This is a genomic window from Rhodobacter sp. P2_H5 (genome assembly GCF_056403335.1).
In genome coordinates this window covers 1-49324 of sequence record NZ_JBFUFS010000025.1, presented here as the reverse complement: position 1 = coordinate 49324, position 49324 = coordinate 1, and the positions used below count along the sequence as shown (strand labels likewise).

45 protein-coding genes and 2 pseudogenes are annotated in these 49324 nt (G+C 64.6%); 27 read left to right on the top strand and 20 right to left on the bottom strand.

All coding sequences use genetic code 11. The features are described from left to right. A pseudogene (locus AC1DVR_RS21430) lies at nt 1-191 on the top strand (FAD-dependent oxidoreductase); the annotation flags it as partial. 92 nt (nt 192-283) lie between these two features. Here AC1DVR_RS21430 and AC1DVR_RS21425 read toward each other — a convergent pair. The 3 genes from AC1DVR_RS21425 to AC1DVR_RS21415 form a co-directional block, all read right to left on the bottom strand. After that, nucleotides 284-1303, bottom strand: coding sequence for an NAD-dependent epimerase/dehydratase family protein (locus tag AC1DVR_RS21425; RefSeq protein ID WP_478002654.1), 1020 nt, complete (start codon nt 1301-1303; stop codon nt 284-286). Nucleotides 1304-1346: 43 nt separating this feature from the next. After that, a complete protein-coding gene (locus AC1DVR_RS21420) occupies nt 1347-3011 on the bottom strand; it encodes an acyl-CoA dehydrogenase family protein (RefSeq protein WP_478002653.1) in 1665 nt (554 codons plus the stop codon). A gap of 139 nt (nt 3012-3150) precedes the next feature. Then, entirely contained in the window at nt 3151-3669 is a 519-nt protein-coding gene (locus AC1DVR_RS21415) for a hypothetical protein (protein WP_478002652.1), read from the bottom strand. Nucleotides 3670-3772: 103 nt separating this feature from the next. Between AC1DVR_RS21415 and AC1DVR_RS21410 the strand changes: the two genes are divergently transcribed. Continuing rightward, complete coding sequence (locus AC1DVR_RS21410; RefSeq protein ID WP_478002651.1) at nt 3773-4543, top strand: sulfite exporter TauE/SafE family protein; 771 nt, start codon at nt 3773-3775, stop codon at nt 4541-4543. Nucleotides 4544-4547: 4 nt separating this feature from the next. On the opposite strand, the gene AC1DVR_RS21405 is transcribed toward AC1DVR_RS21410, so the two are convergent. Next, nucleotides 4548-6143 (bottom strand): phosphoenolpyruvate carboxykinase, encoded by a 1596-nt coding sequence (locus tag AC1DVR_RS21405; protein WP_478002650.1) that lies wholly within the window; start codon nt 6141-6143, stop codon nt 4548-4550. A 352-nt stretch (nt 6144-6495) separates the two neighbouring features. On the opposite strand from AC1DVR_RS21405, the gene AC1DVR_RS21400 reads away from it, so the two are divergent. From AC1DVR_RS21400 to AC1DVR_RS21370, 7 genes are read left to right on the top strand one after another with little or no spacing between them, the layout of a single operon-like run. After that, the gene (locus AC1DVR_RS21400; RefSeq protein ID WP_478002649.1) at nt 6496-7197 is read left to right on the top strand and encodes a response regulator transcription factor; all 702 of its coding nucleotides are present in this window, start codon (nt 6496-6498) and stop codon (nt 7195-7197) included. 20 nt (nt 7198-7217) lie between these two features. After that, complete coding sequence (locus AC1DVR_RS21395; protein ID WP_478002648.1) at nt 7218-8912, top strand: sensor N-terminal transmembrane domain-containing protein; 1695 nt, start codon at nt 7218-7220, stop codon at nt 8910-8912. 8 nt (nt 8913-8920) lie between these two features. Further along, on the top strand, nt 8921-9376 hold the full coding sequence (locus AC1DVR_RS21390) for an HPr kinase/phosphorylase (RefSeq protein ID WP_478002655.1): 456 nt from the start codon (nt 8921-8923) through the stop codon (nt 9374-9376). 36 nt (nt 9377-9412) lie between these two features. Further along, nucleotides 9413-10345 (top strand): RNase adapter RapZ, encoded by a 933-nt coding sequence (gene rapZ, locus AC1DVR_RS21385; protein ID WP_478002647.1) that lies wholly within the window; start codon nt 9413-9415, stop codon nt 10343-10345. Then, on the top strand, nt 10342-10740 hold the full coding sequence (locus tag AC1DVR_RS21380) for a PTS sugar transporter subunit IIA (RefSeq protein WP_478002646.1): 399 nt from the start codon (nt 10342-10344) through the stop codon (nt 10738-10740). Before rapZ ends, AC1DVR_RS21380 begins: the two co-directional genes overlap by 4 nt. 4 nt (nt 10741-10744) lie before the next feature. Beyond that, complete coding sequence (locus AC1DVR_RS21375; RefSeq protein WP_478002645.1) at nt 10745-11014, top strand: HPr family phosphocarrier protein; 270 nt, start codon at nt 10745-10747, stop codon at nt 11012-11014. A gap of 55 nt (nt 11015-11069) precedes the next feature. Beyond that, on the top strand, nt 11070-11933 hold the full coding sequence (locus AC1DVR_RS21370; RefSeq protein WP_478002644.1) for a lysophospholipid acyltransferase family protein: 864 nt from the start codon (nt 11070-11072) through the stop codon (nt 11931-11933). 18 nt (nt 11934-11951) lie between these two features. On the opposite strand, the gene smc is transcribed toward AC1DVR_RS21370, so the two are convergent. Continuing rightward, nucleotides 11952-15407: a chromosome segregation protein SMC gene (smc, locus tag AC1DVR_RS21365; RefSeq protein WP_478002643.1), complete on the bottom strand. Its 3456-nt coding sequence runs from the start codon at nt 15405-15407 to the stop codon at nt 11952-11954. Nucleotides 15408-15549: 142 nt separating this feature from the next. Between smc and AC1DVR_RS21360 the strand changes: the two genes are divergently transcribed. Together AC1DVR_RS21360 and AC1DVR_RS21355 are read left to right on the top strand one after the other, a co-directional pair. Continuing rightward, nucleotides 15550-15942, top strand: coding sequence for a GFA family protein (locus AC1DVR_RS21360; protein WP_478002642.1), 393 nt, complete (start codon nt 15550-15552; stop codon nt 15940-15942). Then, entirely contained in the window at nt 15920-16381 is a 462-nt protein-coding gene (locus AC1DVR_RS21355; RefSeq protein ID WP_478002641.1) for a GNAT family N-acetyltransferase, read from the top strand. The genes AC1DVR_RS21360 and AC1DVR_RS21355 overlap by 23 nt, the downstream gene beginning before the upstream one ends. Before the next feature lie 103 nt (nt 16382-16484). Here the strand turns inward: AC1DVR_RS21355 and AC1DVR_RS21350 are convergent, their stop codons facing one another. The 6 genes from AC1DVR_RS21350 to AC1DVR_RS21325 form a co-directional block, all read right to left on the bottom strand. Beyond that, nucleotides 16485-17273, bottom strand: a complete 789-nt coding sequence (locus AC1DVR_RS21350; protein ID WP_478002640.1) for an FAD binding domain-containing protein — start codon at nt 17271-17273, stop codon at nt 16485-16487. Between the two features lie 11 nt (nt 17274-17284). Further along, complete coding sequence (locus tag AC1DVR_RS21345) at nt 17285-19660, bottom strand: xanthine dehydrogenase family protein molybdopterin-binding subunit (RefSeq protein WP_478002639.1); 2376 nt, start codon at nt 19658-19660, stop codon at nt 17285-17287. A gap of 12 nt (nt 19661-19672) precedes the next feature. Beyond that, nucleotides 19673-20158, bottom strand: coding sequence for a (2Fe-2S)-binding protein (locus AC1DVR_RS21340; protein ID WP_478002638.1), 486 nt, complete (start codon nt 20156-20158; stop codon nt 19673-19675). A 27-nt stretch (nt 20159-20185) separates the two neighbouring features. Then, nucleotides 20186-20722 (bottom strand): CoxG family protein, encoded by a 537-nt coding sequence (locus AC1DVR_RS21335; protein ID WP_478002637.1) that lies wholly within the window; start codon nt 20720-20722, stop codon nt 20186-20188. A 172-nt stretch (nt 20723-20894) separates the two neighbouring features. Next, nucleotides 20895-21311: a DUF4864 domain-containing protein gene (locus AC1DVR_RS21330; protein WP_478002636.1), complete on the bottom strand. Its 417-nt coding sequence runs from the start codon at nt 21309-21311 to the stop codon at nt 20895-20897. Nucleotides 21312-21492: 181 nt separating this feature from the next. Further along, a complete protein-coding gene (locus AC1DVR_RS21325) occupies nt 21493-23073 on the bottom strand; it encodes a lysine--tRNA ligase (RefSeq protein ID WP_478002635.1) in 1581 nt (526 codons plus the stop codon). A 143-nt stretch (nt 23074-23216) separates the two neighbouring features. Between AC1DVR_RS21325 and AC1DVR_RS21320 the strand changes: the two genes are divergently transcribed. Beyond that, nucleotides 23217-23642: a tellurite resistance TerB family protein gene (locus tag AC1DVR_RS21320; protein WP_478002634.1), complete on the top strand. Its 426-nt coding sequence runs from the start codon at nt 23217-23219 to the stop codon at nt 23640-23642. 5 nt (nt 23643-23647) lie between these two features. Here the strand turns inward: AC1DVR_RS21320 and dacB are convergent, their stop codons facing one another. The 3 genes from dacB to AC1DVR_RS21305 all read right to left on the bottom strand — a co-directional run bounded on the left by dacB (nt 23648) and on the right by AC1DVR_RS21305 (nt 26823). Next, nucleotides 23648-25120 carry a D-alanyl-D-alanine carboxypeptidase/D-alanyl-D-alanine endopeptidase gene (gene dacB, locus AC1DVR_RS21315; protein ID WP_478002633.1) on the bottom strand — a complete coding sequence of 491 codons (1473 nt, stop codon included), beginning with the start codon at nt 25118-25120 and terminating at the stop codon, nt 23648-23650. Between the two features lie 68 nt (nt 25121-25188). Further along, nucleotides 25189-26211 (bottom strand): aromatic ring-hydroxylating oxygenase subunit alpha, encoded by a 1023-nt coding sequence (locus AC1DVR_RS21310; RefSeq protein WP_478002632.1) that lies wholly within the window; start codon nt 26209-26211, stop codon nt 25189-25191. Then, complete coding sequence (locus tag AC1DVR_RS21305; protein WP_478002631.1) at nt 26212-26823, bottom strand: nicotinate-nucleotide adenylyltransferase; 612 nt, start codon at nt 26821-26823, stop codon at nt 26212-26214. 131 nt (nt 26824-26954) lie between these two features. Between AC1DVR_RS21305 and AC1DVR_RS21300 the strand changes: the two genes are divergently transcribed. Beyond that, complete coding sequence (locus AC1DVR_RS21300) at nt 26955-27827, top strand: bifunctional helix-turn-helix transcriptional regulator/GNAT family N-acetyltransferase (RefSeq protein ID WP_478002630.1); 873 nt, start codon at nt 26955-26957, stop codon at nt 27825-27827. A gap of 67 nt (nt 27828-27894) precedes the next feature. On the opposite strand, the gene AC1DVR_RS21295 is transcribed toward AC1DVR_RS21300, so the two are convergent. Next, the gene (locus tag AC1DVR_RS21295) at nt 27895-28482 is read right to left on the bottom strand and encodes a hypothetical protein (RefSeq protein ID WP_478002629.1); all 588 of its coding nucleotides are present in this window, start codon (nt 28480-28482) and stop codon (nt 27895-27897) included. A gap of 158 nt (nt 28483-28640) precedes the next feature. Here AC1DVR_RS21295 and ettA point away from each other — a divergent pair, with 158 nt between their 5' ends. The 3 genes from ettA (at nt 28641) to AC1DVR_RS21280 (ending at nt 31576) form a co-directional block, all read left to right on the top strand. Further along, entirely contained in the window at nt 28641-30296 is a 1656-nt protein-coding gene (gene ettA, locus AC1DVR_RS21290; RefSeq protein WP_478002628.1) for an energy-dependent translational throttle protein EttA, read from the top strand. A gap of 1 nt (nt 30297) precedes the next feature. Next, nucleotides 30298-31263, top strand: coding sequence for a DUF4062 domain-containing protein (locus tag AC1DVR_RS21285; RefSeq protein ID WP_478002627.1), 966 nt, complete (start codon nt 30298-30300; stop codon nt 31261-31263). A gap of 67 nt (nt 31264-31330) precedes the next feature. Next, nucleotides 31331-31576 (top strand): CopG family antitoxin, encoded by a 246-nt coding sequence (locus AC1DVR_RS21280; RefSeq protein WP_478002626.1) that lies wholly within the window; start codon nt 31331-31333, stop codon nt 31574-31576. 156 nt (nt 31577-31732) lie between these two features. On the opposite strand, the gene AC1DVR_RS21275 is transcribed toward AC1DVR_RS21280, so the two are convergent. Then, on the bottom strand, nt 31733-33145 hold the full coding sequence (locus AC1DVR_RS21275) for an aldehyde dehydrogenase family protein (protein ID WP_478002625.1): 1413 nt from the start codon (nt 33143-33145) through the stop codon (nt 31733-31735). Between the two features lie 252 nt (nt 33146-33397). Between AC1DVR_RS21275 and AC1DVR_RS21270 the strand changes: the two genes are divergently transcribed. The 4 genes from AC1DVR_RS21270 to modC all read left to right on the top strand — a co-directional run bounded on the left by AC1DVR_RS21270 (nt 33398) and on the right by modC (nt 36362). Further along, a complete protein-coding gene (locus AC1DVR_RS21270; protein WP_478002624.1) occupies nt 33398-33709 on the top strand; it encodes a winged helix-turn-helix domain-containing protein in 312 nt (103 codons plus the stop codon). A gap of 66 nt (nt 33710-33775) precedes the next feature. Further along, complete coding sequence (gene modA / locus AC1DVR_RS21265; RefSeq protein ID WP_478002623.1) at nt 33776-34552, top strand: molybdate ABC transporter substrate-binding protein; 777 nt, start codon at nt 33776-33778, stop codon at nt 34550-34552. Between the two features lie 8 nt (nt 34553-34560). Continuing rightward, nucleotides 34561-35256 carry a molybdate ABC transporter permease subunit gene (gene modB, locus AC1DVR_RS21260; protein ID WP_478002622.1) on the top strand — a complete coding sequence of 232 codons (696 nt, stop codon included), beginning with the start codon at nt 34561-34563 and terminating at the stop codon, nt 35254-35256. Next, complete coding sequence (gene modC, locus AC1DVR_RS21255; protein ID WP_478002621.1) at nt 35253-36362, top strand: molybdenum ABC transporter ATP-binding protein; 1110 nt, start codon at nt 35253-35255, stop codon at nt 36360-36362. The genes modB and modC overlap by 4 nt, the downstream gene beginning before the upstream one ends. A gap of 128 nt (nt 36363-36490) precedes the next feature. On the opposite strand, the gene AC1DVR_RS21250 is transcribed toward modC, so the two are convergent. Further along, the gene (locus AC1DVR_RS21250; RefSeq protein ID WP_478002620.1) at nt 36491-37075 is read right to left on the bottom strand and encodes a Hint domain-containing protein; all 585 of its coding nucleotides are present in this window, start codon (nt 37073-37075) and stop codon (nt 36491-36493) included. A gap of 1080 nt (nt 37076-38155) precedes the next feature. On the opposite strand from AC1DVR_RS21250, the gene AC1DVR_RS21245 reads away from it, so the two are divergent. Next, nucleotides 38156-38365 (top strand): hypothetical protein, encoded by a 210-nt coding sequence (locus tag AC1DVR_RS21245; RefSeq protein ID WP_478002619.1) that lies wholly within the window; start codon nt 38156-38158, stop codon nt 38363-38365. A gap of 227 nt (nt 38366-38592) precedes the next feature. Here AC1DVR_RS21245 and AC1DVR_RS21240 read toward each other — a convergent pair whose 3' ends face one another. Both AC1DVR_RS21240 and AC1DVR_RS21235 read right to left on the bottom strand, forming a co-directional pair. Further along, nucleotides 38593-39003 (bottom strand): hypothetical protein, encoded by a 411-nt coding sequence (locus AC1DVR_RS21240; RefSeq protein WP_478002618.1) that lies wholly within the window; start codon nt 39001-39003, stop codon nt 38593-38595. 234 nt (nt 39004-39237) lie between these two features. Then, the gene (locus AC1DVR_RS21235; RefSeq protein WP_478002617.1) at nt 39238-40161 is read right to left on the bottom strand and encodes a LysR family transcriptional regulator ArgP; all 924 of its coding nucleotides are present in this window, start codon (nt 40159-40161) and stop codon (nt 39238-39240) included. A gap of 263 nt (nt 40162-40424) precedes the next feature. On the opposite strand from AC1DVR_RS21235, the gene AC1DVR_RS21230 reads away from it, so the two are divergent. The 5 genes from AC1DVR_RS21230 (at nt 40425) to AC1DVR_RS21210 (ending at nt 48553) form a co-directional block, all read left to right on the top strand. After that, nucleotides 40425-41315 carry a fatty acid desaturase family protein gene (locus AC1DVR_RS21230; protein WP_478002616.1) on the top strand — a complete coding sequence of 297 codons (891 nt, stop codon included), beginning with the start codon at nt 40425-40427 and terminating at the stop codon, nt 41313-41315. Nucleotides 41316-41697: 382 nt separating this feature from the next. Continuing rightward, nucleotides 41698-44859, top strand: coding sequence for a calcium-binding protein (locus AC1DVR_RS21225; RefSeq protein ID WP_478002615.1), 3162 nt, complete (start codon nt 41698-41700; stop codon nt 44857-44859). A 440-nt stretch (nt 44860-45299) separates the two neighbouring features. After that, complete coding sequence (locus tag AC1DVR_RS21220; protein ID WP_478002614.1) at nt 45300-46670, top strand: FAD-binding oxidoreductase; 1371 nt, start codon at nt 45300-45302, stop codon at nt 46668-46670. Nucleotides 46671-47050: 380 nt separating this feature from the next. Next, a complete protein-coding gene (locus tag AC1DVR_RS21215; protein ID WP_478002613.1) occupies nt 47051-47473 on the top strand; it encodes a cobalamin-dependent protein in 423 nt (140 codons plus the stop codon). Between the two features lie 63 nt (nt 47474-47536). Beyond that, on the top strand, nt 47537-48553 hold the full coding sequence (locus tag AC1DVR_RS21210) for a radical SAM protein (RefSeq protein ID WP_478002612.1): 1017 nt from the start codon (nt 47537-47539) through the stop codon (nt 48551-48553). Nucleotides 48554-48643: 90 nt separating this feature from the next. Here AC1DVR_RS21210 and AC1DVR_RS21205 read toward each other — a convergent pair. Beyond that, nucleotides 48644-48841: pseudogene (locus tag AC1DVR_RS21205) on the bottom strand (IS5/IS1182 family transposase); the annotation flags it as partial. A gap of 297 nt (nt 48842-49138) precedes the next feature. Here AC1DVR_RS21205 and AC1DVR_RS21200 point away from each other — a divergent pair. Beyond that, the coding region (locus AC1DVR_RS21200; protein ID WP_478002611.1) for a transposase at nt 49139-49324 on the top strand (186 nt) is incomplete at its 3' end.

Below are 49324 nucleotides of genomic sequence, written 5' to 3'. Positions count from 1 at the left end.
GGGCCGGCCTGCGCCCTCGCGCCCTCAGCCGCGGCCCGCTCCTTGGCCCCTGGCCCGGTCGCCCCGGCCATTTCATCGCCAACGGTGGCTTCAAGATCGGCTTCGGGACCGCCGCCGAAACCGCCCGCCTCATCTGCGATCTGGTGCTGGACGGCACCGACGCGATCCCCGCGCAATTCCTCCCCTCCTGACCCCCCGGCCCCCCCATTTGCCCTCTGCCCAAATACTCTCGGGTGGGCACGGGAGGGCAGACAGCCCTCCCGCCCCGGCCAGGGGCGACCGGTCAGACAGCCTGATGCGCGGCCAGCCACTCCGCGCTGGCGCGCAAAGCGTCGGAGGGTTCGATGAACCGCATCCCCATCTCGCGCTGGGCCCGGGCGTTGGACACGTCATGGATCTTGCCGACCGAGGGCAGAATGCTTCGCAAGGAAGGGTCAAAGAAGGCCAGCAGTTTCAGCAGGGCCAAAGGCGCCACCCGCGTCGGGATCCGGCGCTGCGGGAAGGTGGTTTTCAGCACCAGCCCCATGTCCGGCAAGGTCATCGACCCCGCCGCGGCGATGTAGCGCCGCCCCGCCGTCTCGGGGCGCTGGGCGGCGCGCAGGTGCATCTCGGCCACGTCGCGCACATCGACGCAAGGCATGCTGATCAGGGGCAGCATCGGGTCGCGCCCCTTGAAGACGCGCTCCACCAGCGCCAGCGAGGTGCCGAACCGCGCATCGAGCGGCGGCCCCAGCACGAGGCCCGGGTTGATGCAGGTCACCAGCATCCCCGGCGCCTCCCTGGCCACGAAGTCCCAGACGGCGCGTTCGGCCAGGGTCTTCGACATCGCATAGGCCGTGGTCGCCGGCGCCTGCAGATCGCACCAGTCGGCCTCATCCTGAACGCCGGGGCGGTTGGTGTTGATCACCGCCACGGTGGAGGAGGTGACGATGGCCCGCCCGATCCCCGCGCCCTGGGCGGCCCGCAAGGCGCGCAGGGTGCCCTCGACTGCCGGGCGCACCAGATCAGCCGGATCCCTCGGCTGCCGCATCGGGAAGGGAGAGGCGGTGTGGATCAACAGATCCGCCCCCACCATCGCCGCGGCCCAACCGGCATCCGCCGTCAGGTCAGCCTCGGCAAAGGACAGCCGCGCCAGCGCCGGCGCGGTCAAATGCGGGGCCAGCGCGTCGCGCACCTCGCCGGCACGCGCCGGACTGCGCAGGGTGCCGCGCACCGCCCAGCCTGCTTGCAGGAAGCGCAAGGCGATGTGCTTGGCGATAAAGCCAGAGACACCCGTCACCACCACCAGCCGCTGAACCCCCATCGCCGTCTCCCCTGTTGGGGCAGAGCTAGCGCGGCCTTGGGCCTCAGTCCAGCAGCCTGCGTGCGATGACCTGAGCCTGGATCTCGGCAGCGCCTTCAAAGATCGACAGGATGCGCGCATCGCAGAGCAACCGGCTTGCCACATATTCCTGCGCAAAGCCGTTGCCGCCATGGATCTGCAAGCCGTTGTCGGCGGCGGCCCAGGCCACGCGGGCGGCCAGCAGCTTGGCCATCCCGGCCTCGAGGTCGCAACGCTTGCCCTCGTCCTTTTCGCGGGCGGCGTGGTAGGTGATCTGACGCGAGATCGCGATTTCGACCGCCATCATCGCAAGCTTCGCCGCCACCCGGGGAAACTCGATCAGCGGCTTGCCAAACTGCACCCGCTCGGTCGCATAGCGCATCGCGGTTTCCAGCGCGGATTGCGCGACACCAATCGCGCGGGCGGCGGTCTGGATGCGAGCGGATTCAAAGGTCTGCATCAGCTGCTTGAAGCCTTGCCCGGTCACCCCGCCCAGAAGGTTCGCCCCCTTGACCGCGAAACCGTCGAAGGCCAGTTCGTATTCCTTCATGCCGCGGTAGCCCAGCACCTTGATCTCGCCCCCGGTCATGCCCGGCGTGGGGAAGGGATCGGCCTCGGTGCCGGGCGTCTTTTCGGCGAGGAACAGGCTCAGGCCGCGGTAATCCGTCGTCTCGGCCTCGCTGCGGGCCAGAAGCATCATCACATGGGCGCGGGCGGCATGGGTGATCCAGGTCTTGTTGCCGGTGATCTGCCAGTCGTCACCGACCTTGACCGCGCGGGTGCGCAAGGAGCCGAGGTCCGACCCGGTGTTGGGTTCAGTGAAGACGGCGGTCGGCAGGATTTCCGCGCTGGCGATCTTGGGCAGCCATTCGGCCTTTTGCGCGGGCGTGCCGCCGCAGAGGATCAGTTCGGCGGCAATCTCGCTGCGGGTGCCTAGGGAACCCACGCCGATATACCCACGCGACAGTTCTTCCGAGACGACGACCATCGCCGCCTTGGGCAGGCCGAAGCCGCCGAATTCCTCGGGCAGGGTCAGGCCGAAGACGCCCATTTCAGCCAGCTTGCCGATGATCTCCATCGGGATCAGCTCGTCCTTCAGGTGCCATTGATGGGCAAAGGGGATGACCTCCTCGTCCGAAAAGCGGCGGAACTGGTCGCGGATCATCTCCAGCTCGTCCTCCAGCCCAGAGGCGCCGAAGGTCGCCACACCGTCCTGCGCCCGCATCAGGGCGACGAGCCGCATCCGGGCCTTGTCATTGGCGCCGGCGATCAGGGCCTGGGCCTCGGGGCCGGGCTGATAGGGGGCAATCCCGAGGTCAGCGGCGCGGGCCACCTCGTTCTGGCTCATCGCGATGCCGCCGGCGATTTGCGCCAGATATTCGCCAAAGCCCAGTTGCAGGATCAGCGCCTCGGTCTCGCCGAACTTGCCGGCTTCGGTCAGGGCGCCGCCCCAGGCGGCCAGCTGCTTCAGGGCTTGGACATAGGTCGCAAGCCAGGCCAGGCCGTGGGCCGCGTATTGATCCGCCTCCAGCGCCTGGGACGAGACCTTGCCGCCCGAGGTGACCAGAGCGGCCAAGGCGGCGCGGGCTTTGGCCAGATGGGCCGAGATTTCGGCCAAGGCCGGGCCGGTCAGCGGCAAAAGCCCAGGCAGGAGCGGCGTTGCGGGCAGGTCTTGTCCATCGTGGGGCATGGGGTCCTCGCAGATTCTGCAGTTGCGAGATCCATAGCCACTTTGCAAGCGCAGCGCAATAATAATTCACTCTGCCATCACCAAGTGAACTATTATGTCGCAGAGGATTTTGCAGAGGATTTTGCGGGGGATTTTGCCGTCAGGAGGTCGCCGCCTGACAATCCGCCACGATCCCGGGGGCGGATTCCTGCGGAACCACCTCAAAACTCACACGGTACAGTCGGGTTTCCCCGTCCCAGGCCTCGAAGGTCCAGATGCCGGGCTGGCGTTCGCTTTCGATGTCGAACGAAAAGAACTCGGTCGTCTCGAGCCCTGCGGGGAAATTGGCGAGGTAGGTTTCCGGCTGCGCGCGGCCGGGGCGGAACACCAGCATCTTGACCGGCGCTATGTCGCGCAAGCTGACGGCGGCGACGCCAAAGGCCATGCCCAGGGCATCCGGCACCAGCTGGCCCTTGCGGGTGACCGTGATCGCCTCGTCCGGCACCTGGATATAGCCGGCCTCGGTGCCTGGCGCGGGCTCGCGGTGGGTGTTGGCGGGCGAGCAGATGATCACTGCCTCGACGCCGGCGATATCGGCGGAATGTTCGGGTGCGGCCACCTGCGCCCCGGCCGCCCCGGCCAACAGAAGAAACCCCGTCAGGATCGCACCGCGCCACATGTCAGCCTCCGCTTTCAATGCCATCGCAGCATGGATGGGGCAGGGCCGCAAGCGCTTCCCTTTCCCCATGGCTTTGATACGAGGAGGGGCAGAGGGGGGACCAATGGATTTCTTCATGGATCATCTGAGTGTTGCGGCCTTCTGGGCCGCCATGGCGATCACGCTCCTTGCCGGATTTGTGAAGGGCGCGGTGGGATTTGCCATGCCGACGATCATGATGGCGTCCTTCTCGTCCTTCCTGCCGCCGGATGTGGCGCTGGCCGGGCTGATCCTGCCAACTTTCGTCACCAACCTGACCCAGGCCCTGCGCCAGGGCGTGACCCCGGCGCTGGAGACGTCGCGCAGCTACTGGCGGATCCTGGCCGCGACGGTGATCTTCATCCTGGTCTCCTCCGGCTTCGTCCATGCCATTCCGCAGCGGGTGTTCCTGCTCCTGCTGGGCGTGCCGATCACCGCCTTCGCCCTGCTGCAACTGGCGGGCAAGAACCTCGCGATAAGGCTGGAGCATCGCACCCGGGCCGAATGGGTGCTGGGGGCCATCGGCGGGCTTTATGGCGGGGTGTCGGGGATCTGGGGGCCGCCCTTGCTGGTCTACCTTCTGTCCATCGGCGCCGACAAGCGCGAGACGGTGCGGGTCCAGGGCGTGGTTTTCCTGATCGGGGCTTTCGTGCTGGTTCTGGCGCATCTGCACACCGGAGTGCTGAACGCGCAAAGTGCGGCCTTTTCCGCCGCGCTGATCATCCCGGCGCAAATGGGGCAGATGGCGGGGAATTTCGTGCAGGACCGGCTGGACCGGTCACGCTTCCGGCGCTGGACCCAGGTTCTTCTGGTGCTGACGGGCCTCAACCTGGCCCGTCAGGCTTTGTTTCACTGATCGCTCAGATCGCGGCGGCCTTCACTTCATCGTCGATGAAGGGCAGGTATTGCGCGAAGTTGGCGGCGAACATGCCGGCCAGCTTCTTGGCCTGCGCATCATATTGCTCGCCCGAGGCCCAGGTGCGGCGCGGGTCCAAGAGATTGTCATCGACGCCCGGCACCGAAACCGGCACGTCGAAGCCGAAGTTCGGGTCCTTGCGGAAGGTGGCATTGGCCAGCGAACCATCCAACGCCGCCGCCAGCAAAGCGCGGGTGGCCTTGATCGGCATGCGCGAGCCGGTGCCATAGGCCCCGCCGGTCCAGCCGGTGTTGACCAGCCAGCACGAGGCACCCTGTTTCGCGATCTTGGCCTGCAACAGCTTGCCGTAAACCTCGGGCCGGCGCGGCATGAAGGGGGCGCCGAAGCAGGTGGAGAAGGTCGGCTGCGGCTCGGTCACGCCACGCTCGGTCCCCGCGACCTTCGAGGTGAAGCCCGACAGGAAGTGGTACATCGCCTGCGCCGGGGTCAGCCGCGCGATCGGCGGCAGCACACCGTAAGCGTCGCAGGTCAGCATCACCACATTGCGCGGATGGCCGCCAAGCCCGGTGGCCGAAGCGTTGGAGATATAGTCCAAGGGATAGGCGCAGCGGATGTTCGCGGTCTTGCTGTCGTCGGCGAAGTCCAGCTCCAGCGTCTCCGGGTCGTAGACCATGTTCTCGATCACGGTCGCAAAGCGGTGCGTGGTGGCATAGATCTCCGGCTCGGCCTCGGGCGAAAGGTTGATGGTCTTGGCATAGCAGCCGCCTTCGAAGTTGAAGGTGCCGCGGTCCGACCAGCCGTGTTCGTCATCGCCGATCAGGATGCGCGAGGGGTCGGCCGACAGCGTGGTCTTGCCGGTGCCCGACAGGCCGAAGAACACGGCGGTATCGACCGGGTTGCCGATGGCGTGGTTGGCCGAGCAGTGCATCGCCATCACGCCCTTTTCGGGCAGAAGGTAGTTCAACAGCGTGAAGACCGACTTCTTGTTTTCGCCCGCATAGGCGGTATTGGCGATCAGGATCAGCTTCTTGTCGAAGTTCATCGCGATCACGGTGTCGGTCCGGCAGCCGTGGCGCACCGGATCGGCCTTGAACGAGGGGCAGTTGATCACGGTCCAGTCGGGCTGGAAAGTGTCCAGCTCGGCCCGCGCCGGGCGGCGCAGCAGGTGGCGGATGAACAGGCCGTGCCAGGCGAGCTCGGTCACCATCCGCAGATCCACGCGGTGGATCGGGTCGGCCCCGGCGTAAAGATCCTGCACGAAATAGTCGCGGCCCTGCATGTGGGTCAGCATGTCGGCGTAAAGCCGATCAAAGGCATCCGGCGCCATCGCGGCGTTGTTTTCCCACCAGATGGCATTTTCCACCGAGGGCGTGCGCACGATGTGCTTGTCCTTGGGCGATCGGCCGGTGAATTGCCCGGTTTCGCACAGGAAGGTGCCGCCAAGGCCAAGCTTGCCCTCGCCGCGGGTGACAGCCGCTTCGACCAGCGCAGGCTCGATCAGGTTGTAATAGACATTTCCAAGACCGGTGATGCCCTGATCGTCCAGCCGCATGGCCGGGTTCACGCGCCCATTCGTCATTCTGCAAGCTCCTCCGCCGCAAGATGCGGCTTCCCCAGATTTAAACCAAAGACGGCCGGGCCAGCAGCCGCCAGAAAAGACCCGGGACCTGGGTCTTCTCTCAAATGCCTATAACATGCAGATTTATAAGGGCAAAAGTGCTGATTTCCTTCGTTAGCGCAATCAGTGCCAGGTTAGCGCAACCAAAGCGGGCCCCTGCCTGTTGCTGCGACATATTAGTCATTCCTTTGGGAATTTAGACCCTGATGGAGTCCCGGACCCCCGGTGATTCGCAGTTAGTGGTTGATTCCCGGGGGAGGAAAACAGATCATGTGGAAAATAAGGCAAACCGAGCAGAATAGGATAGCCCAACATGGCAAGGATCGCCCTTGTGGACGACGACAGGAACATCCTGACGTCCGTTTCGATGACTCTGGAAGCCGAGGGGTTCGAGGTCGAAACGTTCAATGACGGCCAGTCGGCGCTGGATGCGTTCAACCGGCGCATGCCCGACATGGCGGTGCTGGACATCAAGATGCCCCGGATGGACGGCATGGATCTTCTGCAGCGGTTGCGGACCAAGACCCAGATGCCGGTGATCTTCCTCACCTCCAAGGATGACGAGATCGACGAAGTGCTCGGCCTGCGGATGGGCGCCGACGATTACGTCAAGAAACCCTTCAGCCAGCGCCTTCTGGTCGAACGCATCCGCGCGCTTTTGCGCCGTCAGGACGCGATCCAGACCGGCGAAGTGGCCGTGACCGAAGAAAACAAGATCATGGAGCGGGGCAATCTGCGGATGGACCCCCTGCGCCATTCGGTGTCCTGGAAGGGGCTGGATGTGTCGCTGACCGTGACCGAGTTCATGCTGCTTCAGGCCCTGGCGCAGCGCCCCGGGTTCGTTAAAAGCCGCGACCAGCTGATGGATGTGGCCTATGACGATCAGGTCTATGTCGACGACCGCACGATCGACAGCCATATCAAGCGCTTGCGCAAGAAAATGCGCAGCGTTGACGACACCTTCTCGGCCATCGAAACGCTTTATGGCATCGGCTATCGTTACAACGAAGAATGACCGCTTTTCCCCAAATCAGCATGGCACAGAAACGTGATCCGAAGTCGGGCGATCGACCCGGAGAGCTGCTTTTGGGCGAAGACTGGGTGTCGCCCCAGGACATGGTCGAGGCCTCCTTGCGCGATGGCCGCAAGCGGCGTGGGCTGGTGTCGCTGAACCACTCGCCGCTGGCGCGCAAGATCATCGTGTTCAACCTGATGGCGCTGGTGATTCTGGTCGCGGGCGTCCTCTTCATGAATCCGTTCCGCGACAGCCTTGTCGTCCAGCGCGAGCGCGGGCTGGAGAATGAGGCCCGGCTGATCGCCAATGTGATCGAGGCCGGCCTGCCTGCCGATGGCACCGTGCAGGCTGCCGACAGCAATGTGCTGTCGCACCGGCTCAGCGATGCCACGATCGGGCCGGGGGTAGAGGTCTATCTCTTTGATGCAACGGGGAATCTTCTGGCACGCTCGGTCGGCGCGCCGCAGGCGCCGGGTGCGTCGGGCGGGCGCTCGACCATCATCACCGATTTTCTGAACCTGATCTGGGATGGCATCTCGGGCCTGCTCAGCGGCAATCCAGCCAGCCGCGAAAAGGTCTCGGGCGAGGCGATGGCCCGCAACCTGTTTCCCGCCGCGCTGGGCGGCGAGACGCCGCACAACACCGGGCAGGGGCCTGAAGGTGGCGCGCAATTCTCGGTCGCAACCCCGGTGGTGCGCAACGGCGTCGTTCTGGGCGTGGTCGGCCTGACCTCGGCCGAGGGTGAGATCGACAGCCTGGTGCGCAACGAGCGTGAGCAGATCCTGCAGATGTTCGTCATCGCACTTCTGGTTTCGATCGGCCTGTCGCTGGTTCTGGCCTCGACCATCGCCAACCCCCTGTCCGACCTCGCCGCCGCCGCCGAAATCGGCCGCGACCGTGATTCGCGCGCCATGTCGCCGGGCCGGGTCCGGATTCCCGATCTTTCCGCCCGCCCGGACGAGATCGGCCGTCTGTCGATTGCGATGCGCGGCATGGTGACGGCGCTTTACGACCGGATCGACGCCAACGAACAATTCGCCGCCGACGTCAGCCATGAGATCAAGAACCCCCTCGCCTCGCTCCGCTCCGCCGTGGGGTCGCTGCGCATGGTTCGGAAAGAGGAGCACCGCGAAAAGCTCCTCGACGTGATCGAACATGACGTGCGCCGTCTTGACCGGCTGGTCAGCGACATCTCCAACGCCTCCCGGCTCGACAGCGAACTGGTCAAGGAAGAGGAAGAAGAGTTCAACCTTCTGAAAACCCTGTCGAACCTGACCGAATACCTCGGCCAGCAGGCGGGCGAGAAGGGTGTCGAATTCATCACCGATTTCCCGCATGAGCCGATCCGGATCAACGGGCTTGAGGCGCGGCTGGCGCAGGTTTTCGTCAACCTGATCACCAATGCGATCTCGTTCTGCGAAAGCGGCGATGCGGTGCGGGTCTGGGCGCGGCGCAAGGAAAACCGCGTCCTCGTCGTGATCGAGGATACCGGCCCCGGCATCCCCGAACAGGCGCTGACCAAGATCTTCAAGCGCTTCTATTCAGAACGCCCCAAGGCGGATTTCGGCAATCACTCGGGCCTTGGCCTTGCGATCTCCAAGCAGATCATCGAGGCGCATGGCGGGGTGATCTGGGCGGAGAATATCCGCCCGACTCAGGCCGATGTCACCTCCGAACCTCTGGGCGCGCGGTTCGTCGTCGGTCTGCCGGTGTGACCCCCCCGGTGACCGGCGCCGGGCCCGAGGTGATCCACGCCAGCTGCGTGGCGGTGGACGGGCGTGGTCTGCTGATTCTGGGACCCTCCGGCGCCGGAAAATCCGCCCTCGCCTTGCAGCTGATGGCCCTCGGCGCCGATCTGGTGGCCGATGATCGGGTGGAAATCAGCGTATCACCCGAAGTCTCCGATGATTCCCCCACGCAAGCCCGGCTTCTGGCCCGCTCCCCCGCTCCCCTCGCCGGCCTGATCGAGGCGCGCGGTGTCGGGATCCTGCAGGCGCCCTTTCTGAACCAGGCCGAAATCACCCTCGTCGTCGATCTGTCCCAGCCCGAAACCGACCGTTTGCCGCCGCGACGCCACGCCACCCTGCTTGGCGTGCAACTTCCCCTTGTACTGAAGGGAACGGATCTCCATTTTCATGCTTCGGTGTTGTGCTATCTCAAAGGTGCGCGCCACGCCTGATCCCGCTTCCCCTTTCCCGCGCCCAAGCCGCAAAGCATGACCGAACCGACCGACACCTCCCTTGCGCATCACTTCGTTCTGGTCACCGGGCCTTCCGGGGCCGGCCGTTCGACTGCGTTCCACGCGCTGGAAGATCTGGGCTACGAGGCGATCGACAACCTGCCGCTGTCGCTGATCCCGCGGCTCTTGGACGGCCCGCCGCTGGGCCGCCCGATCGCCCTCGGCCTCGACGTGCGCAACCGCGATTTCAGCGCCACCACAGTGATCGAGCTGATCGACACGCTGACGCGCGACCCCTTGGTGACGCTCGAGGTTCTTTATCTCGACTGCTCGCCCGCGGTTCTGGTGCGCCGCTTCAGCCAGACCCGCCGCCGCCACCCCCTGACCGAGGCTGCCACCCCCGCCGAGGGGATCGAGCGCGAGATTGACCTGCTGGCCCCGATCCGGGTGCGCGCCGATCATCTGATCGACACGTCGGAACTGTCGCCGCACGACCTCAAGGCCGAGATCGACCATTGGTTCGGTCAGGGCCAGCAGGCGCGTCTGGCGTTGTCGGTGCAGAGCTTCAGCTACAAGCGCGGTCTGCCGCGCGGCGTCGACATGGTGTTCGACTGCCGATTCCTGACGAATCCCTATTGGGTGCCGGCCCTGCGCGAGTTGGACGGGCGTGATGCCGCGGTGGCCCAACATATCGAAACCGACCCGCTTTTCGCCGAATTCTTCCAGAGGTTGCAGGAAATCGTGCTTTTGATCCTGCCTGCGCAACTGCAGGAGGGTAAGGCCCATCTGGCCATCGGGTTCGGCTGTACCGGGGGGCAACACCGGTCGGTTGCAGTTGCAGAAAAATTGGCCAAAGTGCTTGCAGATGCCGGCTGGCAGGTGTCAAAACGTCATCGGGAACTGGAGCGGCGGGGAACCTCCCCGACGCCTGACGGGATCAGTGGCGAAACAGGGGTAGGTCGCGGGTGATCGGAGTCGTCATCGTAGCGCATGGTGGTCTGGCGCGAGAGTATCTCTCGGCCGTCGAACATGTCGTGGGCAAACAGCCGGATATGCAGGCCATCTCGATCGAGGATGACTGCGATCGCGCAAAGAAGCAGGCCGAGATCTGCGCCGCCGCCAATGCGGTGGATCAGGGCGGCGGAGTCGTCGTGGTCACCGACATGTTTGGCGGCTCGCCGTCGAACCTGTCCCTGCTGGCCTGCACCTCGGGGCCGGAACGGCGGATCATCTACGGCGCAAATCTGCCGATGCTGATCAAGCTTGCAAAGTCGCGCGCCTTGTCGGTGAATGACGCTGTGGCTGCGGCCCTGGATGCCGGGCGAAAATACATCAACAGCCTGGATCTGGGCGGGGGCGCGTAAGTTAATGGGGCAAATGATCCTCAAGATCATCAACGAAAAGGGGCTCCACGCCCGGGCGTCTGCCAAGTTCGTCGAGGTCGTGGAGGAGTTCGACGCCCAGGCCCAGGTGACCCGCGACGGCATGTCCGTGTCGGGCGACAGCATCATGGGGCTTTTGATGTTGGCAGCCTCGCGCGGAACTACTATTGAGGTGGAAACCAGTGGACCTCAGGCCGAGGCGCTTGCCGCAGCCTTGCAGTCTCTGGTGGCTGACCGCTTTGGCGAAGACCGCTGAGCGCCTTGCAGGGGAAGGCTAAGGCTTCGTGACGCAGATTCAGGATAGCAAGAGCATGGCACCGCCGGTGGCCGGCCCCGAACGCGGGGTGGGGCGCAAGTATGACATGCGACGTCTGTCCTACGCCGGTACCTTCACCAACCCGTTCAAGGTCTACACCATCCGCGCGCTGGAGTGGATGACGGCCAAGGTCAAGCTTCTGCAGATGATCCGCAGCTTCGAGAAGTCGGGCGCCCCGGTCGGCGTGACCTTCTGGAGCAAGGCCGTCCGCCACATGGGCATCCGCATCGATACCCCGCCGGAAGAGATCGCCCGCATCCCGGCGACGGGGCCGGTGGTCGTGGTGGCCAACCATCCGCATGGGCTGGTCGACGGCATGATCATGGCCGAACTGGTGAGCCGCGTGCGGTCCGATTTCCGGATCCTGACGCGCAGCCTGCTCACCGGCATCCCCGAGATCGAGGAATTCATGATTCCGGTGCCTTTCCCGCACGAGGAAAACTCGCGCGAGCTGGGCCTGCAGATGCGGGAACTGACCATGGCGCATCTGGCCAACAACGGGCTGGTGATCCTGTTCCCGGCCGGCCGGGTGGCCTGTTCGGAAACCTGGTTCGGCCCCGCGATCGAGGCGGAGTGGAACGTCTTTACCCACAAGATGATCATGAAGTCGGGGGCGACCATCGTGCCGATCCACTTCACCGGCCAGAACTCCCGCGCCTATCAGATCGCCAACAAGCTGGCCGCGACCCTGCGCCAGGGCCTGTTGCTTTACGAAATCAAGCGCGCCCTCTTCAAGCCGCAGCGCCCGATCGTGGGCGAGCCGATCCCGGCGTCCGAGCTGGAAAAGTGGAAGGGCAACCCGCGCGGCTTCCTCGCCTGGCTGCGCGAGCATACGCTGGCCTTGGGCACCAAGGCCTGACAGGGGCCAAGCCCCGCCTCAGGCCACCAAAGCCTCGGCCCGTTTCAGATCGACGCTGACCAGCTGGCTGACCCCCTGTTCGGCCATGGTCACGCCAAACAACCGGTCCATCCGGCTCATCGTCACGGCGTGGTGGGTGATGACCAGGAAACGCGTCTCGGTCCGGCGCCGCATCTCGTCCATCAGGTCGCAGAAGCGCGTGACATTGGCGTCGTCGAGCGGCGCATCGACCTCGTCCAGCACGCAGATCGGCGCCGGATTGGCGAGGAAGACGCCGAAGATCAGCGCCAGCGCCGTCAGCGTCTGTTCGCCGCCTGACAGCAGCGACAGGGTGGACAGCCGCTTGCCCGGCGGCTGGCACATGATTTCAAGGCCGGCCTCCAGCGGATCATCGCTTTCCACCATGACCAGTCGCGCCTCGCCGCCGCCGAAAAGGTGGGTGAAGAGCGTGGCGAAATTGGCGTTGACCTGTTCAAAGGCGGTCAGCAGCCTTTCGCGCCCCTCGCGGTTCAGCCCGGCGATCCCGGCGCGCAGTTTCTTGATCGCCTCTTCAAGGTCGATCTTCTCGGCCGCCAGCGCGTCATGTTCGCCTGCGACCGTCTTGGCATCTTCCTCCGCCCGCAGGTTGACCGCGCCCAGAGCCTCGCGCTGGCGTTTCAGGCGGGCGACATCGGCCTCCAGCGCCTCGGCGTCGGGCATGCGGTCGGGATCGGTCTGCAGGGTGGAGAGGAGTTGGTCCGGAGTCGCCCCGGCCTCCTCCTCGATCCGCGCGGCGGCAAGGCTGGCGGCCTCACGCGCTGCATCCAGCCGCGCCTCGGCCCGGGCGCGGGCCTCGCGCGCTTCACCTGCGGCGCGTTCGGTCTCACGCTCGCTGCCTTGCGCCTGGCGCAGCGCGGCTTCGCCTGCGGCCAAGGCATCGGCCGCCGCCTGACGCCGCGCCTCGGCTGCGTCCATCGCTTCCGAAAGGTCTTCGCGCTTGGCGGCGAGTTCTTCGGGCAGTTCCAGCGCCTCGGCCAGTTCCTCTTCGGTCGCGGTCCGGCGTTCGGTCAGTTCGGCCATCCGCTTGCCCGCAGTGTCCAGCCGGTGTTTCCAGCCCGAAAGCTCCTTGGTCGCCTCCTGCCGCCGCTTGATCCGCGCCTCGCCCTCGCGGCGCAATTCGTCATGCCCGGCACGGCGGGTCATCATCGCGATGCGGGCGCCCTCGACGGCCAGCCTGGTGTCATCGACCAGCGCACGGGCGGCGGCGAGGTCACCCAGTTCCTCCAGCCCCGCTTCGGCCTCCTCCAGCCTTTCGCGGGCGGAAGCCGCCTCGTCGCGGTAGCGCGCCACGGCGGCCTCGGCCTGTTCCAGCCGACCCTCGGCGATCGACCTTTCCCCCTCGGCGCGCGAGGCGGCGCGGTTCGCCTCGGTCACCCGCTGGTCGGCGGCGCGGCGGGCATCGCGGGCCATCTGGTCGGCGCGCGACAGGTCGGCCAGCCGCGCATGCAGCGCGTCATGCGCCTGTGCTGCGCCCTCGGCCTTGGCCGCCACCTCTTCCAGATCGCGTTTCAGCTGCACCAGCCGGTTCAGCTGGCGCAACCGCGCCGCCGCCGCCGAGGGCGCATCTTCGGAAGCCGCGCGGAACCCGTCCCAACGCCAGAGATCGCCCTCCAGGCTGACCACCCTTTGGCCGGGGCGCAGCAGCCTCTGCACGCGCGGCCCGTCCTGCGCAGCCACAAGACCGATCTGCGACAGACGCCGCGCCAGCACCTGCGGTGCGCCGACATGGGCGGCCAGCGGCGTGCAGCCCTCGGGAAGCGGTTGCGCGGGGGCGAAAGCCTCCATCTGCACCCAGCCGGAGCGCGCCTCGCCCGTCACCTCGGGCGCGCGCAGATCGTCGGCCATGGCGGCCCCGAGCGCCGCCTCATAGCCGGGATCGACCTGCAGCTGGTCCAGCAGTTGCGTCCCGGCCTGCGCCTCGCGCTGCACCATCCGGGCCAGGGCCGCAACCTCGGCGCGCAGCGCGTTGGCCTCGCCCTCGGCGGCAGAGCGGACGGCACGGGCATCGGCTTCGCGGCTTTGGGTGGCGGCGCGGGCTTCCTCGGCGGCGATCAGCGCCTCTTCGGCGGCCTCGGCCATGGCGAGCGCCGCCTCCTGCGCCTCGATGGCCGCCTCCTGCTGGGCCAGAGCGGTTTCGACCGTCTCGCCCGCCTCGGTGACGGCCTGGGCGGCGCGGGCCTCCTCGGTCCGGGCGCGTTCCAGCATCCGGCGGTTGTCGGCGGCCAGACGTTCGGCGGATTGGTGGCGGGCGGCGAGGCGGGCGGCGTCCTCGGTGGCCTGCGACAGGTCGCCCTCGCGGGTGCCCAGTTCGGCGGCGGCGGCGCGGGCCAGTTCGGCGGCCTCGGCCAGCCTTTCGTCCTGGCCATCCGCGGCGCGCAGCAGCTGGTCGACCTCCCATTCCAGCCGTTCGATCATCTCGCCGGCATCGCGGTTCAGGCCCTGTTCACGCTCGCCGTCCCGCGCCATCTGCTGCAGGCGCGATTTCAGGGTTTCGATCAGGGTCTTGGCACGGGTCTCCTCATTGCCCAAGGCGTCGCGCTGCAGCGTCAGGCGCTGCAGGATCGCCACGGCCACCGCCTCTTCCTCGCGCAGCGCGGGGAGGGCGCTTTCCGCCGCCTCGCGCGCCTTGCCCGCCGCAAGGGCGGCCAGTTCGGCCTGAGCGGCCGCCGAAAGCCGCTGGCGCAGGCCAAACTCCGCCTCGGCGCGCGCCACCTCGGCCTCGCGCCAGCGCCGGAACAGAAGCATCCCCTCGGCGCGGCGCAGCTCCACCCCGATCTCGCGGTAGCGCGCCGCCTGCCGGGCTTGCCGCGTCAGGGTGGACAGCTGCTGTGCCAGCCCTTCCAGCACGTCATCGACGCGAAGGAGGTTCTGCTCCGCCGCCGAAAGCCGTAGTTCCGCCTCGTGCCGGCGCTGATAAAGGCCCGAGATCCCCGCCGCCTCCTCCAGAATCCGGCGCCGCGCCTTGGGCTTGGCGTTGATCAGTTCGGTGATCTGACCCTGCCGCACCAAGGCGGGCGAATGCGAGCCGGTCGAGGCATCGGCAAACAGCATCTGCACATCGCGGGCGCGGACATCCTTGGCATTGGCCTTGTAGGCAGAGCCTGCATCCCGCGTGATTCGCCGCACCACCTCGATCGTGTCCGAATCGTTGAACCCCGAGGGCGCCAGCCGGTCGGCATTGTCGATGACCAGCGACACTTCGGCGAAATGCCGCGCCCCGCGCCCGCCGGAGCCGTTGAAGATCACGTCCTCCATCCCGCCGCCGCGCATGGCCGAGGCGCGGTTTTCGCCCATGACCCAGCGCAAGGCCTCCAGAAGGTTGGACTTGCCGCAGCCGTTCGGGCCGACAACACCGGTCAGCCCCTCCATGATCATCAGATCGGTGGGATCGACAAAGCTTTTGAAGCCGTTGAGGCGCAGCCGGGTCAGGCGCAAGGGGCATCCTTTCGATTCCCGCGAATGTCACGCCGCAGGGGGGCCAAGTCAACCGGATGGCCCCGTCCCTGTCCGCCGCCGGCAGTTTATCCCCAAGATCTTGTGACTTGACCCTTGCGCTGCAGGGCAGCAATCTGGGGACATGACCGAATTCACCCTTCCCTTCGGCGGCCGTTGTCTCTGCGGCGCGGTGCGCTTTGAATGCGATGCCCAGCCGCTGTGGCAGGGCCATTGCCACTGCGAAAGCTGCCGTCGGGCGACCTCCTCGGGCTTCGCCTCGTTCTTCGGGATGGCCGATGGCCATTGGCGCTGGACCGAGCAGGTGCCTGCGACCTACAACTCCAGCCCCGGGGTGTGGCGCGATTTCTGCGCGCGCTGCGGCAGCCCGATGACCTACCGCGCAAGCCGCTTCCCGGGCGAGACGCATTTCTACGCGGCCAGCCTGAACGACCCCTCGCTCTTCACCCCCAAGCGCCATTACCACGCGCATGAAAGCCTGCCCTGGGTGCATCTTGCCGACGATCTGCCGCGCTGAGGCGCCCTATGACTGGGCGGCGCTCCACGCCCTGATCCTGCGCGCCTTCGCCGGGATGGAGGGGCGGATCAACCCGCCCTCCTCGGCCCGCGACCTTACGCCGGAAAGCCTCGCCGCCACGGCCCTCACCTCGGAAATCTGGGTCATAGGCAGCCCGCCGCAGGCTTGCATGATCCTGACGCCAAAGCCGGGCAGCCTCTATCTGGGGAAACTCGCGGTCGATCCCGCGCTGCAGGGCAGGGGCCTTGGCCGCGCCCTCGTCACCTGGGCCGAGACCCGCGCCCGCGCGCTGGGTCTTCCCGCCCTGACCCTGCAAACCAGGGTCGAACTCACCGAAAACCACGCCACGTTCCAGCGCCTCGGCTTCAGCGAAACCGGCCGCAGCACCCATGCCGGTTTCACCGCACCGACCTCGATCACCTTTACGAAAACCCTCTGACCCCTTCATTGGTCCATAAATATCCCACGGGGGTGCAGGGGGTGTGAAACCCCCTGCTTCTGTCTTGGGTGCGGGGGGTGTGAAACCCCCTGCTTGCCGTCGCTTAGGACGCGGACACCGCCCGCCCGGTCATCACCTTGACCAGATTGGCCCGATAGGCGGCCGAGCCGTGCAGGTCGCTGATCATGTCGGTCGAATCGACCACCAACCCCGCCAAAGCCGCGGCGGAGTAGTTGGCCTTCAGCGCGGCTTCCGCCGCGGTCCAGCGGAAGACCCCGTTGTTCGATGCCCCGGTGATCGCCACCCGCACCGAGCCATCGGCGGCTTGGGTCACGAAGGCCCCGGTCAGGGCAAAGCGGCTCGCCGGTTGGTCGAACTTGGCATAGGCGCCGCGTTTCGGGATCGGGAATTCCACCGCCGTCACGATCTCGCCCTCGTCAAGCGCGGTCGAGAACATGCCGGTGAAGTAGTCATCCGCCGCAATCCGCCGCTTGCTGGTGATCACGGTCGCCCCCGATCCTAGCACCGCCGAAGGATAGCAGGCCGCCGGATCATTGTTGGCGATCGAACCGCCGATGGTGCCACGGTTGCGCACCGCCGGGTCGCCGATCCCGCCGGCAAGCTTGGCCAGCGCCGGGAAGACCCTCGCCGCCTCGCGTGCCACCACGGCATGGGGCGTCGCTGCCCCGACCCACAGCACGTTGCCGTTCTGCTTCACGCCCTTCATCTCGGCGATCCCGGTCAAGGAGACCAGGATCTCCGGCGTCGCCAGACGCTGCTTCATCGTCGGGGTCAGGGTCTGCCCGCCCGACAGGGCCTGCGCCCCCTCGGCGGACAGGGCCGCAACCGCTTCGGCCACGCTGGAAGGCTTCACGAACTCAAAGTTATGCATCTTTCCCTCCCTCAGGCGTTCATTGCCGACCAGACGCGCGCGGGCGTCAGGGGCATGTCGATGTGGCGGACAGGTTTGCCAGCCCGGTTCAAGGCGTCGATCACCGCATTGACCACGGCAGGTGGCGAACCGATGGCCCCGGCCTCGCCGCAGCCCTTCACGCCAAGCGCATTGTGGCTGCAGGGCGTGATGCAGGAATGGTCGACCAGCACGAAGGGAATGTCGTCGGCGCGCGGCATGGTGTAATCCATGTAGCTGCCGGTCAGAAGCTGGCCGTTTTCGTCATAGACCCCATGTTCCAGCAGGGCCTGACCGATGCCCTGCGCCACGCCGCCCTGGACCTGGCCGCGCACCACCATCGGGTTCATCACATTGCCGAAGTCATCGGCGCAGGTGAAGGACAGGACATCCACCTTGCCGGTGCCCTCGTCCACCTCGACCTCGCAGAGGTAAGCGCCCGCGGGATAGGTGAAGTTGGCCGGGTCGTAGAAGGCCGTCTCCTCCAGCCCCGGCTCCAGCGTGGCGAGCGGGTAGTTGTGCGGCACATAGGCCGAGAAGGCGATCTCGCCGAAGGTCTTGGAGCGGTTGGTGCCCGAGACGGCAAAGACCCCGTCCGAGAAGACGATCTCGGCCTCGGTCGCTTCCAGCATGTGCGCCGCGATCTTCTTGCCCTTGGCGATCACCTTGTCACAGGCATTGGCCATGGCCTGCCCGCAGACCGCCAGAGAACGCGAGCCATAAGACCCCATCCCGAACGGAATTTTCGACGTATCGCCATGGACGATATCGACCGAGGATTCCGGGATGCCGAACATGGCCCCCACGATCTGCGCGAAGACCGTCTCGTGGCTTTGGCCGTGGCTGTGCGCGCCGACCATGACCGAGACGTTGCCGGTCGGGTTCACCCGCACCGTCGCCGCGTCATAAAGCCCGACGCGAGAGCCGAGGATGCCGACCAGATGCGAGGGCGCGATGCCGCAAGCCTCGATCCAGGTCGAAAGCCCAAGCCCGCGCAGCTTGCCCTTGGCGGCAGAAGCCTGACGACGCGCTTCAAAGCCCGCGACATCGCCGAGTTCAATCGCCTTGTCCAAAGTGGCGTGGTAATTGCCCACGTCATAGGGCAGGCCGACCGGGGTTGTGTAGGGGAACATGTCGGTGGTGATGAAGTTCTTGCGCCGCACCTCGTAGGGGTCAAGCCCCAGCTCGCGGCACATCACGTCGATCACGCGTTCCAGACTATAGGTCGCCTCGGGGCGACCGGCGCCGCGATAGGCATCGACCGGGGCGGTGTTGGTGAAGACGGTCTTCACGTTCACATAGACATTCGGCACCTTGTAGGGCCCGGCCATCAGCGTGCCATGCAGGAAGGTCGGCGTCGCGGTCGAGAAGTTCGACAGGTAGGCGCCGACATTCGCCATGGTCGCGGTGCGGAAGGCGATGAAGGTGCCGTCCTTTTCGCAGGCGAGTTCGATCTTGGTCACATGGTCACGGCCATGCGCATCCGACAGGAAGCTTTCGGAACGTTCGGCGACCCATTTCACCGGCTTTTTCAGCTTCTTGGCTGCGGCCAGCACCAAGGCTTCTTCGCCGTAGTGATAGATCTTGGAGCCGAAGCCGCCGCCCACGTCGGGGGCCACGACCTGCAGCTTGTTCTCCGGAATCCCCATCACGAAGGCCGCGACCAGAAGCCGGGTCAGGTGGGGGTTCTGGCTGGTGGTGGTCAGCTTGTAATCGCCGGTGCCGGCATTGTATTCGCCGATCGAGGCGCGCGGCTCCATCGCATTGGGGATCAGGCGGTTGTTGATCAGCTCCAGCGTGGTGACATGCGGCGCGTTCTTGATCGCCTCGTCGACCTTGGCGCGGTTGTCCTCGATCCAGCCCCAGTCAAAGCATTCATTGTCCGGGATCTCGTCATGCACGCGGTTGGAGCTGTCGGCCAGGGCCTGGGCCATGTCGACGATCGCCGGCAGTTCCTCGAACTCCGAAGCATCGGCGAGCGCCTGGGCGGCGTCCTTCGCCTCCATATAGGTCTCGGCGATGACGGCGGCATAGGCGTCGCCGACGTGGCGGACCTTGCCATGGGCCAGAACCGGGCGCTTGGGCTCGCGCATCGGCTCGCCATTGCGCGACTTGATCAGCCAGCCGGCCGGGTTGCCGCCGACATCCTTGAAATCCTCGCCGGTGAAGACGGCCAGCACGCCGGGCATGCCCTCGGCCGCCGAGACGCCGACCGACTTGATCCGCGCATGCGCCGTGTTCGAGCGGACAAAGACCGCATAGGCCTGGCCATGCACGTTCACGTCATGCGTGTAATTCCCCGCCCCGGTCAGGAAGCGGATGTCCTCGCGCCGTTTGACCTCAGCGCCGATTCCATGATCTTTCGCCATATCCGTCCCCCCTTATTCGGCTGCGAGGGCTGCGATGTCCTGCCCGGAGGCAGCCATCACGGCCTTGACGATGTTGTGATACCCGGTGCAGCGGCAGATATTGCCTTCCAGGTGGTGGCGGATCTCAGCCTCCGAGGGCTTGGGATTGTCGGCCAGCAGGGCGGCCGAGGACATCACCATGCCGGCGGTGCAGAAGCCGCACTGCAGCCCGTGGTGGTCTTGGAACGCCTGTTGCAACACGTTGAGCGAGCCATCCGCATTGGCCATGCCCTCGATCGTGGTGACATTGGCGCCCGCCACGTCCTGCGCAAAGACCGAGCAGCTTTTCACGGCCACCCCGTCGACATGCACGACGCAGGCGCCGCATTGCGAGGTGTCACAGCCGATATGGGTGCCGGTCAGGCCAAGGCCCTCGCGCAGGAAACCGGACAGAAGGGTCCGCCCCTCTGTCTCGGCCGAGACGGACTTGCCGTTCACGGTCATCGTTACTTTGGTCATAGATTCCTCCCTGGAATGTCGTGAGGTTCAACCGACGAGGCGGCGGAACCAGCCTTTTTTCGGTGCGCTATCGCCCTCGGTCGGCGCCGGACCCGATGCCGCCTCTTCTGCCGGAGTCTCTGCCGGGGCCTCGATCGCGTTCTGGAAGCGGTTGAAGAATTCTTCCGCCAGATTCTTGGCAAAGCCGTCGATGATGCGGCTGCCGAGCTGGGCGATCTTGCCGCCCACCGAGGCATCGACATCATAGGTCAGCTTGGTGCCGGTGCCCTCGGGCTCCATCGTCACATAGGCACCGCCCTTGGCAAAGCCCGCAACGCCGCCCTTGCCTTCGCCGGTGATGCGCAGGCTTTTGCCTTCGACGATGTCGGACAGGGTGACGACGCCGGTGAAGCGCGCCTTGACCGGACCGACCTTCTGCACCACCACGGCCTCGAACCCGTCGGTCGGGTTGCCCGTCAGGCTTTCACAGCCCGGCACACATTGTTTGAGAACTTCTGCATCGAGCACCGCAGCCCAGACCGTTGCCGGATCTGCCGCAATGTGCCGTTCCTCGGCTAGCTTCATGAAACCCCTCCCGGTTACAGTCTGCCTATATCCGGCCCCCTCTCACGGAAGCATTCCGTTTCAAATCCCGGGCCGTCAGGGAACTATTCTTGCCCGAAGGAATTTCACCTGTCGATTCCGCAGAATGGCATCTGTCTCAGATCTGAGACAGATTTCCGCCAAAAAGCAAGGATCATGCGCCGAGGTCGCCGGCCTTTTGCAGCTGAACCGCGTTGATCAACCAGCCATCCGGGCCTTTAACCATCTGATAATCCAGCAGATAGGACTGACCCTGCTGGTCGGTGACCCGGACGCGCTGCCAAAGCGCGCCGCCGATGGTGCGCAGGCTCATCATCTCGACCTGGGCGGGGTGCCAGACCATCGGATAGCCGGTCTGCACCATCTGACCGAAGTTTTGCGGCGTGCCGAACATCTGGTGGATGGTGGGCGAGGCAAAGGTGAAGGCCAGCGCCCAGTCATCGGCGCGCATCGCCTCGATCTGGGCCTGGATCGTGGCCTCGATCTGCGGTTGCGGGTCGGAGTCGGTTTGGGCCCGGACCTGAGGGGCGGCCAAGGCGAGCAGGACGCAGAGGGCAAGGGGACGCAGCATCGAAACCTCCCATGGTGACCATGAGAAGGATACGCAGGGTTTGGCGGGTTGGTTTCAGCGGCGGTGAAATATTTCCGGCGGGTCTCTTGGCCCGGGCCGGGGGGCGCTCGGCGGACCCGGCTGGGAGGGTTTCACACCCTCCCAGACCCTCCCGTGGGATATTTATGGACCGATGAAAGGATCAGGCGGCGAGCTGGCCGGCGAGAGCGCGGTCGATCAGGGCGATGGTTTCGGGGACGCCGTAGAGGGCGATGAAGCCGCCGAAGCGCGGGCCTTCGGAGGCGCCCATCAGCACCTCGTACAGCGCCTTGAACCAGTCGCGCAGCGGGTCGAAGGCGTGGTCCTTGCCGACGGCATAGCAGATGGTCTGCAGGCTTTCGTCATCGGTGGGGCCGTCCCAGGCGGCGAGGCGATCGCGCAGGTCGAGGATGGCCGCGCTTTCCTTGTCGGAGGGCAGGCGGTAGGTCCGGCTGGGCGCGATCTTGTCGTTGAAGTAGCGCAGCGCGAAGCCTGCGGCGGCGTCGAGATCGGGGTTCTTTTCCGGGCTCGCGTCGGGGGCGTATTTGTTGATGAAGCCCCAGAGGCCCGCGGCATCCTTGGCGCCCGCCACCGAGGCGAGGTTGAGGAGCATGGCAAAGCTCACCACCATCTGGCTTTGCGGCACCTGGCCGCCGTGGATGTGCCAGACCGGGTTGTTGAGCTGCTGGTCGATGTCCTGGGTCGGATAGGCCTTCAGCTGCTGGTGGTATTCGTCCACCGCCTTCGGGATCACATCCCACCACATGCGCTTGGCCGTCTTCGGCTTTTGATACATGAAATAGGACAGGCTCTCGGTCGCGGCATAGGTCAGCCATTCGTCGATCGTCAGGCCATTGCCCTTGGATTTCGAGATCTTCTGGCCCTGTTCGTCGAGGAAGAGCTCATAAGTCATGTGGTTGGGCTTGCGACCGCCCAGAGCCTCGCAGATGCCGTCATAGATCGGCGTGTTGGTGGAATGGTCCTTGCCATACATCTCGAAATCCACGCCAAGCGCCGCCCAGCGGGCGCCGAAGTCGGGCTTCCATTGCAGCTTCACGTGGCCGCCGGTGACGGGCAGGGTCCATTCGCGGCCGGTCTCGTCGTCGAAGGTGATGGTGCCGTCCTTGGCGTTCACCTCTTTCATCGGCACATAAAGCACGCGCTTGGTTTCGGGGTGGATCGGCAGGAAGCAGGAATAGGTCTGCTGACGCTCCTCGCGCAGGGAGGCCAGCATGATCGCCATGATCGCGTCATAGCGTTCGGCGCACATCCGCAAAGTGTCGTCGAACTTGCCGGACTTGTAGAACTCGGTCGCCGAGATGAAGTCGTACTGGAAGCCGAAGGTGTCGAGGAAGCGCCGCAGCATCGCGTTGTTATGGGCGCCGAAGCTGTCGTATTCGCCATAGGGGTCGGGCACGGTGGTCAGCGGCTGCTGCATGTGCTGGCGCAGCATGTCCTGGTTCGGCACATTCTCCGGAACCTTGCGCATGCCGTCCACGTCGTCCGAGAAGCAGATCAGACGGGTCGGGATATCCGAGATCACTTCGAACGCCCGGCGGATCATCGTGGTGCGCGCCACTTCGCCGAAAGTGCCGATATGGGGCAGGCCCGAGGGGCCATAGCCGGTCTCGAACAGGACATAGCCCTTTTCCGGCGCTTTGCGCTCGTAGCGTTTCAGCAAAGCGCGGGCCTCTTCGAAGGGCCAGGCTTTCGACTTCATCGCGGCGTCACGCAAGGCGCTCATCGGTGCATCCTCCAGTTCGTGGCCCCATGCCACATAGGCGGCCCCATGCCGCCGGGGCGGATCCATGCCGCCCGAACCCCCGTCCTCTATTGCCGCCCCGGTCTGGCGTCAATATTGTCAGGGAACCTATGAAAGGAAGACTGATGCAAGATGCCCCTCCCGCCTCGCTCTCGGTGCCTGATGCCCTGATCGCCGTGATGATCGCCGTCTCGGCCTCGGACGAGCATATGCGGACGGCCGAACTGGTGGCGATCCAGCGCATCGTCAACCATCTGCCGGTGTTTGCCGGCTATGACAACGACCGGATCCGGGTCGTGGCGCAGACGGTGTTTGACCTGTTCGAGGAGGAGGATGGCTTGGCCGCCCTCTTCGGCCTGATCCGCGATGCCTTGCCGGAGCGGCTGAACGAGACGGCCTATGCGCTGGCCTGCGACGTGGCCTCGGCCGATGGTACGCTGCACGAGGTGGAGCTGCGGATGCTGGAGGAGGTGCGCGAGGAGCTGTCGATCGACCGCCTCCATGCCGCCGCCATCGAATGGGGCGCAAGGGTGCGGCATCTGCGGGTCTGACCCCGTCAGACCATCGCGGCCCAGCGGCTGAGGAGATTGCCCTGCAGGCCCTTGGCGCGACCGACCCAGGCCTTCTCGCCCGGCGGCTGTTCGCGTTCGGCCACCGGCACCGCCTCGCGCCGGGCCGTGTCGGCGGAGAAGATCGCAAAGCAGAGGTCGCGCCCCGAAGGCGGCTCGATGAAGCCGACGAGGCCCGAGACGAAGTTGAGCGTGCCGCTTTTGGCGAAGACCCGTGTCGCGCCGCCCTTGACCGGCTTGCCATCGGGGCCCTTGATCCCGATCTCGCGCAACAGCGCGCGCAGGGGGCGACCCGAGGGCCGCCGCTCGCCCGCCATCACCGCCTGCATCATGCCCTGCGGGGTGACGCGAGAAGCCGCCCCCAGCCCGGAGTGGTCGACGAACCGCGCCGACAGGCCCAGATTGGCCTGCGCCCAGGCCTGCATCTGCGCCGCCGATCCCGGCAGATCCCCCGCGCCGGAGGCGGCAAGGCCCATCGTCTCGGCGGTGACGTTGGTCGAGAATTTCAGCATGTCGCGCAGGATGTCGGTCAGCCGGGCGCTGGGCCAGGTCAGGAGGGTCTGGGTGCCGGCGGGCAGGGCGGGGATGATCTCGCCCTTGGCCAGCGTGATGCCCTGCGCGGCGCAGAGGGTCGCGAAAACCTCGGCCACATGGGGGGCGACATGGCGGACCGGCAGCCAACGACTGCCCGCCTGCGCCAGCGCCGCCTGCGAGACGGTCCAGCTTTCCACGGCGCCCTTGGTGGCGCGGTCGGAATAGGTGAAGAGCGGCAGGCCCCGGTCAGCCAGGGCGATGTCGATGCCCTGCACCACCGGCACGAAACGCTCGCCCCGCGCGTTCATCTGATAGGTGGCGCCGCCCTTGGTCCATTCGAAATTGACCCGGTTGAAGTTCAGCGACAGGCCGCAAAGCCCGGGGTTGTAGCCGACCTGCACCGGCTGCTCCTCGGTGATCCGGGTGACGGTCGGCAAGGCGCCGGCATAGACCAGAAAGCGCCCGGTCACCTGCTTCAGCCCCAGATGCGCCAAGGCCGCCGCCATGTCGCCCAGCTTGTCGGTGTCCAGCGTCGGATCGCCGCCGCCGGCCAGGATCAGATCGCCGTCCAGCCTTCCGCCGCTGACCGGCCCACTGGCCAGGATCCGCGTCGCAAAGGCATGGTCGGCCCCAAGTTGCTCCAGCGCGTAAAGCGAGGTGATCGTCTTCGCCACGCTGGCCGGCGGCACGCTGACATCGGGGTGAAAGCTTTCCAGGATGCGGCCCGTCGCCACCTCGGCCACGCAAAACCCGCTGACCCCGGTCAGCCGGGCGGCGGCGACCAGATCTTCCGGCCGCATCGGGCTGGAGGCGGTCTGCGCATCGGGCCGGGCCTGCGGCTTTTGCGTCTTGGCCAGCGCCGGCAGCGCCAGGGTCGAGGCCAGACCGCCCAGCATCCCGCGCCGTGTCCACTCGTTCAAAGCCATCTGAGGTCCTTACGAAACCGCCGCATTGCGGCCCAGTTACACCCTTCGCCCCGCGTGGAGCAATCGCGTCACATCCCGCCCGGCGCGGCCATTCCCAAGGCATCGGCAACTTTCTGCTGGAAATAGGCCACGCCCTGTTCATGCCGGGGCGACAGCGGGCCGGGCCGATAGGCGCCGCTGGCATAGTTCTTCTGGGTCTCGACACAGACCTCGAAATCCTCCTGCACGACGCCCAGGGTGCCGTGGATGGTGCGGGCGCGCTCTTCCGCCCCGGCTTCGGAGGTGTCGGCGAAGTAGAAGTTGTAGATCAGCTCGGTCCGGTTTTCGTCCAAAGGGTTGATCCGGCTGGTGTTCATCCCGCCCGAGAACAGCGAAAGCGTCCAGTTCGGCCACATCCACAGCCACTTGCCGCGATACCAGAGCCCATCCTTCGGCGGCGCCGTCATCCGTACCAGCCCGTCATGGGCGGTGGTCTGGAAGGCGTCAAAGTCGATGGCGGCGTGAAAGGCCGGGTGGATGCCGGGGATATGCAGGCCCTCGACGAAATTGTCGGTGTAGATCTTCCAGTTGGCGTCAAACACCATCCGTTCGGTCCGCATCGCGACATAGGTCTCGATCGGTTCGTCGGCGAGTTCGGCCACCGTGTCGCCCATCTGCTCCAGCAGGCTCCGCGTGGGAGAGATCGCCACGAAAACCAGCCCGCGCCATTCGGCGATGGAAATCGGCTCCAGCGGCCAGTCCTTCATGTCGAAATCGGCGGATTCGCCATACCATGGCGCTTTCAGCAACTCCCCCGCGTCGGAGAATTGCCACTGGTGATAGGGGCAGCGGATCGGGCCGCAAGTGCCCTCGCCCTCGGGCAAAAGCCGCGCGCCGCGGTGGCGGCAGACATTGCGAAAGGCGCGCAGCTGCCCGTCGTTGGATCGCACGGCGAAAACCTTCAGCCCGGCAATCTCGGTCGCAAGGTAAGACCGCCGCTCGGCCAGCTTGGACACCGGCCCCAGCAGCTGCCAGGAAGTGGCGAAAAGCTTGTCGCGTTCCGTCAGAAAGACCTCGCGGCTGACATAGATCGCCGGATCGATATTGAGCATCTATTTCCCTTTCCGTCCCCGCCACTCGCCATTCGCCCGGATGGCGCTGGAGGAGGCGTCATTGAGCGGCATGTTCACAAAACACCAGGCAGGGGGGTGCCTTTCCCCCAGACCCTCGGCCCGCGCGACCTCGTATTGCCGGTAAGCCCGCGCCGCGACCGAACGGCGCGCCGCAAGCCCGGCCCCCGGACGCGCCATGACTGCCACAGGAACCCGGGCGAGGATCTCGCGCCAGCGACTCCAGCGGTGAAATTGGACAAGATTATCGGCCCCCATGATCCAGACAAAGCGCACACCCGGATAGATCGCCTGCAATTTGCGCAACGTGTCGACAGTGGCGCGGGTGCCCAGACGCGCCTCCAGGTCGGTGACCACGACGCGCGGGTCATCGCCCAGCATGGCGCGCGCCCGCGCGATCCGGTCCGCCATCGGCGCGGGCTGGCGCGATTTGAGCGGGTTGCCGGGGCTGACCAGCCACCAGACCCGGTCCAGCCCGATCCGCCTGATCGCCTCGCGCGTCAGGTGGACATGGCCTTCGTGGGCCGGGTCGAACGACCCGCCAAGCAGCCCCACGACCATGCCCCTGTAGGCTGGCGGAAAGCCCTGAACCATTCCTGCGCCGCTCCCCCTGCTTTGCGTCATGTTTCGGGGGCGGCTCTGGCAGGGTCAAGGCGCAAATCCCGCTTGACGGCGCAATATGTCGGACTAATGTCAGCTAAAATAGCTGACCTGAGTCTGACATCATGGATCCCATCGCCCGCCTCCGCCGTTTCAACCGTGCCGTCACGCGCGAGGTTGGCGCGCTTGACAGCTCCTATCTCGGGCGGGGCCGACCGCTCGGCGTCGCCCGCGTCCTGCACCGGGCCACGCGGGAAGGCACCGACGTGGCCGATATCCGCGCCGTACTGGAGCTTGATTCCGGTCTGACCAGCCGCATCCTGCGCGGGTTGGAACGCGAAGGGCTGATCACCGTGGCCACCGACCCCGCCGACCGCCGCCGCCGCATCGCCCGTCTGACGCCTGCGGGCGAGGCCGAGATTGCGGCCTATGACGCGCTCAACATCGCCCGCGCCCGCCAGACCCTCGCTCGTGCCCCGCAGCAGACCGAGGCGCTTCTGGCCGCGATGGACCTGATCGCCACCGTGCTGAACCAGTCCCAGACCGAGATCCGCGCCGTCGACCCCGACGACCCGGCTGCCATCGCCTGCCTGAAGCTCTATTTCCAGATCCTCTGCGACAAGATCGAGGGCGTCACCCCCGACCTCTTCCCGCTGCCCGACCCCCACGCCGAAACCTACCGCCCGCCCCACGGCGCCTTCCTGATCGCCTGGAGCGATGATCTCCCCATCGGTTGCGTCTCCCTCCGCCGCCTCGATGCCGAAACCGGTGAGGTCAAACGCCTCTGGGTTTCGCCCGATGCCCGGGGCCAGGGCCTCGCCCGCCGCCTGATGCGCGCCATCGAGGGCGAGGCGCGGACCTTGGGCTACAAACGCCTGAAACTCGACACCAACGCCGCCCTCCCCGAAGCAATCGCCCTCTACCGCGCCGAAGGCTGGTCCGACACCGCCCCCTATTCGCCATTTCCCTCCACGCATTGGTTTGAGAAGCGGCTCTGACAGGGCGGTTCGCTCCGGCATTACTCCAGCGCCGCCGCGTCGATACGCTTGCGGCAGCCAATAGCGTTCAAGCCGAGCAATGCATGAAATCCTTCAAAACCGTGTCCCAAGTCACAGCCGCGTCGAAACCATTCACCAGAGGCGCATCCTGAGTGCCCGAAAACGCCCCCATCCCGTGAGAGATCATGTAACCCGGATCATGCCCGGGAACCCCGGAAGCCCGCAGCCGCTGGCATAGCCCGGCAAACTCCGGGCTGCCAGGATTCTGCACCACCGCCAAGGCAACCCGCAGTGCCGTTCGATCCTCCAGCAAGATCGACTGGGAAAGCTCCAACGTCAGCACCCGACCCGCGTCATAGGCGGTCTTGTCCGTCACCCGGTAGGTGTCAAAGTCGGATCTGGCCAGCATCAAGACCATAAGGTCAGCCGCATCCGCCACCCGGTTCTGCTTCAGGCAATGGATCACCCCCAGCGTCAGGTCAGGCGGGCTCAACCTGCCATCCGCCTCGGCCAGGGAGATGCACCCCGGATCGCGGTCAGGGGCCAGATTGCCGACCGTGGTGATGTAGGTGGTGTTGCCCCGCTTCTGGACAGTGAAATCCTCGGCCATGGCCAGGCCGGGCAAAAGGCAAAGACTCAAAACAATCGCACGCATAAATCACCTCATCCTGACTGGGCGAGCTTGTCTTTGCCCCTCTGCCCGGTCAAGGGGCGCAGTTTTCTTGCGCGCAGTCCCCCGACCTCCCCCGCGGACCGTTGCAGCGCAGGTTCCTAGTCGCTACATACGCGCCAACCCCCGGATGGAGAGTGCACATGGCCAGCTATCAATACGTCTATCACATGGACAACGTCTCCAAGACCTATCCGGGCGGCAAGAAGTGCTTTGAGAATATCAAGCTGAACTTCCTGCCCGGCGTGAAGATCGGTGTGGTCGGCATCAACGGTTCGGGGAAATCGACGCTGCTGCGCATCATGGCGGGCATCGACACCGATTTCACCGGCGACGCCTGGGCCGCCAAGGGCGCTCGCGTCGGCTATCTGGCACAGGAGCCGGTTCTCGACCCCAAGCTGAACGTGCGCGACAACGTCAAGCTTGGCTGCGCCGAGAAGGTCGCCAAACTCGACCGCTACAACGAACTCGCGATGAACTACACCGACGAGACCGCCGACGAGATGTCGCGCCTGCAGGACGAGATCGACGCCGAGAACCTCTGGGATCTCGACAGCCAGATCGACGTCGCGATGGAGGCCCTGCGCTGCCCGCCCGATGATGCCGATGTCGAAACCCTGTCGGGTGGCGAACGCCGCCGCGTCGCCCTTTGCCAGCTGCTGCTCTCGGCCCCCGAAATGCTGCTGCTAGACGAACCGACCAACCACCTTGACGCCGAATCCATCGCCTGGCTGCAGCAGCACCTGATCGACTACAAGGGCACCATCCTGGTCGTCACCCACGACCGCTACTTCCTCGACGATATCACCGGCTGGATCCTTGAACTCGACCGTGGCCGCGGCATTCCCTACGAGGGCAACTACACCGCCTGGCTGGAGCAGAAGGCCAAACGCGCCGCACAAGAGGCGCGTGAGGACAAGTCCAAGCAGAAGGCGATGGAAAAGGAACTGGAATGGATCCGCGCCGGCGCCCGCGCCCGCCAGGCCAAGCAGAAGGCCCGTATCTCGAAGTATAACGAGATGGCGACCCAGACCGTCCGCGAACGCGCCACCTCCGCCCAGATCATCATCCCGAACGGCGAACGCCTCGGCGGCAAGGTGATCGAGGTCGAGGGCCTGAAAAAGCACATGGGCGACCGCCTGCTGATCGAGAACCTCTCCTTCACCGTGCCGCCGGGCGCCATCGTCGGCGTCATCGGCCCGAACGGCGCCGGCAAATCCACCCTGTTCCGCATGATCACCGGCCAGGAAACCCCGGACGAGGGTACCGTGACCCTCGGCACCACGGTGCAGCTGTCCTACGTCGACCAGAGCCGCGATGCCTTGGACCCGAACAAGACCGTGTGGGAAGAAGTCTCCGGCGGGGCCGAAATCATCAAGCTGGGTGATTTCGACATGAACTCCCGCGCCTATTGCGGCGCCTTCAACTTCAAGGGCACCGACCAGCAGAAGAAGGTGGGCAGCCTGTCGGGCGGGGAGCGTAACCGCGTCCACATGGCCAAGCTGCTCAAATCCGGCGGCAACGTTTTGCTCCTCGACGAACCGACCAACGACCTTGACGTCGAAACCCTGCAAGCCCTCGAAGCCGCCATCGAAGACTTCGCCGGCTGCGCCGTGATCATCAGCCACGACCGCTTCTTCCTCGACCGCCTCTGCACCCACATCCTCGCCTTCGAAGGCGATGCCCATGTCGAATGGTTCGAAGGCAACTTCGAGGCCTATGAGGAAGACAAGGTCCGCCGTCTGGGGCCGGACAGCATCGAGCCGACCCGGGTGAAGTATAAGAAGTTCACGCGGTAGAATGTTGGATAAGCGATATCAAGTTTTTATCAGCTCGACCTATTTGGATCTGCATGAAGAAAGGCAGGAATTGATTCGTGCGCTTCTTGAATTGGATTGTATTCCTGCAGGCATGGAGCTTTTCCCTGCTTCGGACGATGATGCTTGGACCTTGATCCGTAGAATCATTGACGAAAGTGACTACTATTTAGTTATATCGGCTGGGCGCTATGGAAGCGAACACCCGAGCACAGGCATCAGTTACACTGAAATGGAATACGACTACGCGGTTGAAAAGGGCAAACCTATTATTGGTTTCCTACACCATAATTTGGAGTCTTTGCCCGTAGGTAAGTCTGAGAAAGAAGCTGTCAAGATTGCAAAGTTGCAGGCGTTTCGAGGAAAAGTTCAGCAGAAGGTTACAAAGGATTTTTCTTCGCCAGATGTCCTCGCAGGAGTGGCATCGCGAGCAATTGTTCAACTGATCAAACAGAAGCCCGGAATCGGCTGGGTGAGAGCTGAGAACATCGTAAATCCTGTCACCGAAGCGGAAATTGCAAACCTGCGCCTGAAACTCTCAGAGGCGGAACGAGAGCTTGATAGAATTAGGAATCGCCCGGTGGGGCATCTAATTGAAGAAATACGAGGTGTGACCGACGGAATTCAAAATCTTGGTGGCGCGATCGCTTTTATAAATTCTGTTCTCCCTGAATCTAACGCAGATGATGTTATCGCGCGAGTGTTTGCAGTTTTAGCGTCGGCGAGACCCAGCGGACCGTATGTTTCGTTCGAGAGTGCTAAAGCTGCCGTAGCAAGGGTCGCGGGGTTAAACTTTGCCACAGCCCAAGGTATTCTATTTTCTCTTGCTTCGGAGGGTGCGATTTCAATTGATAGTTCCGATGATATCATGTTGAATTCCGACCTGCTCGCGATGCACCGCAGGCTGAGTCTGAACCAGACCATTCTTTCGGCAACAAACAAGCTGTAGGATGCGCACCATTTTGGTCGATGGGGCGCACGGTTGGCAATAAATCCTCACCGTACCCGTGATCTCCATGAAAACCGTCCCGACCATGACCACTGACGCCGAGACGGAGGATTTCCCCGCGCAGGACCTTTCCGACCTCGATTTCAGCCAGTTCAAGCCGGTCTCCTGGGAGACCTCGCTCAAATCCGCCCGGGTGAACATGCGCCTGCCGGAGGCGCTGATGCAGGCGATCAAGGAACGGGCGGCCAAGCGCGGTCTTCCCTATCAGCGCCTGATCCGCGAGGCGCTGGAGCGCGAGTTGGCCAGGCCGTAAGGGGAGCGGCCGTGGCTTGGGTGTCTGGGGCGGGCGTTTCTGCCCCGGGCTGATCCGTGCGGATCATGGTTAACAAAGTCCTGATGAAATCAGGACTTATAAGCAAAAACAAATGGATGGGTGGGATTGCACGCGTGCAATCCCACCCTTTTCACGTCAGGCGCCCCAGCCGACGATGCCCTTGACCTCGCAAAAATCATGGATGCCCCAATCGGCATATTCGCGGCCGTTGCCGGATTGCTTGTAGCCGCCGAAGGGGGCGAAAGTGTCCCAGGCGGGGTAGTTCAGGTTCACCGTCCCGGCGCGGAGCCTGCGGGCCACCGGGCGGGCCTCCGCGACCGGACCGCTCACATAGGCGGCAAGGCCATAGGGCGAGTCGTTGGCCGAGGCCACCGCCTGATCCACCGTGTCATAGGGCAGGATCGACAGGACCGGGCCGAAGATCTCCTCCCGCGCGATGGTCATCTCATCGGTCACGCCGCCGAAGATGGTGGGCTGGACGAACCAGCCGCGGTTGAGGCCGGCCGGGCGGCCGAGGCCGCCGGTGACCAGCGTGGCGCCCTCGTCGATGCCGGCCTGGATCAGGCGCTGGACCTTCTCGAACTGGGCGCGGGAGATCAGGGGGCCCATCATGGTGCCGGGGACGGCGGATTGGGCGGCATCCCGGGCGACGGCGAGGGCCTCGTCATGGCGGGCGCGGGGCACGAACATCCGGGTCGGCGCGTCGCAGCTTTGCCCGGCGTTGCCAAAGCAGCCCTCGACCCCGGCCGTGACGGCCTGAGCCAGATCGGCGGAGGGCAGGATGATGTTGGCCGACTTGCCGCCCAGTTCCTGTGCCACCCGCTTGACGGTCGGGGCGGCGGCGGCGGCCACCGCGATGCCGGCGCGGGTCGAGCCGGTGAAGGAGACCATGTCGACCTGCGGATGCGAGGAAAGCCGGGCGCCGACCTCGGGCCCGGTGCCGTTGACAAGGTTGAAGACCCCCGGCGGCACGCCCGCCGCGTGGCAGACCTCGGCGAAGAGGGCGGCGGAGAGCGGGGCGATTTCGGAGGGTTTCAGGACCATCGTGCAGCCCGCGACCAGGGCCGGGGCGACCTTGCAGGCGATCTGGTTCATCGGCCAGTTCCACGGCGTGATGAGGGCGCAGACCCCGATGCCTTCGTGGACGATCCGGGTGGTGCCACGGTCATATTCCCAGGCCATGTCCTCGGCGGCCTTGATCGTGCTTTCGATATGGACCTGACCCGCCCAGGCCTGCGCCTCGCGTGCCCAGGCGATGGGGGCGCCCATTTCGGTGTGCATGGCCTGGGCGAAGTCGTCATATCTTTCAGTGTAGATCGCCAGCACCCGCTTCAGGAGGGCGATGCGGTCGGCGAGCGGCCAGACGGTATAGGTATCAAAGGCCGCCCGGGCCGCGGCAATCGCACGGTCGGCGTCGGCGGCCGAACCCAGCGCCACTTCGGCCACGATCTCTTCGGTCGCGGGGTTCTCGACGCCGAGCCGCTCCGCCGAAAGGGGTTCCACCCAGGCGCCGTTGATGTAGAATTTGGTCAGGTTGGCGGAAATCATGGCTGTCTCTTTTTGTCGGGCCGGTGCGGGCGACCGTGTCATGCGATATGTATAATAAGAAATATCGCAGGTCCGGCCCATCATGGCAACCCTATTCTGGGGCGGAGGCAGGGCCCGGCACTACCCGGCCGGGCGCAAATGCCGCTTGCAATGCAGGCGGTTTGGCGAAACCTTGGCGCCATGAGTGACACCGCGCCAAGCCAATCCAGCCCCGCCCGCCTGCAACTTCGGATCTTTTTCGGGGACGACGCCATGCTTGGCCCCGGCAAGGCCGAGCTTCTGGATCGGATCCGGCAAACCGGCTCGATCTCGGCCGCGGGGCGCGAGATGAAGATGAGCTACAAGCGGGCCTGGATGCTGGTCGAAGAGATGAACGCGGCCTTTCGCGACCCGCTGGTGGAAAGCACCCGGGGCGGGCCGGGTGGCGGCGGGGCGCGGGTGACCGAGGCCGGTCTGGAGATGCTGCGCCTGTTCCGGTCGATCGAAGAAACTGCGGCGCGGGCGGCGGCGGCGGAGATCGGGGCGCTCAAGGCGATGCTGAGGGATATTTCCGCGCAGAAATAGCGCTTGCATCTTGAAGCGGTCCTGCGTGATATATCCGGCGAAACATATCGTCGCCCGGAGGACCCCATGACATTCCTGACCCGCAGAGCCACCCTGCTGGCGCTTGCCCTTTCCACCGCCCTGGCCCTTCCCGGCCTCGCTTCGGCGGCGGAGGTCACCGTCTTTGCCGCGGCCAGCCTGAAGACCGCGCTGGATACGATTGCCTCCGACTGGGAGAAGTCCACCGGCAACAAGGTAGTGATTTCCTATGAATCCTCGGCCAAGCTGGCCAAGCAGATCCAGGAGGGCGCCCCGGCGGATATCTTCATCTCGGCCTCCAAACAGTGGATGGACACGCTGGCCGATGCCAAGCTGATCAAACCGGACAGCCGCAAGACCCTGCTCGGCAACACGCTGATCCTGGTGGCGGCAGACAAGGCGGCGGCGCCGGTGGAGATCGGCAAGGGCCTCGATCTGGCGGCTCTGGTCGGCGACAGCAAGCTTGCGATGGGTCTGGTCGATTCGGTGCCGGCGGGCCAATACGGGAAAGAGGCCCTGACCAACCTTGGCCTCTGGGAGGCCGTTTCCCCCAAGGTCGCCCAGGCCGACAACGTGCGCGCCGCGCTGAAGCTGGTGGACAGCGGCGAGGCGGCCTATGGCATCGTCTATGCCTCGGACGCGGTGTCGGATGACAAGGTGGCCGTGGTCGGGACTTTCCCGGAAGACAGCCACAAGCCGATCATCTATCCTGCGGCACTGACTGCTACCAGCACTGCACCCGAGGCGCAGGCTTTCCTGGATGACCTCTCCTCCGATGCTGCTGGGGCAGTTTTCACTGCGCAGGGCTTCAAGGTCCTGAAATAAGGACACGAATGCCTGACTGGTTCTCTCCCGATGAATGGCGCGCGGTGGCCTTGTCGCTGCGCGTCTCGTTCTGGGCCACGGTCCTGAGCCTGCCCCTGGGCATTCTGGTGGCGCATGTGCTGGCGCGGCGAGAGTTCTGGGGCAAGCAGATCCTGAACGGGCTGGTGCATCTGCCGCTGATCCTGCCGCCGGTGGTGACGGGGTATCTTCTGTTGCTGACCTTTGGCCGCAAGGGCTTTGTCGGGCAGTATCTGGACATGCTGGGCATCGTGCTGGCCTTCAAATGGACCGGGGCGGTGCTGGCCGCTGCCGTGATGGCCTTTCCCCTGATGGTGCGCGCCATCCGCCTGTCGATCGAGGCGGTCGACCCCAAGCTGGAGGAGGCGGCGAGCACGCTTGGCGCCTCGCCCCTTTGGGTTTTCGTCACGGTGTCCTTGCCGCTGATCCTGCCGGGCATCATCGTCGGCGCGGTTCTGGCCTTTGCCAAGGCGATGGGCGAGTTCGGGGCCACGATCACCTTCGTCTCCAACATCCCGGGGCAGACCCAGACGCTGCCTTCGGCGATCTATTCCTTCCTGCAGGTGCCGGGCGGCGATCCGCAGGCCTTCCGGCTGGTGCTGGTGTCGATCTTTGTCGCCATGGCGGCGCTGATCCTGTCGGAATGGGTCAGCCGGGCCGTCGCGCGCAGGATTGCGGGATCATGACGCTTTCGGTGGCACTGGCCCACAGGTTCAAGGGCTTCACGCTCGACCTTGCTTTCGAGGCGGGGCCGGGGGTCACGGCGCTGTTCGGCCCCTCTGGCTCGGGCAAATCGACCGTCATCAATGCGGTGGCGGGCCTGCTGCGGCCCGAACGCGGGCGGATCACCAATGGTGAGCGGGTTCTGCTGGACACGGCGCAGGCTGTGACCCTGCCGGCGCATCGGCGCAGGATTGGCTATGTGTTTCAGGACGACCGCCTGTTTCCGCATCTGAACGTGCGGCAGAACCTGGCGTATGGCCGCTGGTTCGCGCCCAAGGCCGAGGGGGTATCCTTTGACCGGGTCGTGGCGATGCTGGACATCGCCCCGCTTCTGTCCCGCCGCCCCGCCACCCTGTCGGGGGGCGAGCGTCAGCGGGTTGCCATTGGCCGGGCGCTTCTGGCCAACCCGCAGATCCTCCTGATGGATGAGCCTCTGGCCGCCCTGGACGAGGCCCGCAAGGCGGAGATCCTGCCCTATATCGAACATCTGCGCGACAGCATGGCCATTCCGATCCTTTACGTCAGCCATTCCGTCTCGGAGATCACCCGGCTGGCCGGCAGGGTGGTGCTGATCGGGGCGGGCAGGGTCCTGCGGGCCGGCACGGTGGCCGAAGTCTTCTCGGACCCCTCCATCGTCACCGCGGTCGGCCTGCGCGAGGCGGGCTCGATCCTGTCGGCCCGGGTCGAGGCGCAGGAGGATGATGGGCTGACCCGTTTAATGAGTTCCGCCGGGCCGATCTGGCTGCCGCGGGTCAACGCGGCCATCGGCGCCGAGGTGCGGGTGCGGATCGCGGCACAGGATATCATCCTGTCGAACACCCGGCCCGAGGGGCTTTCGGCGCTGAACATCCTGCCCGCCACGGTCACGGCGCTGCGGATGGGCGAGGGGCCGGGGGCCATCGTGCAGATGCGGCTGGGGGCGGATCTGATCCTGGCCCGCGTCACCCGGCGCTCGGCGGCCAATCTGGCGCTGCAGGTCGGAAGCCCGGTCTTCGCGGTGCTGAAATCGGTATCGGTTGCGCCGGGAGACATCGGCGCGAAGCCAGAGGCTGCGACATCTGGCGTGTGATGGCAACTGAGAGGGGTGGTTCTTGCCCTTCCGAACGATTTTGCGGCCAGAGCCGTGGCTCGGCCTAACCGCCGCGTCAAGGTCGGGATGGGGGCTGCGGCCTTGGCAAGGCCGCGCAGCGGTTGTCCTCAATCTTCGTAGTCTTCTTCGTAATCCTCGTCATCCTGCTGCACCGAAGGCGTGGACAGGATCAGGGCCGGCAGCCCTTCGACATTGACGTAAGCGGATTCGCTGAGCTCGATACTGTAATAGACCAGCGCTTCCTGCGGGGCGCAGGACACGTTGCGGTTGCCTTTGATGTCGCCGGCCCGGACGCGCTGCATCGGCATGCTTCCCATGGCGAGCGACAGTTCCTGCCCCGGCGACAGGAACACGTCCTGCTCGGGGAAACCCGGAGCGAAGGCATCGGTGGCGATCTTGATCGGTTGGGCTTCGGGGTGACGCTCCAGGAACGCATCATCGAGGCCGACGCGCTGGATGCGACGCACATAAAGGATTCGACCGGTCACGGTGCGGATCGGGTCGTTGACGCGCAGCACCTCGATGGGGAGCGCGCCAAACGGCGTCATCACACGCGCTTGCCCTAGGAAGCCGGGCACGGTCCAGGCGGCGTTGCGAGGGGTCGGAAGCTGGCGTTGCAGCGGACGCGCTGCAGGACGGACCATGCCCACTGCAATCGAGATTGCCTTTACAGCACTTTGCGCGATGAACATTGCAAGCCACTCCCAAACTGTCGCTAATTAGTATGGCTAATCTAGCATTAGAAAAAATTACTTTCAATTCTTATCGGCGGGGCGGGGCTTCAGGTCACAAGATGCGACGCTATGTCAGCTTGCAGGTGATATCGTTTGATATCATGGTGTTGGAGTGTATTCCGGGCGAAAAACGCCCTCTTTTGACTGTCGCCAATCTGGAAACACTCCGTTTCCATTTGGCGCGAGGGGCCGATTTTGTGGCAAAAACGGGGCAAACGGGCGGCTTCGCCGTGCAAGTCTGCCCGTCCGATCGGCTTGGCGGGTCCGACCATCGGAACCCGAGAATCGGCGGAAGAGCCTTGCCGCGGGGTCGCCCGCCGGGCCGCGCCCGCGCAAGTGCGCGGTGCGCGTCCCTGGTCCTGAGCAGGACCAGACAACAGCGCGGCGCGCACTGGGAAGCCGACGCAGCGGGCTGCTGCCATCATCCGAGAGGTGGGGTGGCTTTTTTTCCGCGCGGTGGGCGATGCCTGTGTCCCACCCTTGGGCAAGCGGGCTGTCACCCGCGCCGCGGTGATCGCGTAATGATCATTCTTGGGATGCGGTGCGCGCGGACCTTCCGCCGGCACCGCGATGGAAGCGGTGCTCATAAACCGCACCAAATCGGGGCAGGGCGGCACGATTCCCGCCGCAATATCGCGGGCAGCGGAGGGTGAATCATGCCGGGAAATGAGACCGAATTGCCTGCAAGGGATCGTCTGTCCGCCATTCTTATACCTAAAACCGAAACGAAGTGATCATGAATTGGAAACTCTTGGCGGACGATGCAGAAATATTCTGGTCGAATTCAGGAAAATCCGCAAAAATACGGCATGACTTGGACATTCTACAAGGCAATGTGTCCGAATTACGGCAATCTCCTGCTTTACGGGAAAACGGCTCGGCTGCTCCACCGTCCGCCTCCCAATTTCACTAATGTAGCATAAGAAATGGCGATAGATATCAAGAATCTGTGTCTAATTCTCGCCATGATTCAACGCAATTTTTAATTATCGATGTGAGCACAGACGCCTCCTCGGTCGCATGAAAGGAGACGAGAAATTGCAGAACCAATGGACCCAGAAAGCCCGCGCCGGCCGGAATTGCGCGATCCAGTCGCTTCAGCTTCGCAAGGATGGCAGGATCCGTCTTGACCGGCAGCACCGCTTCCCGGAGCTCGATTCCAGCGAAGTCATTGCATTGTTCGCCATCACGCAGCGCTATTTCAACAATGGCCCGCTTGAGCAGACCGCTGCGAACGAGACCGCCTGAAGCCGCGGCTTTCCTGCGGCTGGCGGTCTCAACACGCCCCAGTCGACGGAAGTTGCGCCGGGCGGCTGATCCTGCAACCCTTCCCAGCGCGCTGCTTTGACGGTCGCTTGCCTGCGACCGGCTGAACCGAGGGCGCCCGGCCTCTTCAAGAGGTCGAATGCGGGGAGCCAGGTCAGCACGCCTTCAGGCGCGCTGGAACAGGGTCTGGGCCAAGGGGGCTTGGCGCCTCACCGTGCCCGGGAGGCGGTTCTGCCATAGGCGCGGCTGGCATAGGCGCGGCTCGCGCCCTCCGCTGTGATCCGGGCGATGACGTCCGTCCCGTCGAGGTCCTCAAGCGTCAGCGCGCCGGAGGTTTCAAGGTCGGCGAGCAGGGCGAGGATCTGGACGCGGGCCGACCTTGTGGTCTGGGGCAGGGCCGTCGCCACCATGCGCCCGGTCAGGGTGATGCCGGTCGCCTCGCCGCCGAAATCTTCGATCAGCGTGCGCAGGACAAGCGCGCCCTGATCATGCGCATCGGCCGCAGCAAAGCTGGCGGACCGCAGCGGCAGTTCGGACTCATAGGACTCGCGGATCCAGGGATTGTCCTGAAGGCCGCCGGACTGGCGCCGCGCCCCATGCTGAAAATTGTGCCAAATCATACCGCTGAATTCCTCACGCCAACTTCGGTTGTTGCGCGGAAATACAGTCCCGCGCCCGGACCATTTTCACGGTCAATGTGGCGCAAATACGATCTTGAAATGACGATGCTTGGGCCTCTGCAATCGCGGCCCTTCGAAGGTTGGGGGGCGCGGGCGCGCAGCCCCCGGGGCAGGATCACCTCGGGGCCACGGAAAGCTAAGCATGCGATCCGGCCGAGGTCCGACCATCAGGCCCTATTTGGGGCGGAACCGGTCGGAGGACAGATGCTCTTTGGCCTCCTCCTGCACGATGTCTGCCAGTCGCGAGAGGATGTCGCTGGGCTGGTTGCTCGCCTGCCAATGCAGGGAGATCTTCACTTCCTTGCCCGGGCTCAGTTCCACAAGTGCGCCGCGCGCGATCAGCGTCGCCAACCGCTCGGTCCTGGGGACCAGCCCCCAGGCCGTGCCGTTCAGACAGCAGGAGATATAGCCTTCGTAGGACGGCACGAAATTCGTTGAAATCGGCACCGACTCGCCAAAGCACAGGGTCATCCATTGGGCCTGGATGGTGTCCTTGTGATTGAAGGCGAGGCAGGGCGCGCCGCGCAGCGTTTCAAGCGATACGCCGCGGGCGAACCGGGTGCGGAACACCTCGGGCGCCGCCACGGCAATGTAATCCATCGAGCCGAGCGAGATCCTGCGGCATCCCTGCACCGGCGTCTCAAGCGAGGTGACGGCCGCCAGGGCATCGCCCGATTTCAGGCTGTCCTCGGTATGTTCCTGATCGTCGGGGAGGATGTCGACGCGGATGGCGAGTTCCTGCGTCGCGCGGTGGATCACGCTGGGAAACCAGGTGGCCAGGCTGTCGTTGTTCACCGCAATGCGGATCGTCGCGGTCGTCGCCTCGCCACCGCCGACCAGCGCATTCATCCGCTCGCCCAGTTCCTGCTGCAGCAGCGCCACCTGCTGGAAGTGCCGGCAAAGCTGCAGTCCGGCGTCGGTCGGAACGCAGGGCCGCCCCCTCGTGATCAGGACGGCGCCGACCTTTTCTTCCAGTTGCCTGATTCGCTGACTGATCGCCGATTGGGTCACGCTGATCGATTTTGCCGCCGCTTCGAAGCTGCCTTCGCGCACGACAGCGGCCAGAACCGTGAGGGAATCGTAGTCATAGCGCAACATGTCAGGGCTCTCTTCATAAGTTCGGCTAATGCTATGATTGGCCAATCCTCTATGAAATAACACGTGCGGCGCGACAAGTCTAATTCCGCATAAGCCAACCTGATGTTGAGTTGATTCGGCCAGAACATTCCTCCGATTGCGTTCACAAAGTGTCCTAATTGTGTACAATGTGGCAAAGAAGCTTGGGGGCTGGAATGTCGGGTTTACTACTGCGCAAAAGATACATGGGTCGGTTTTCGGGGATGCGGCGGTATGACCGCTTCGTGGCATGGGCAATCGTCTTCGCCTATCTCGCCGTGATCGTCGCCTCGGTCTGGCTTGGAAATTACCTGCTCTCTCGCCCGGTTACGGTGTGGTCGGTTGTAGCGATGGCCGCAGTCGCCGTCTTCATCGGGACGCGTCTGCGCGGCATCAACAACATTGTTCACGAATGCTGCCATTCCACCTTTTCCGATCACCGCGACGACAATGTGGCGATCGGGCGTCTGTGCACTTCGCTCTTGATGAAGACTTTCAAGAAGTACCGGTCCGATCATTTGTCGCACCATGCATACAATGGCGACTACGAAAGCGATGCCGAGTTCGCGGTAATCGAGAAATTCGGCCTGCACGAACCGCTGACGCCGCGGACCATGTTGCGCCTCGTGGCGGTGCCGCTGCTGGGCCGTCACCTGCGGGTGTACTCGGGGGTCAACTTTTCGGCGGAGGACGGGCGGTTCTTCGTCGCCTTGAAAGTCGCCTTCCTGGCGCTGATGGCTCTGGGCGTCTTTGTCGCCCCGCTGACCACGATTTTCTTCGTGATCCTGCCGCTGTTCTACATCTATCCGACCCTGAACTTCTGGACCGACTGCCTTGACCATGCCGGGCTGGTTGGCGCGAAGGATGAACTTGAGGCGACGCGCAATGTCCTGGCGCCCGGGCCGGTGCGCTGGGTGTTTTTCCCGCGCAACGACTCTTACCACCTGGTCCACCACCTGTTCCCGCAGGTCCCGGCGCGCTTTCTGAATGACGCCCATGCCGAGCTTTGCAAGGACCCGAGCTACAGAAGCCAGCCCAACGCAGCCCGCCCCGTCCTGCAGGGCCTGACCCCGACACTTTCGCTGCCTTTCTTCGGCAAGCGGCGCAAGCTCGCCCGGAATCGCCAGCCGCTGTGATCGCCCGTCGCTGAGACGGCCCGCCCAGAACGCATCCTGTCTCGGGGGGCCGTCAGGCTTCCCCGGGACGGATGTGTTTCGGGGGCGGGCTCAGGCATCTCCCTTGGCCGCATAGCGCCGCGCGCTAGCCGACCGTGGCGCCATCCGCCCGACAAACCCCGAACCTCGCCCTTGCTGCAGGAATTGCCCTGTCACGAATGCGATCCCTTCCGCGCGGCGCCCTGACGCACCGGCGGCGGATGCCGCGCAAGGTCGGGCGCAACCTGGCGTCGAGTGGGGCGAAATCGGTGCAGCCGGGAGATAAGTTTGTTGCCAATTTGCCGGAACCTGCTCAGGTAGGCGCAACGGCTTTTGCTGGTATGACTCGTACGAGGAATTTTGGATGTCGACCCTTTACACCCTTGGCAAGTGGGCGGTTTATTCTGCGGAGAAATTCAACGGTTACGACACAATTCAGGTGTCGAGCACCGATAGCGTCTCCTCGGTGCAACTGGCCCTCAGCAGGGCCGGCACGATTGATTTCAGCTCCAAGCTCGCGCTGCGATCGGCGGAAATCTACGGCACGTCGGGCCGGGACGACATCACCTCGGGCCGCGGGGAGGACACGCTCTGGGGGTTGAGCGGCAAGGACATATTGTCCGGCGACTATGGCGACGACCTTCTGTTCGGCGACGAGTATAACGCCCAGTCATTGGGCGACGACGTCTTGTCTGGTGGTTCCGGCAATGACATTCTTGTCGGGGGCGCGGGACGTGACCGGCTTTATGGCGGGGACGGCGACGATCTGTTCCTGATCGCCAACAAGTGGCCCGGGCTGGACACCTTCTCAGGCGGCGCCGGTCTCGACATCGTGGTGATCAGCGACGAGTTCAAGCTGGGCTTCACGGAAGTCCATTTCTCCTCGCTCATCCTCAATTCCGCAGCCTCGGTGGAATATTTCCTGCTGGATCCGGGATCCGGGATCAAGCTGCTCGGCAGCGATGATGACAATCTCTTCGACCTGTCCGGCACCACGGTTGGACACACCGGTTCCGGCGGTCTCAATAATCCGGTGGAATTTGATCTGGGCCGCGGGAGCGACACTTTCCTTGGCGGTGACGGCAGGGAAATCGTCCGGCTTCAGGACGGGAACGACCGGGTCGAGCTTGGCGACGGCGAAGACACCCTCATCCTCGTGGATGGCACGATCGCAGGCGGCACGTTCAACGGCGGCGGCGGCCGGGATCTGATCATTTTCCAGCTGACTGAGCCCGGCGCCGAACTTGTCTTCCACAGGCTGGACCTTTCATCGGGCTCGGGGTTTGAGGGCGCGAAGTTCGGCGCGGACACTCTTTACGGCACCTCCGAAGGCGACGTCTGGGACATGACGGGAATGGTGTACCAGCAGTTCGTGCCGGAGACCGGGTATTACGTGAACAAGATCGACCTGCGCGCCGGCGATGACCTCTTCAAGGGCGCGTCGAACCAAGACAACATTTCGGGCGGCGAAGGCAACGACACCCTTTACGGCAATGACGGCGGCGACCAGCTTGCCGCAGGCACGGGGATCGACGCGCTTTATGGCGGTGACGGGGATGATCACCTGTACTTCGATGACTGGCAGGCTGGCGACAAGTTCGATGCCGGTAGAGGCAGCAATGCGCTGGACATCGGGCGCGAACTGGCGCCGGGCGGCACGATCGCGACGGTGACCTACGACTCGATCCGCTGGTTCGCCACAGCCAATATCAACCAGCTTGCTGTGCTGGGCGATATCCGCATCCTGGCCTCTGCCGCGGCGGACCAGATCGATTTTTCCTACCTGAGCCGCCTGCGCATGGAAAGCACGATGCAGCTTCTGGAGGGCAACGACCGCTACACCGGTTCCGCAGATGGCAACAACGTGGACGGCGGCGCCGGCAATGACTCGCTTTACGGCGGGGCGGGTTCGGACACACTGATCGGCGGGGTGGGCGACGATCTGATGGTTGGCGGCGAGGGGGGCGACACCTACGAGATCAACTCCGCCGGGGACGTGGTTGTCGAGACGGGGACCCAGGGCATCGACACGATCATCACCACTTTCGCGACCTGGACGATCTCCGGCCCCTTCGAGGGGGTGCAGGCCGAGGGCCCGGGTGGCCTGATCGGCATCGGCAACGAGAAGGCGAATGTCCTGACCGGGGGCGACGGCAACGACTTGCTCAAGGGGTTGGACGGCAAGGATACTCTGACCGGAGCGGGCCAGGACACCTTGGTGGGGGGAGACAAAAGCGACGTTTACTATGTCGATGACAGCAGCGTCACCATTGTCGAGCTGGACAAACAGGGGAGCGACACCATCGTGACCCGTGCCGCCAGCTGGACCCTGAGCGGTTCGGTCGAGAATCTGAGCATGTGGGGTGATGGGGATGCCCTGGGTGTGGGGTCGGCCAAGGCCAATTACATGCGAGCATCCGGCAGTGGCCACACGACCCTTCAAGGCATGGGCGGCAATGATACGCTGGACGCCGATCATGCGGATGTGCGCCTAGAGGGCGGCAAGGGCGATGATTTCTATGTGATCACCGACGGGCAGGGCGAGATCGTCGAATTGGCCCATGGCGGCAATGACCGGGTGGAGGTCTATTTCACGGGCAGTCCTGGTCAACCCGACGATCCGGCGGACAGAACCTATGTGATACCCGATTTTGTCGAGCAGCTTTATCTGCACACAAGTTACAGGAACTACAGTGACGGCACATCCTTTTCAGCCATCGGGATCGGCAACGCTCGGGACAATGTGATCTTCGGCTCCAATGGCAACGACACGCTGTACGGGATGGACGGCAATGACCGGCTGGATGGTGGCGGCGATGGCAACGACAGTCTGCTGGGCGGAAGCGGAAATGATACGCTGGTCGCCTATCATGGCGCCACCGACACCCTGATGGGCGGTGACGGGGACGACACCTACCTGCTGCTGAGCGGGGTGTCGCAAGCGCCCAACGTCGCGGTGGAAGAGGTGAATGGCGGCTTTGACACGATCGAAATCGTCGCCACCTACTTCGATCTGGGTTATTTCGCCAATGTTGAGGCGATCAAGAATACCTATATGTCCGGCAGCGGCACGAAGGTTTTGGGTTCCCGGACCTACGGCAATGACCTGGACAATCTGGTCACCACCGGCGGGGGCGCCGACACGCTGGGCGGGGGCGACGGGCACGACACCCTGATAGGCGGCGCGGGAAGTGACGACTTCATGTTTGGATCCAGCACCTACGGCCGAATCCTGGCGGAAAGCTCGGATACCGTTATCGATTTCGTGCACGGGGTCGACAGGATCGTCTTGAACCGCTCTTGGTCGTTTCCGAACCTGTACCATAGCGGCCCCCTTTACGCGGACGAATTCAAGGAGATCCGCCCCGGCGCGACCGTCGATGACTCGGACCGGCTGATTTACGACCGGTCCACGGGCAATCTCTACTTTGATCAAGATGGCAGCGGTGCCGCCGAACGCATTCTGGTGCTGGTCCTTGCCAATCATGCCCAATTGACCGCGTCGGATATCCTGATGAGCTTTTGACGACCGGAAATCGCTGGAGATTTCACCAGCCGAGGCTCGGGTCACGTTGTGGCGCTGCTCTTCTGTATCGAACCGCGCATGAACCCCGCGCAGCTTTGATCCGGCGACAGGCTGCTTGGTCGTGCCCTTCTCGTGACGCGCCTGTCTCATGGTGCTTCCTTGCCTTCCAGGAGGGGACCGCAGCAGCAAACCCGGGGCGACAAGCCTGCCGTTGGACGGGACAAGGGGAACCGTCTGGCCGGATAGCGGTGCCTGAATCTCGATGCATGCAAAGAGCTGCATGCGTGCTAGAATTGGATTCTGGACGCAGCATCGCGAACGATTCTTGTGTTTCCTGGCCCCGGTCGCGCCCTGCCTGTGCCCAACAGCCACCTTACTGACATTCCAGGGAAAGCTGCCGCTCGGCGGGCAGCCCACCACAAACAATTCAGGAGGATGCAATGAGTGCCAAGACACCAAATGAACTCCGTGAACTGGTGCGCGGGGACGTGATTGTCCAAGGCGATGCCGACTATGACTGCGCGAGAGCGGTCCATAACGGCATGATCGACAAACGCCCCGCCGTCGTCGTCCGGGTGATGAACGCCGGCGACGTGATGACCACGGTCAATTACGCAAGAGACAACGGGCATGACCTGTCGATCCGGGGCGGTGGGCACAGCGGCCCGGGCTTCGGCACCAACGATGGCGGCGTGGTCATCGACCTGTCGCGCATGCGGGGGGTGCGGGTCGATCCGAACGGCAAGACGGCGCGGGCCGAGGGCGGGGCGACCTGGGGCGATTTCAATGCCGCGACCAACGCCTTTGGCCTTGCCACCACTGGCGGCATCATCTCGACCACCGGGATTGCCGGTCTGACGCTGGGCGGCGGCATCGGCTATCTGACGCGCGGCCACGGGCTTTCGCTGGACAATCTGGTGTCGGCCGATGTCGTGACGGCGGACGGCAAGATGGTGGTGGCGAGCGAGACCGAGAACCCGGACCTCTTCTGGGCCCTCCGCGGCGGTGGCGGCAACTTCGGGGTCTGCACCTCGCTGGAATACAAGCTTCAGCCGGTCAAGACCGTCCATTGGGGGCCGATGTTCTATGAGGTCAGCGAGGCGGCCAATATCCTGCGGTTCTATCGGGACTATATCAAGAACGCGCCGGAACAGATGGGCGCGTTTCCGGCCTTCCAGATCGCGCCTCCTTTGCCCTTCATCCCCGAAAACCGCCACGGCGACATGTTTGCCGCGATCGTGGCCTGCTGGTCGGGCGATCCCGCCCAGGGCGCGCGCCAGTTCAAGGTCTTCCATGACGTTGCCGAGGTGAAGGCCGAGATGGTGGGCCCCGTCCCCTACCCCGCGATCAACGCAGCCTTTGACGGGCTGTTCCCGACCGGGCTGCGGCAGTACTGGAAGGGCAATTTCGTCAAGGAGCTGACGGATGATGCCATCGCGGCCCATGTCCAGCATGGCCCGAACGCGCCGAACGCCTGTTCGACGATGCACCTTTACCCCATCAACGGCGCGTGCCACCGGGTTGCTCCCGATGCCACGGCCTTCGGCCATCGCGATGCCAACTTTTCCATGGTCATCATTGCCGGGTCGCAGGATCCGAAGGATGACGCGCCCAATACCAAATGGGTGCGTGATTACTCGGATGCGGTGGCGCCCCATTCCGAGGTTGGCGGCTATGTGAACTTCATGGACGACGACGACGGATCACGGGTTCGCGCCAACTACGGCAGCAATTATGACCGCCTGGTGCAGGTCAAACGCGCTTACGACCCGCACAACGTCTTCAGGGTCAACCAGAACATCGCGCCCTGAGGCTGGATCTCTCCCAGGTCCCTGCGGCACAGGAAGTCCACACCGGTCATGCCGGTGTGGACCTTTCTGGCCCATTGATTTCCAGCGAGGCCTGCCGTCACGGGTACGGCGATCCCCGTCCGCAGTGACCGCCGCAAGCTGCGCCACGCTGCAAAAATTGGCCCGGACCCCTTCCGGTCCAAAGCGCCCCGGCGCGGCATTCCCGATTGCCACGACGAAACGGGTCGGTTGAGGTCTGCCTTTTGGAGCAGGCGGGCGGGACACGCCTTGGATTCCGGTCGACATCCCACATCCCAACTGGCACCGTGCGGACAACTTTGAGGTGCATATTGCCGAAAATTGTCCTTTTGAATCCGCCGCACCGCGCAATTGGCAGCCGGGTGCCCGGGGAGCTTCTGCCTCCGCTGGGTCTGCTGCGGATCGGTGGCCCGCTGATCGACGCAGGCCATCAGGTGCGGCTGATCAATGCCGACATTGCCCCGATGACGCAGCGCGAAATCCTTTCCGACTTGGCCGCAGACCTGCCCGAGATGCTTTTTGTTGGGCACTCCGGCTCGACCTCGGCGCACCCAGTGATCCTGGAGATCACGGCCGCCGTCCGCCTGGCCTGGCCAGAGATGACCATCGTGTACGGCGGGGTCTTTCCGACCTACCATTGGCAAGACATCCTGCAGGAGGCGCCGCAGATCGACGTCATCGTGCGGGGCGAGGGCGAAGAGACGGCGCCGGCTCTGGTTGCGGCCCTGGCCGCCCGGGCGCCGCTTGGCGAGGTCAGGGGAATAGCCTTTCGCCAGGCCGGATGACCTTTCGCCACTGCCCCCGCGCCCATGATCCGCGATCTTGAGGCCGCGCGGACGGGGTGGGAGTTGATCGATTTCGCGGACCACTCCTATTGGGGCGGCAAGCGCGCCGTGGTGATGCAGTTCTCGCGCGGTTGCCCGCATCTTTGCACCTATTGCGGCCAGCGGGGCTTCTGGACCCAGTGGCGTCACCGCGACCCGGTGGTCTTTGCCAAGGAGATCGCCTGGCTGCATCGCGAGAAGGGGGTTGAGCTGGTCAACCTGGCGGACGAGAATCCCACCTCGTCGCGCAAGGCCTGGAAGGCTTTCCTTGACGCCTTGGTGGCCGAGAACGTGCCGGTCCGGATCATCGGCTCGACACGGGCCGATGACATCGTGCGCGATGCCGATCTTCTGCCGCTCTATCGGCGGGCCGGCTGCCTGCGCTTTCTCCTCGGGCTTGAGGGGACCGACGAGGCGACGCTGCAAACCGTCCGCAAGGGCGGCACGCGGGCCAAGGATCAACAGGCGATCACGCTTTTGCGGCAAAACGGGATGATCGGGCTTTGCAACTTTGCCGTCGGTTTCGAGGAGGAGACGGATGCCGACTACTGGCGGCTGCTGCGCCATCTGTTGCGCTATGATCCCGACCAGGTCATGTCGGTCTATGCCACGCCCCACCGCTGGACGCCGTTCCACGGCCAATCTGCCCATCGTCGGGTCATCCGGACCGATCTGCGCTTTTGGGACTACAAGCACCAGGTCCTTGAAACGCCACAGGTTCCCGCTTGGCGCGTGTTCCTTTGGGTCAAACTGATCGAGGCGGTGCTGCAGCTGCGCCCAAGGGCGATCTGGCGGATCTGGTTTCAGCCCGACGCGGATTTGCGGCATGCCCAGAGGTGGTACACGAGGATGGGCCGCGGCGTCTGGCTCCATGAGATGCGTGACGCGCTCATCCACCATGCCCACCGCGGGCCGACCGTCGCGGAGTTCTGGGGAAGCGCTGCGCCGCTGCCCGAGAACGCCTTGGCCCGCAATTCCGGGCCGCCGCCGCAAAGTGCCAGGCCAAGGGAGAAGTCTGCCGGGGAACTTCGAATCTCGTAGTGCCGCAGCATTCTTCTGTGCGGGATCCGGGGCCTTTCCCGTCTCACAGCCGAACAGGACGGAGGGCTCCAGACTCTTTGATGGTCGCCGCCAGAACATGACGGTTGCGACGAGGGCGACGGCAGAGAGGAAGGGCTTGGTGCACCAGTCTTGGCGAGTGGCGACGCGGCGCCGATCCTTCCGTCCGCCAAACATGATAACCATCCGATTGCGGCGCTTGTAACGGCCTTTGTCGTAACGCTCCGTCCTGCCGCGAGCCTTCCGACCGGGGTGCCGGGGCGTATCCCCTCCGTATCCGACCGATCAGACCCCGGGACTGAACACCCAGGCACAATCGGGGGCCAATCCATTCATCCTGCACCAACTCCCGCGCGCAAGGCCTCAACCAACGCGCGCAGGCCAGCCGACATGTGCCTGCGCGATGGATAGTAGAGATAAAGCCAATCCTCAGCCTGACACCAGTCGGACAGACATTCAACGAGGCGGCCGCTCTCCAGATGCGGCCGGGCCCTTTGGTGCCAGTGCTGTGACCCCCGATAACTCGTCCATCTGATGCTAGAGTCCGGCCCAAGGAGAGGACCGGACATGAAGAGATCGAAGTTCACAGAGGAGCAGATCATCGCGATCTTGCGGGAGCAGGAGGCGGGCGCGAAGACCGCCGAGGTTTGTCGCAGGCACGGGATCAGCGGCGCCACTTTCTATGCCTGGAAGGCGAAGTTCGGCGGCATGGAGCCTTCAGAAGCCAAGCGGCTGAAGGCGTTGGAAGACGAG

What these genes read in the sequence shown, in the direction of transcription:
- AC1DVR_RS21415 (WP_478002652.1), bottom strand. Translation starts at nt 3,669, where the DNA reads ATGTGGCGCGGTGCGATCCTGACGGGGTTTCTTCTGTTGGCCGGGGCG.
- AC1DVR_RS21335 (WP_478002637.1), bottom strand. Translation starts at nt 20,722, where the DNA reads ATGAAGCTAGCCGAGGAACGGCACATTGCGGCAGATCCGGCAACGGTC.
- AC1DVR_RS21300 (WP_478002630.1), top strand. Translation starts at nt 26,955, where the DNA reads ATGGATCCCATCGCCCGCCTCCGCCGTTTCAACCGTGCCGTCACGCGC.
- AC1DVR_RS21400 (WP_478002649.1), top strand. Translation starts at nt 6,496, where the DNA reads ATGGCAAGGATCGCCCTTGTGGACGACGACAGGAACATCCTGACGTCC.
- AC1DVR_RS21305 (WP_478002631.1), bottom strand. Translation starts at nt 26,823, where the DNA reads ATGGTTCAGGGCTTTCCGCCAGCCTACAGGGGCATGGTCGTGGGGCTG.
- AC1DVR_RS21375 (WP_478002645.1), top strand. Translation starts at nt 10,745, where the DNA reads ATGGGGCAAATGATCCTCAAGATCATCAACGAAAAGGGGCTCCACGCC.
- AC1DVR_RS21270 (WP_478002624.1), top strand. Translation starts at nt 33,398, where the DNA reads ATGCTTGGCCCCGGCAAGGCCGAGCTTCTGGATCGGATCCGGCAAACC.
- AC1DVR_RS21330 (WP_478002636.1), bottom strand. Translation starts at nt 21,311, where the DNA reads ATGCTGCGTCCCCTTGCCCTCTGCGTCCTGCTCGCCTTGGCCGCCCCT.
- AC1DVR_RS21370 (WP_478002644.1), top strand. Translation starts at nt 11,070, where the DNA reads ATGGCACCGCCGGTGGCCGGCCCCGAACGCGGGGTGGGGCGCAAGTAT.
- ettA (WP_478002628.1), top strand. Translation starts at nt 28,641, where the DNA reads ATGGCCAGCTATCAATACGTCTATCACATGGACAACGTCTCCAAGACC.
- AC1DVR_RS21360 (WP_478002642.1), top strand. Translation starts at nt 15,550, where the DNA reads ATGACCGAATTCACCCTTCCCTTCGGCGGCCGTTGTCTCTGCGGCGCG.
- AC1DVR_RS21425 (WP_478002654.1), bottom strand. Translation starts at nt 1,303, where the DNA reads ATGGGGGTTCAGCGGCTGGTGGTGGTGACGGGTGTCTCTGGCTTTATC.
- AC1DVR_RS21240 (WP_478002618.1), bottom strand. Translation starts at nt 39,003, where the DNA reads ATGATTTGGCACAATTTTCAGCATGGGGCGCGGCGCCAGTCCGGCGGC.
- modA (WP_478002623.1), top strand. Translation starts at nt 33,776, where the DNA reads ATGACATTCCTGACCCGCAGAGCCACCCTGCTGGCGCTTGCCCTTTCC.
- modC (WP_478002621.1), top strand. Translation starts at nt 35,253, where the DNA reads ATGACGCTTTCGGTGGCACTGGCCCACAGGTTCAAGGGCTTCACGCTC.
- AC1DVR_RS21275 (WP_478002625.1), bottom strand. Translation starts at nt 33,145, where the DNA reads ATGATTTCCGCCAACCTGACCAAATTCTACATCAACGGCGCCTGGGTG.
- AC1DVR_RS21345 (WP_478002639.1), bottom strand. Translation starts at nt 19,660, where the DNA reads ATGGCGAAAGATCATGGAATCGGCGCTGAGGTCAAACGGCGCGAGGAC.
- AC1DVR_RS21405 (WP_478002650.1), bottom strand. Translation starts at nt 6,143, where the DNA reads ATGACGAATGGGCGCGTGAACCCGGCCATGCGGCTGGACGATCAGGGC.
- AC1DVR_RS21220 (WP_478002614.1), top strand. Translation starts at nt 45,300, where the DNA reads ATGAGTGCCAAGACACCAAATGAACTCCGTGAACTGGTGCGCGGGGAC.
- modB (WP_478002622.1), top strand. Translation starts at nt 34,561, where the DNA reads ATGCCTGACTGGTTCTCTCCCGATGAATGGCGCGCGGTGGCCTTGTCG.
- AC1DVR_RS21235 (WP_478002617.1), bottom strand. Translation starts at nt 40,161, where the DNA reads ATGTTGCGCTATGACTACGATTCCCTCACGGTTCTGGCCGCTGTCGTG.
- AC1DVR_RS21350 (WP_478002640.1), bottom strand. Translation starts at nt 17,273, where the DNA reads ATGCATAACTTTGAGTTCGTGAAGCCTTCCAGCGTGGCCGAAGCGGTT.
- AC1DVR_RS21225 (WP_478002615.1), top strand. Translation starts at nt 41,698, where the DNA reads ATGTCGACCCTTTACACCCTTGGCAAGTGGGCGGTTTATTCTGCGGAG.
- dacB (WP_478002633.1), bottom strand. Translation starts at nt 25,120, where the DNA reads ATGGCTTTGAACGAGTGGACACGGCGCGGGATGCTGGGCGGTCTGGCC.
- AC1DVR_RS21280 (WP_478002626.1), top strand. Translation starts at nt 31,331, where the DNA reads ATGAAAACCGTCCCGACCATGACCACTGACGCCGAGACGGAGGATTTC.
- AC1DVR_RS21285 (WP_478002627.1), top strand. Translation starts at nt 30,298, where the DNA reads ATGTTGGATAAGCGATATCAAGTTTTTATCAGCTCGACCTATTTGGAT.
- AC1DVR_RS21310 (WP_478002632.1), bottom strand. Translation starts at nt 26,211, where the DNA reads ATGCTCAATATCGATCCGGCGATCTATGTCAGCCGCGAGGTCTTTCTG.
- AC1DVR_RS21395 (WP_478002648.1), top strand. Translation starts at nt 7,218, where the DNA reads ATGGCACAGAAACGTGATCCGAAGTCGGGCGATCGACCCGGAGAGCTG.
- AC1DVR_RS21340 (WP_478002638.1), bottom strand. Translation starts at nt 20,158, where the DNA reads ATGACCAAAGTAACGATGACCGTGAACGGCAAGTCCGTCTCGGCCGAG.
- AC1DVR_RS21295 (WP_478002629.1), bottom strand. Translation starts at nt 28,482, where the DNA reads ATGCGTGCGATTGTTTTGAGTCTTTGCCTTTTGCCCGGCCTGGCCATG.
- AC1DVR_RS21320 (WP_478002634.1), top strand. Translation starts at nt 23,217, where the DNA reads ATGCAAGATGCCCCTCCCGCCTCGCTCTCGGTGCCTGATGCCCTGATC.
- AC1DVR_RS21420 (WP_478002653.1), bottom strand. Translation starts at nt 3,011, where the DNA reads ATGCCCCACGATGGACAAGACCTGCCCGCAACGCCGCTCCTGCCTGGG.
- AC1DVR_RS21250 (WP_478002620.1), bottom strand. Translation starts at nt 37,075, where the DNA reads ATGTTCATCGCGCAAAGTGCTGTAAAGGCAATCTCGATTGCAGTGGGC.
- AC1DVR_RS21410 (WP_478002651.1), top strand. Translation starts at nt 3,773, where the DNA reads ATGGATTTCTTCATGGATCATCTGAGTGTTGCGGCCTTCTGGGCCGCC.
- AC1DVR_RS21325 (WP_478002635.1), bottom strand. Translation starts at nt 23,073, where the DNA reads ATGAGCGCCTTGCGTGACGCCGCGATGAAGTCGAAAGCCTGGCCCTTC.
- rapZ (WP_478002647.1), top strand. Translation starts at nt 9,413, where the DNA reads ATGACCGAACCGACCGACACCTCCCTTGCGCATCACTTCGTTCTGGTC.